At 60.6% G+C, this 55,316-nt stretch carries 55 protein-coding genes and 1 other RNA gene (2 of these 56 running past the window's edge); 20 read left to right on the forward strand and 36 right to left on the reverse strand.

Annotated features, from left to right (window positions below):
* From gcvP to AC3Y64_RS26895, 10 genes are all read right to left on the reverse strand, one after another.
* Positions 1–2,188, reverse strand: partial view of an aminomethyl-transferring glycine dehydrogenase gene (gene gcvP / locus AC3Y64_RS26850; RefSeq protein ID WP_489985807.1) — the 5' portion only. Its footprint begins 686 nt before the window's first position; 2,188 of the gene's 2,874 nt are visible here — the first part of the coding sequence; the start codon lies at positions 2,186–2,188; its stop codon lies beyond the left edge, outside the window.
* 249 nt (positions 2,189–2,437) lie between these two features.
* Positions 2,438–2,821 (reverse strand): glycine cleavage system protein GcvH, encoded by a 384-nt coding sequence (gcvH, locus tag AC3Y64_RS26855; RefSeq protein WP_095049398.1) that lies wholly within the window; start codon positions 2,819–2,821, stop codon positions 2,438–2,440.
* A gap of 49 nt (positions 2,822–2,870) precedes the next feature.
* Positions 2,871–3,953: a glycine cleavage system aminomethyltransferase GcvT gene (gcvT, locus tag AC3Y64_RS26860; RefSeq protein ID WP_489985808.1), complete on the reverse strand. Its 1,083-nt coding sequence runs from the start codon at positions 3,951–3,953 to the stop codon at positions 2,871–2,873.
* A 155-nt stretch (positions 3,954–4,108) separates the two neighbouring features.
* A complete protein-coding gene (locus tag AC3Y64_RS26865) occupies positions 4,109–5,725 on the reverse strand; it encodes an ABC transporter permease (RefSeq protein WP_489985809.1) in 1,617 nt (538 codons plus the stop codon).
* Between the two features lie 160 nt (positions 5,726–5,885).
* Positions 5,886–6,890, reverse strand: a complete 1,005-nt coding sequence (locus tag AC3Y64_RS26870; protein WP_158832160.1) for an extracellular solute-binding protein — start codon at positions 6,888–6,890, stop codon at positions 5,886–5,888.
* Between the two features lie 246 nt (positions 6,891–7,136).
* A complete protein-coding gene (locus AC3Y64_RS26875) occupies positions 7,137–8,354 on the reverse strand; it encodes a 2-octaprenyl-3-methyl-6-methoxy-1,4-benzoquinol hydroxylase (RefSeq protein WP_489988034.1) in 1,218 nt (405 codons plus the stop codon).
* Positions 8,355–8,363: 9 nt separating this feature from the next.
* Positions 8,364–8,849, reverse strand: coding sequence for a DUF4442 domain-containing protein (locus AC3Y64_RS26880; RefSeq protein ID WP_158954985.1), 486 nt, complete (start codon positions 8,847–8,849; stop codon positions 8,364–8,366).
* On the reverse strand, positions 8,842–10,029 hold the full coding sequence (gene ubiH, locus AC3Y64_RS26885; RefSeq protein ID WP_489985810.1) for a 2-octaprenyl-6-methoxyphenyl hydroxylase: 1,188 nt from the start codon (positions 10,027–10,029) through the stop codon (positions 8,842–8,844). The genes AC3Y64_RS26880 and ubiH overlap by 8 nt, the downstream gene beginning before the upstream one ends.
* A complete protein-coding gene (pepP, locus tag AC3Y64_RS26890; RefSeq protein ID WP_489985811.1) occupies positions 10,026–11,360 on the reverse strand; it encodes a Xaa-Pro aminopeptidase in 1,335 nt (444 codons plus the stop codon). Before pepP ends, ubiH begins: the two co-directional genes overlap by 4 nt.
* A 27-nt stretch (positions 11,361–11,387) precedes the next feature.
* A complete protein-coding gene (locus AC3Y64_RS26895; RefSeq protein WP_007911199.1) occupies positions 11,388–11,948 on the reverse strand; it encodes a YecA/YgfB family protein in 561 nt (186 codons plus the stop codon).
* Positions 11,949–12,078: 130 nt separating this feature from the next.
* On the opposite strand from AC3Y64_RS26895, the gene AC3Y64_RS26900 reads away from it, so the two are divergent.
* From AC3Y64_RS26900 to AC3Y64_RS26915, 4 genes are all read left to right on the forward strand, one after another.
* Positions 12,079–12,288: a TIGR02449 family protein gene (locus AC3Y64_RS26900; protein ID WP_007911197.1), complete on the forward strand. Its 210-nt coding sequence runs from the start codon at positions 12,079–12,081 to the stop codon at positions 12,286–12,288.
* A complete protein-coding gene (locus tag AC3Y64_RS26905; protein ID WP_008081434.1) occupies positions 12,285–12,602 on the forward strand; it encodes a cell division protein ZapA in 318 nt (105 codons plus the stop codon). Before AC3Y64_RS26900 ends, AC3Y64_RS26905 begins: the two co-directional genes overlap by 4 nt.
* A gap of 30 nt (positions 12,603–12,632) precedes the next feature.
* Positions 12,633–12,811, forward strand: a non-coding RNA gene (gene ssrS / locus AC3Y64_RS26910) — 6S RNA.
* Between the two features lie 79 nt (positions 12,812–12,890).
* Positions 12,891–13,496 carry a 5-formyltetrahydrofolate cyclo-ligase gene (locus AC3Y64_RS26915; RefSeq protein WP_489985812.1) on the forward strand — a complete coding sequence of 202 codons (606 nt, stop codon included), beginning with the start codon at positions 12,891–12,893 and terminating at the stop codon, positions 13,494–13,496.
* Between the two features lie 36 nt (positions 13,497–13,532).
* On the opposite strand, the gene AC3Y64_RS26920 is transcribed toward AC3Y64_RS26915, so the two are convergent.
* Positions 13,533–13,688, reverse strand: a complete 156-nt coding sequence (locus AC3Y64_RS26920; RefSeq protein WP_163005287.1) for a hypothetical protein — start codon at positions 13,686–13,688, stop codon at positions 13,533–13,535.
* Between the two features lie 197 nt (positions 13,689–13,885).
* Here AC3Y64_RS26920 and AC3Y64_RS26925 point away from each other — a divergent pair, with 197 nt between their 5' ends.
* Positions 13,886–14,338 carry an EVE domain-containing protein gene (locus AC3Y64_RS26925; protein ID WP_489985813.1) on the forward strand — a complete coding sequence of 151 codons (453 nt, stop codon included), beginning with the start codon at positions 13,886–13,888 and terminating at the stop codon, positions 14,336–14,338.
* Positions 14,339–14,478: 140 nt separating this feature from the next.
* Here AC3Y64_RS26925 and AC3Y64_RS26930 read toward each other — a convergent pair whose 3' ends face one another.
* Positions 14,479–14,886: a flagellar basal body-associated protein FliL gene (locus tag AC3Y64_RS26930; RefSeq protein ID WP_489985814.1), complete on the reverse strand. Its 408-nt coding sequence runs from the start codon at positions 14,884–14,886 to the stop codon at positions 14,479–14,481.
* Between the two features lie 150 nt (positions 14,887–15,036).
* Here AC3Y64_RS26930 and AC3Y64_RS26935 point away from each other — a divergent pair, with 150 nt between their 5' ends.
* A complete protein-coding gene (locus tag AC3Y64_RS26935; RefSeq protein WP_489985815.1) occupies positions 15,037–16,014 on the forward strand; it encodes an NADPH:quinone oxidoreductase family protein in 978 nt (325 codons plus the stop codon).
* On the opposite strand, the gene AC3Y64_RS26940 is transcribed toward AC3Y64_RS26935, so the two are convergent.
* Entirely contained in the window at positions 15,959–16,660 is a 702-nt protein-coding gene (locus tag AC3Y64_RS26940) for a flagellar basal body-associated protein FliL (RefSeq protein WP_489985816.1), read from the reverse strand. The genes AC3Y64_RS26935 and AC3Y64_RS26940 overlap by 56 nt on opposite strands.
* Before the next feature lie 225 nt (positions 16,661–16,885).
* On the opposite strand from AC3Y64_RS26940, the gene glpT reads away from it, so the two are divergent.
* Positions 16,886–18,235 (forward strand): glycerol-3-phosphate transporter, encoded by a 1,350-nt coding sequence (glpT, locus tag AC3Y64_RS26945; RefSeq protein ID WP_489985817.1) that lies wholly within the window; start codon positions 16,886–16,888, stop codon positions 18,233–18,235.
* On the opposite strand, the gene AC3Y64_RS26950 is transcribed toward glpT, so the two are convergent.
* The 7 genes from AC3Y64_RS26950 to AC3Y64_RS26980 form a co-directional block, all read right to left on the reverse strand.
* Positions 18,211–18,879 carry a gamma-glutamylcyclotransferase gene (locus AC3Y64_RS26950; RefSeq protein WP_489985818.1) on the reverse strand — a complete coding sequence of 223 codons (669 nt, stop codon included), beginning with the start codon at positions 18,877–18,879 and terminating at the stop codon, positions 18,211–18,213. The two genes, glpT and AC3Y64_RS26950, sit on opposite strands and share 25 nt — an antisense overlap.
* 197 nt (positions 18,880–19,076) lie before the next feature.
* Positions 19,077–20,045 carry a CDP-6-deoxy-delta-3,4-glucoseen reductase gene (locus AC3Y64_RS26955; protein ID WP_489985819.1) on the reverse strand — a complete coding sequence of 323 codons (969 nt, stop codon included), beginning with the start codon at positions 20,043–20,045 and terminating at the stop codon, positions 19,077–19,079.
* The gene (ubiD, locus tag AC3Y64_RS26960) at positions 20,045–21,511 is read right to left on the reverse strand and encodes a 4-hydroxy-3-polyprenylbenzoate decarboxylase (RefSeq protein ID WP_008081413.1); all 1,467 of its coding nucleotides are present in this window, start codon (positions 21,509–21,511) and stop codon (positions 20,045–20,047) included. The genes AC3Y64_RS26955 and ubiD overlap by 1 nt, the downstream gene beginning before the upstream one ends.
* Positions 21,512–21,590: 79 nt before the next feature.
* Positions 21,591–23,546, reverse strand: a complete 1,956-nt coding sequence (locus tag AC3Y64_RS26965) for an acyltransferase family protein (protein ID WP_489985820.1) — start codon at positions 23,544–23,546, stop codon at positions 21,591–21,593.
* 137 nt (positions 23,547–23,683) lie between these two features.
* Positions 23,684–24,943: a transcription termination factor Rho gene (rho, locus tag AC3Y64_RS26970; RefSeq protein ID WP_003229334.1), complete on the reverse strand. Its 1,260-nt coding sequence runs from the start codon at positions 24,941–24,943 to the stop codon at positions 23,684–23,686.
* A 249-nt stretch (positions 24,944–25,192) separates the two neighbouring features.
* Positions 25,193–25,522 (reverse strand): thioredoxin TrxA, encoded by a 330-nt coding sequence (gene trxA / locus AC3Y64_RS26975; RefSeq protein ID WP_158954959.1) that lies wholly within the window; start codon positions 25,520–25,522, stop codon positions 25,193–25,195.
* Between the two features lie 120 nt (positions 25,523–25,642).
* Complete coding sequence (locus AC3Y64_RS26980; protein WP_489985821.1) at positions 25,643–26,350, reverse strand: FadR/GntR family transcriptional regulator; 708 nt, start codon at positions 26,348–26,350, stop codon at positions 25,643–25,645.
* A 255-nt stretch (positions 26,351–26,605) separates the two neighbouring features.
* Between AC3Y64_RS26980 and AC3Y64_RS26985 the strand changes: the two genes are divergently transcribed.
* The 5 genes from AC3Y64_RS26985 to ppx all read left to right on the forward strand — a co-directional run bounded on the left by AC3Y64_RS26985 (position 26,606) and on the right by ppx (position 31,112).
* Positions 26,606–27,391: a transporter substrate-binding domain-containing protein gene (locus AC3Y64_RS26985; RefSeq protein ID WP_489985822.1), complete on the forward strand. Its 786-nt coding sequence runs from the start codon at positions 26,606–26,608 to the stop codon at positions 27,389–27,391.
* Positions 27,392–27,412: 21 nt separating this feature from the next.
* Positions 27,413–28,081: an amino acid ABC transporter permease gene (locus AC3Y64_RS26990; RefSeq protein ID WP_158954953.1), complete on the forward strand. Its 669-nt coding sequence runs from the start codon at positions 27,413–27,415 to the stop codon at positions 28,079–28,081.
* Complete coding sequence (locus tag AC3Y64_RS26995) at positions 28,078–28,728, forward strand: amino acid ABC transporter permease (protein WP_489985823.1); 651 nt, start codon at positions 28,078–28,080, stop codon at positions 28,726–28,728. Before AC3Y64_RS26990 ends, AC3Y64_RS26995 begins: the two co-directional genes overlap by 4 nt.
* Positions 28,715–29,452: an amino acid ABC transporter ATP-binding protein gene (locus tag AC3Y64_RS27000; RefSeq protein ID WP_007911148.1), complete on the forward strand. Its 738-nt coding sequence runs from the start codon at positions 28,715–28,717 to the stop codon at positions 29,450–29,452. Before AC3Y64_RS26995 ends, AC3Y64_RS27000 begins: the two co-directional genes overlap by 14 nt.
* Positions 29,453–29,609: 157 nt before the next feature.
* Complete coding sequence (ppx, locus tag AC3Y64_RS27005) at positions 29,610–31,112, forward strand: exopolyphosphatase (RefSeq protein ID WP_158954949.1); 1,503 nt, start codon at positions 29,610–29,612, stop codon at positions 31,110–31,112.
* Positions 31,113–31,279: 167 nt separating this feature from the next.
* On the opposite strand, the gene ppk1 is transcribed toward ppx, so the two are convergent.
* Positions 31,280–33,505 carry a polyphosphate kinase 1 gene (gene ppk1 / locus AC3Y64_RS27010; RefSeq protein WP_489985824.1) on the reverse strand — a complete coding sequence of 742 codons (2,226 nt, stop codon included), beginning with the start codon at positions 33,503–33,505 and terminating at the stop codon, positions 31,280–31,282.
* A gap of 18 nt (positions 33,506–33,523) precedes the next feature.
* A complete protein-coding gene (gene hemB, locus AC3Y64_RS27015) occupies positions 33,524–34,537 on the reverse strand; it encodes a porphobilinogen synthase (RefSeq protein WP_489985825.1) in 1,014 nt (337 codons plus the stop codon).
* 207 nt (positions 34,538–34,744) lie between these two features.
* Between hemB and AC3Y64_RS27020 the strand changes: the two genes are divergently transcribed.
* Entirely contained in the window at positions 34,745–35,395 is a 651-nt protein-coding gene (locus tag AC3Y64_RS27020) for a DedA family protein (RefSeq protein ID WP_489985826.1), read from the forward strand.
* On the opposite strand, the gene AC3Y64_RS27025 is transcribed toward AC3Y64_RS27020, so the two are convergent.
* A complete protein-coding gene (locus AC3Y64_RS27025; RefSeq protein WP_489985827.1) occupies positions 35,376–36,611 on the reverse strand; it encodes a sterol desaturase family protein in 1,236 nt (411 codons plus the stop codon). The two genes, AC3Y64_RS27020 and AC3Y64_RS27025, sit on opposite strands and share 20 nt — an antisense overlap.
* A gap of 115 nt (positions 36,612–36,726) precedes the next feature.
* On the opposite strand from AC3Y64_RS27025, the gene elbB reads away from it, so the two are divergent.
* Positions 36,727–37,395, forward strand: a complete 669-nt coding sequence (gene elbB, locus AC3Y64_RS27030) for an isoprenoid biosynthesis glyoxalase ElbB (RefSeq protein ID WP_016985900.1) — start codon at positions 36,727–36,729, stop codon at positions 37,393–37,395.
* A 153-nt stretch (positions 37,396–37,548) separates the two neighbouring features.
* On the opposite strand, the gene AC3Y64_RS27035 is transcribed toward elbB, so the two are convergent.
* Both AC3Y64_RS27035 and AC3Y64_RS27040 read right to left on the reverse strand, forming a co-directional pair.
* Positions 37,549–38,004 carry a YaiI/YqxD family protein gene (locus tag AC3Y64_RS27035; RefSeq protein WP_007911138.1) on the reverse strand — a complete coding sequence of 152 codons (456 nt, stop codon included), beginning with the start codon at positions 38,002–38,004 and terminating at the stop codon, positions 37,549–37,551.
* 109 nt (positions 38,005–38,113) lie between these two features.
* Complete coding sequence (locus AC3Y64_RS27040) at positions 38,114–40,009, reverse strand: FTR1 family protein (RefSeq protein ID WP_489985828.1); 1,896 nt, start codon at positions 40,007–40,009, stop codon at positions 38,114–38,116.
* Positions 40,010–40,186: 177 nt separating this feature from the next.
* Between AC3Y64_RS27040 and AC3Y64_RS27045 the strand changes: the two genes are divergently transcribed.
* From AC3Y64_RS27045 to AC3Y64_RS27060, 4 genes are all read left to right on the forward strand, one after another.
* Complete coding sequence (locus tag AC3Y64_RS27045) at positions 40,187–41,575, forward strand: COG3014 family protein (RefSeq protein WP_489988035.1); 1,389 nt, start codon at positions 40,187–40,189, stop codon at positions 41,573–41,575.
* 104 nt (positions 41,576–41,679) lie between these two features.
* Positions 41,680–42,060, forward strand: coding sequence for a YcfL family putative periplasmic lipoprotein (locus AC3Y64_RS27050; RefSeq protein ID WP_489985829.1), 381 nt, complete (start codon positions 41,680–41,682; stop codon positions 42,058–42,060).
* A 35-nt stretch (positions 42,061–42,095) separates the two neighbouring features.
* Positions 42,096–42,683 (forward strand): penicillin-binding protein activator LpoB, encoded by a 588-nt coding sequence (gene lpoB / locus AC3Y64_RS27055; RefSeq protein ID WP_064389507.1) that lies wholly within the window; start codon positions 42,096–42,098, stop codon positions 42,681–42,683.
* Between the two features lie 3 nt (positions 42,684–42,686).
* The gene (locus AC3Y64_RS27060) at positions 42,687–43,430 is read left to right on the forward strand and encodes a penicillin-binding protein activator LpoB (protein WP_489985830.1); all 744 of its coding nucleotides are present in this window, start codon (positions 42,687–42,689) and stop codon (positions 43,428–43,430) included.
* A gap of 61 nt (positions 43,431–43,491) precedes the next feature.
* On the opposite strand, the gene rhtB is transcribed toward AC3Y64_RS27060, so the two are convergent.
* The 3 genes from rhtB to AC3Y64_RS27075 all read right to left on the reverse strand — a co-directional run bounded on the left by rhtB (position 43,492) and on the right by AC3Y64_RS27075 (position 46,697).
* The gene (gene rhtB, locus AC3Y64_RS27065) at positions 43,492–44,124 is read right to left on the reverse strand and encodes a homoserine/homoserine lactone efflux protein (RefSeq protein WP_053124937.1); all 633 of its coding nucleotides are present in this window, start codon (positions 44,122–44,124) and stop codon (positions 43,492–43,494) included.
* A gap of 81 nt (positions 44,125–44,205) precedes the next feature.
* The gene (locus tag AC3Y64_RS27070) at positions 44,206–44,787 is read right to left on the reverse strand and encodes a mechanosensitive ion channel family protein (protein ID WP_158961066.1); all 582 of its coding nucleotides are present in this window, start codon (positions 44,785–44,787) and stop codon (positions 44,206–44,208) included.
* The gene (locus AC3Y64_RS27075; protein WP_489985831.1) at positions 44,787–46,697 is read right to left on the reverse strand and encodes an ATP-binding cassette domain-containing protein; all 1,911 of its coding nucleotides are present in this window, start codon (positions 46,695–46,697) and stop codon (positions 44,787–44,789) included. Before AC3Y64_RS27075 ends, AC3Y64_RS27070 begins: the two co-directional genes overlap by 1 nt.
* Positions 46,698–46,747: 50 nt before the next feature.
* On the opposite strand from AC3Y64_RS27075, the gene AC3Y64_RS27080 reads away from it, so the two are divergent.
* On the forward strand, positions 46,748–47,209 hold the full coding sequence (locus AC3Y64_RS27080) for a TIGR02444 family protein (RefSeq protein ID WP_489985832.1): 462 nt from the start codon (positions 46,748–46,750) through the stop codon (positions 47,207–47,209).
* Here AC3Y64_RS27080 and AC3Y64_RS27085 read toward each other — a convergent pair.
* The gene (locus AC3Y64_RS27085) at positions 47,206–48,423 is read right to left on the reverse strand and encodes an AlgP family protein (RefSeq protein WP_489985833.1); all 1,218 of its coding nucleotides are present in this window, start codon (positions 48,421–48,423) and stop codon (positions 47,206–47,208) included. The genes AC3Y64_RS27080 and AC3Y64_RS27085 overlap by 4 nt on opposite strands.
* A 192-nt stretch (positions 48,424–48,615) precedes the next feature.
* On the opposite strand from AC3Y64_RS27085, the gene AC3Y64_RS27090 reads away from it, so the two are divergent.
* Entirely contained in the window at positions 48,616–49,281 is a 666-nt protein-coding gene (locus AC3Y64_RS27090; protein ID WP_489985834.1) for an FKBP-type peptidyl-prolyl cis-trans isomerase, read from the forward strand.
* A gap of 59 nt (positions 49,282–49,340) precedes the next feature.
* Here AC3Y64_RS27090 and AC3Y64_RS27095 read toward each other — a convergent pair whose 3' ends face one another.
* From AC3Y64_RS27095 to AC3Y64_RS27125, 7 genes are all read right to left on the reverse strand, one after another.
* On the reverse strand, positions 49,341–49,799 hold the full coding sequence (locus AC3Y64_RS27095) for an Rsd/AlgQ family anti-sigma factor (protein WP_016985889.1): 459 nt from the start codon (positions 49,797–49,799) through the stop codon (positions 49,341–49,343).
* Between the two features lie 183 nt (positions 49,800–49,982).
* Positions 49,983–50,534 carry a disulfide bond formation protein B gene (locus AC3Y64_RS27100; RefSeq protein WP_489985835.1) on the reverse strand — a complete coding sequence of 184 codons (552 nt, stop codon included), beginning with the start codon at positions 50,532–50,534 and terminating at the stop codon, positions 49,983–49,985.
* Between the two features lie 218 nt (positions 50,535–50,752).
* Positions 50,753–51,991, reverse strand: a complete 1,239-nt coding sequence (locus AC3Y64_RS27105) for a heme biosynthesis protein HemY (protein ID WP_489985836.1) — start codon at positions 51,989–51,991, stop codon at positions 50,753–50,755.
* A complete protein-coding gene (locus tag AC3Y64_RS27110) occupies positions 51,988–53,130 on the reverse strand; it encodes a uroporphyrinogen-III C-methyltransferase (RefSeq protein ID WP_489985837.1) in 1,143 nt (380 codons plus the stop codon). Before AC3Y64_RS27110 ends, AC3Y64_RS27105 begins: the two co-directional genes overlap by 4 nt.
* A gap of 16 nt (positions 53,131–53,146) precedes the next feature.
* The gene (locus AC3Y64_RS27115; RefSeq protein WP_489985838.1) at positions 53,147–53,908 is read right to left on the reverse strand and encodes a uroporphyrinogen-III synthase; all 762 of its coding nucleotides are present in this window, start codon (positions 53,906–53,908) and stop codon (positions 53,147–53,149) included.
* Positions 53,905–54,846: a hydroxymethylbilane synthase gene (gene hemC, locus AC3Y64_RS27120; protein WP_489985839.1), complete on the reverse strand. Its 942-nt coding sequence runs from the start codon at positions 54,844–54,846 to the stop codon at positions 53,905–53,907. Before hemC ends, AC3Y64_RS27115 begins: the two co-directional genes overlap by 4 nt.
* Positions 54,847–54,984: 138 nt before the next feature.
* Positions 54,985–55,316 carry the 3' portion of a LytR/AlgR family response regulator transcription factor gene (locus tag AC3Y64_RS27125; RefSeq protein ID WP_007911111.1) on the reverse strand. It continues 415 nt past the right edge of the window, so 332 of the gene's 747 nt are visible here — the last part of the coding sequence; its start codon lies beyond the right edge, outside the window; the stop codon is at positions 54,985–54,987.

Below are 55,316 nucleotides of genomic sequence, written 5' to 3' on the forward strand. Positions count from 1 at the left end.
CCAGATGCGCGCGCACGCCGATCGGTCCCATGCCCGGCCCACCGCCGCCATGGGGAATGCAGAAAGTCTTGTGCAAATTCATGTGCGAGACATCGGCGCCAATGTCCGCCGGCCGCGCCAGCCCGACCTGCGCGTTGAGGTTGGCGCCGTCCATGTACACCTGACCGCCGTGCTTGTGGATAACTTCGCAGATTTCGCTGATGCCCTCCTCGTACACGCCATGGGTCGACGGATAGGTCGCCATCAGACAGGAGAGCTTCGCCCCGGCCTCGGCAGCTTTGGCCTTGAGATCTTCAAGATCAACGTTACCGGCCTCGTCGCACTCGACGATCACCACCCGCAACCCGACCATTTGCGCCGAGGCCGGGTTGGTGCCGTGGGCCGACGACGGAATCAGGCACACATCACGCCCGCCCTGCTGGCGGCTCTCGTGATACTTGCGGATCGCCAGCAACCCGGCGTATTCACCCTGCGCACCGGAGTTGGGCTGCATGCAGATCGCGTCGAACCCGGTGATTGCGCACAGCCAGCGCTCGAGTTCTTCGATCATCAGCGTGTAACCGACAGCTTGTTCACGCGGCACAAACGGATGCAGGTTGGCGAACTGCGGCCAGGTGATCGGAATCATTTCGCTGGTGGCATTGAGTTTCATGGTGCACGAGCCCAGCGGGATCATCGACTGGTTGAGCGCCAGATCCTTGTTCTCCAGCTGCTTGAGATAGCGCAGCATCTCGGTTTCGCTGTGATGGGCGTTGAAGACCGGATGGCGCAGGTACGGTGTCTTGCGCTGGAGATTTTCCGGGATGCCTGAATCCAGTGCCTCCGCATCGAGATCATCGACGGTCAACCCGTGATCTGCCCCGAGCAGCACTTCGAACAATTTAGCCACGGTACTTTCATCGCTGGTTTCATCGAGACTCAGCCCCAACAGCCCGCGACCCGAAATCCTCAGGTTGATCTGCGCCGCCTGAGCGCTTTCGATGATCGCGGTTTGCACCCCGCCGACGTCCAGCGTCAGGGTGTCGAAAAACTGCGCGTTGAGCCGTTTGATGCCGTGACGCTCCAGCCCTGCCGCCAGAATGCAGGTCAGCCGATGCACGCGCAGGGCAATACGTTTCAGACCCTCCGGCCCGTGATAGACCGCATAGAAACTGGCGATATTGGCCAGCAGCACCTGCGCCGTGCAGATGTTCGAATTGGCCTTCTCGCGGCGGATATGTTGCTCGCGGGTTTGCAGGGCCATGCGTAACGCGACGTTGCCTCGGGCGTCCTTCGACACACCGATGATCCGCCCGGGAATCGCCCGTTTGTATTCCTCGCGGCTGGCAAAGAACGCCGCATGCGGGCCGCCATACCCCATCGGCACGCCAAAACGCTGGGACGAGCCGAACACTACATCGGCGCCCAGTTCGCCCGGCGGGGTCAGCAACAGCAAACTCAATAAATCGGTCGCGACACAGGCCAAGGCCTGCTGCGCGTGCAAGTGATCAATCAACGGTCGCAGATCACGAATCTCGCCGTGAGTGTCGGGATACTGCAGCAGCGCGCCGAATACCTGGTGCTGCTTCAAGTTTTCCACAGCGTCGATGATCAGTTGAAAGCCGAAGCCTTCGGCGCGGGTCTGCACCACGGAAATGGTCTGTGGATGACAGCTCTCGTCGACGAAGAACAGATTGCTCTTCGACTTCGCCACGCGCTTGGCCAGCGCCATGGCTTCGGCAGCGGCCGTGGCTTCATCGAGCAGCGAAGCGTTGGCCAGTTCAAGGCCGGTGAGGTCGATGGTCAGTTGCTGGAAATTCAGCAGCGCTTCGAGCCGGCCCTGGGCGATCTCCGGTTGATACGGCGTGTACGCGGTGTACCAGCCGGGATTTTCCAGCACATTACGCAGAATGACGGTCGGCGTCAGGGTGCCGTGGTAGCCCATGCCGATCAGGCTGGTCCAGACCTGATTCTGCTCGGCGTAACCACGCAGCTTGGCGAGTGCGGCTTGTTCATCCAGCGCCGGCGGCAGGTCGAGTGCGCAATTGAGGCGGATGCCCGGCGGCACGGTCTGCTCGATCAGTTCGGCCCGGCTACCGAGGCCCAGGCTGTCGAGCATCGCCTGCTGCTCAGCGGCATCGGGGCCGAGGTGGCGGCGCAGGAAGGCATCGGGATCGCGTAACTGGCTCAGGGACGGCAACTGGGACATGACGGGCTCTCTCTTGGCTGGCGCTCGGCGTCAATGCAACACGGTCAAAGCAGCATAGCAGCCGATGTGGCAACCCATTTTCAGTGCACCGCATCCCCCTGTAGGAGTGAGCCTGCTCGCGATAGCGGTGTGTCAGTAGCATTAATATGTCTGAAAGAACGCTATCGCGAGCAGGCTCACTCCTACAGAGGATTTGCATCGTCCACAAAAAAGCCCCGACAGGTCGGGGCTTTGGGTAATGCTTAGAGCTTACTCGCCGATGGCAGCCTTGTAAGCGCCGGCATCCAGCAGCTTGTCCAGCTCGGCCTTGTCGCTTGGCTTGAGCTTGAAGATCCACGCGCCGTACGGGTCGGAGTTCAGCAGCTCGGGCGAGCCACCCAGCTCTTCGTTGATCGCGATGACTTCACCGCTGATCGGCGAATAGATGTCGGAAGCGGCTTTCACCGACTCGACCACACCTGCCTGATCTTCAGCGGCGAACACTTTGCCCACTTCGGTCAGCTCGACGAACACCACGTCGCCCAGCGCTTCCTGGGCGTGATCGCTGATGCCCACGGTGACGGTGCCGTCGGCTTCCAGGCGGGCCCATTCATGACTTTCGGCGAAACGCAGTTCAGCGGGGATATTGCTCATCTTCGGTGTCCTCGGTAATCAGGTCAGCGGTCATGCCCGCCAAAAAAGGTTAGATCAAAGTTTTGCCATGGCGTACGAAGGTCGGTTTGACCACGCGTACCGGGTACCACTTGCCACGGATTTCCACTTCGGCGCGGTCGGCGGTGGCCATCGGAACACGCGCCAGGGCAATCGATTTGCTTAGCGTAGGGGAGAAACTACCACTGGTGATCTCTCCTTCGCCAACATCGGCGATACGAACCACTTGATGAGCGCGCAAAACACCGCGTTCCTCCAGCACCAGACCGACCAGTTTGTGCGCAACACCGGCGGCTTTTTCCGCCTCAACGGCAGCGCGGCCGATGAACTGGCGCGAGGCCGGTTCCCAGGCGATGCTCCAGGCCATGTTCGAGGCCAGCGGCGAAACGTCCTGATGAATATCCTGACCGTAGAGGTTCATCCCGGCTTCCACCCGCAGGGTGTCGCGGGCACCGAGGCCGATCGGCGAAATGCCGGCGCCGACCAGATCGTTGAAGAACCCCGGCGCCTGATTGGCCGGCAGACAGATTTCAAGACCGTCTTCACCGGTGTAACCGGTACGGGCAATGAACCAGTCGCCGTCGGTATAGCCTTCGAACGGTTTGAGGTGCTGAATCAGCGTGGCGCGGGACTGGGTCACCAGTTCGGCAATCTTGTGCCGGGCCTGCGGGCCTTGAATGGCGAGCATCGCCAGCTCGGAGCGCTCGTGCAGTTGCACGTCGTAATCGCCGCGCTGCGCGTTCATCCAGGCCAGATCCTGATCGCGGGTCGAGGCATTGAACACCAGACGATAAGCGTCGTCGAGGCGGTAGACGATCATGTCATCGACGATGCCGCCGCGCTCATTGAGCATGGTGCTGTACAACGCACGGCCGGGGCGGTGCAGGCGGTCGACATCATTGGCCAGCAAATGCTGGAGCCAGGCTTTGGACTGAGTGCCGGTGACATCGATCACAGTCATGTGAGAAACATCGAACACTCCGCAATCGCGGCGCACTTCGTGGTGTTCCTCGACCTGCGAGCCGTAATGCAGTGGCATGTCCCAACCGCCAAAATCGACCATCTTCGCGCCGAGGGCGAGATGCAGGTCATACAGAGGCGTACGCTGTCCCATGGGTTTCTCCTTCCGGGCGTGGCGAAGGTGCGGACAGTCGCTGCACGGGTGAAAGCCTTGAAATAGAAGGCTCTCAGCCGATTCCAGCGAACAGGTCTGTCAGACTAACCGCACCGAATGCCGCGCATTGTAGCCGCATGATTCAGGACTCACTACTAAGTGTTTCGGTGCGCCGAGCGACGGATCAGGCCGATGACCGGTAACAGTCCGACCAGAACCAGGGTCAACGCCGGCAATGACGCCCGTGCCCACTCGCCTTCGCTGGTCATTTCAAAGATGCGTACGGCCAGCGTGTCCCAGCCAAACGGGCGCATCAGCAGGGTCGCGGGCATTTCCTTGAGTACATCGACGAACACCAGCAGTGCCGCACTCAGTGTGCCGGGCAGCAGCAACGGCAGATACACTTTGAAAAACAGTCGCGGCCCACTGACACCCAGGCTACGTGCTGCTTCGGGCAAAGATGGCCGTATACGCGCCAGACTGTTTTCCAGCGGGCCGTATGCGACCGCGATAAAGCGCACCAGATACGCCATCAACAAGGCCGCCAGACTGCCCAACAGTAACGGTTTGCCCGCGCCACCGAGCCAGCCTGAAAGTGGAATCACCAGTTCGCGATCCAGGTAACTGAACGCCAGCATGATCGACACCGCCAACACAGAACCCGGCAAGGCGTAACCAAGATTGGCCAGACCAACGCCGGAGTTGATCGCCGGTGTCGGCGCCAACCGCCGGGCAAAGGCCAGCAGCAACGCAACACTGACGGTGATCAGCGCCGCCATGCCGCCCAAATACAAAGTGTGCAGGATCAGCCCGGCGTAACGCTCATCCAGATCGAAACGGCCGCGCTGCCAGAACCAGACGATCAATTGCAGCAGCGGAATGACGAAGGCGCAGGCAAACACCAGACCGCACCACGTTGTCGCCGCGAAGGCCTTGAGCCCATGCAAGTGATACAGCGCTTGCACCCGAGGGCGCTCGTTGCTTGCCCGATTCGCCCCGCGCGCACGACGTTCGCCATACAGCACCAGCATCACCACCAGCAGCAACAGGCTGGCCAGTTGCGCCGCGCTCGACAGGCTGAAGAAGCCGTACCAGGTTTTGTAGATGGCAGTGGTGAAGGTGTCGAAGTTGAACACCGACACCGCGCCGAAATCGGCCAAGGTTTCCATCAGCGCCAGCGCCACGCCCGCGCCGATGGCCGGGCGCGCCATCGGCAACGCCACCCGCCAGAACGCTTGCCATGGTGACTGGCCAAGCACCCGTGCGGCTTCCATCAGGCCTTTGCCCTGAGCGAGAAACGCGGTGCGCGCCAGCAGGTAAACGTAGGGATAGAAGACCAGCACCAGCACGATGATCACCCCGCCGGTGGAGCGCACCCGAGGCAGGCGCAGGCCTGTGCCAAACCATTCACGCAGCAGGGTTTGCACCGGGCCGGCGAAGTCGAGCAAGCCAACGAAGACGAAGGCCAGGACGTACGCGGGGATGGCGAAGGGCAGCATCAGCGCCCAGTCGAGCCAGCGTCGACCGGGGAATTCGCAGAGACTGGTCAGCCAGGCCAGGCTGACGCCGAGCAGCGTCACACCGACACCAACGCCGAACACCAGCGTCAGCGTGTTGCCGAGCAGGCGCGGCATCTGGGTTTGCCACAGATGCGACCAGATTTGTTGATCGATGGTCTGCCAGGACAGCAGCAGAACGCTCAGGGGCAGCAGCACCAGCGCGGCAATGGCGAAGACGATGGGGTACCAGCGGCGTTGGGCGGGGTGGGCCAAGGAAACAGTCTCGTTCAAATGATTGTGCCCACGCTCTGCGTGGGCACACATCCTGTGACGCTCTGCGTCACGCTGTCGGCGGCACGACGCAGAGCGTCGATGGATGCATTCCCACGCAGAGCGTGGGAACGATCATCTTTTGATCTTTACAACAGCAGACTCAATTCCAACCCGCCCGATCCATCATGCGGATCGCCTCAGCCTGACGTTTACCCGCCACTTCCACCGGCAAGGTGTCAGCAACGAACTTGCCCCACGCCGCCACTTCTTCCGAGGGCGCCACCGCCGGGTTGGCCGGGAATTCCTGGTTCACGTCAGCAAAGATCTTCTGCGCTTCAGGTGTAGTCATCCACTCGACCAACGCCTTGGCCGCTTCCGGATGCGGCGCGTGCTTGGTCAGACCGATGCCCGACAGGTTCACGTGTACACCGCGATCCGCCTGGTTCGGCCAGAACAGTTTCACCGGCAGCTCCGGTTTCTGCTTGTGCAGGCGACCGTAGTAGTAAGTGTTGACGATGCCAACGTCGCACTGGCCGGCGTTGATCGCTTCGAGCACAGCGACGTCATCCGAGAACACATCGGTGGACAGGTTGTTGACCCAACCCTTGAGGATTTCCTCGGTCTTGGCCGCGCCGTGGACTTCGATCATGGTTGCGGTCAGCGACTGGTTGTAGACCTTCTTCGCCGTACGCAGGCACAGGCGCCCTTCCCAGTTCTTGTCAGCGAGTGCTTCGTAAGTGGTCAGTTCGCCCGGCTTCACCCGTTCGGTGGAGTAGGCGATGGTCCGCGCGCGCAGGCTGAGGCCAGTCCAGGCGTGGGTGGACGAGCGATATTGCAGGGGAATGTTGGCGTCGATGGTTTTTGAAGTGAACGGCTGGAGGATGCCCATTTGCTCGGCTTGCCAGAGGTTGCCGGCGTCGACGGTGAGCAGCAGGTCGGCGGTGGCGTTCTCACCTTCGGCCTTGATGCGCTGCATCAGCGGCGCTTCCTTGTCGGTGATGAATTTGATCTTCACCCCGGTCTTGGCGGTGTAGGCATCGAAGACCGGTTTGATCAGCTCATCGATGCGCGACGAGTAAACCACCACCTCATCAGCGGCCTGGGCCGTCGTGCTGCCGATCAGGGTCAGGGCCAGTGCGGTCAGAAGACGCTTGGGTGCCAACATGGGAGTGGTCTCTCGGTCGGAAAATGTGGGCCAAATGATAAGGACTCACATTTACCACCTCAATCGAACTCTTTTTGAAGGAGTTACCAGATGTTGCACAGCGTTATTTTTGTGCTGGGTTTGCCGACGCCATCGCTGGCAAGCCAGCTCCCACAAGGTTTTCGGTGTGTCCAATATTGATGTTTCACACCGACCACTGTGGGAGCGGGCTTGCCCGCGATGAGGTCAGCAGCAACAACGAAAATCTCAGGGTTTGGCCAGGGCCGGAAGGTCCCCGGTCAACCCGAGGGCTTCGCGCACAAACAATGCCTTCGCCTCCGGCATCTGCTCCACCAACTTCAACCCGGCATTCCTTAACCAGCGCACCGGCAACGGATCCGCCTGGAACAACCGCTCAAACCCTTCCATCGCCGCCATCAGTGCGAGGTTGTGCGGCATGCGCCGACGCTCGTAGCGGCTCAACACCTTCACATCGGCCAAACGCTCACCGCGTTCCGCCGCCTGCAACAGCACTTCGGCCAGCACCGCCGCATCGAGGAAACCAAGGTTCACACCCTGCCCCGCCAATGGGTGGATGGTGTGCGCCGCGTCGCCGATCAACGCGAGTCCTTCGGCGACATAACGCTTGGCATGACGCTGACGCAGCGGCACGCACAGACGCGGATCGGCACTGATCACTTCGCCGAGGCGACCTTCAAAGGCACGCTCCAGCTCACGGCAGAAATCCGCTTCCTCCAGCGCCATCAAGCGCTCGGCTTCACTCGGCGTGGTCGACCAGACGATCGAACACCAATCCTGCTGCCCGTCACGCTCCAGCGGCAGAAACGCCAGCGGCCCGTGATCGGTGAAGCGCTGCCACGCGGTCATCTGGTGCGGCTTGCTGCTGCGCACGCTGGTGACGATGGCGTGGTGCATGTAATCCCACTCGCGGGTGGCCATGCCGGTGAGACGGCGCACGGCCGAGTTGGCGCCGTCAGCGGCAATCACCAGCGGAGCGCGTAGCTGACGACCATCGGCCAGCGTCAGCAGCCAGTCATCGCCCGAACGGCGCATCTGTTCCAGCCGCGCATTGGCGAGCATGCCCAGATCGCAATCGTGCAAGCGATCGAGCAAGGCATCCTGCACCACGCGATTTTCAACGATATGGCCGAGCACTTCGGCGTGCACGCTGCTCGCCGAGAAATGAATCTGCCCGGTGCCGCTGCCGTCCCAGACGTGCATGTCGGTGTACGGGCTGCTGCGGCGTTTAGCGATGCCGTCCCAGACGCCGAGGCGTTCGAGAATCCGCTGGCTCGCCGCTGACAACGCGCTCACACGCGGCTCAAACGCGGCTTCGGCGTCGAAGGGTTTAACGCTCAGCAGGCTGCCATCGAGCAGCAGGACTTCCAGCCCGCTGTCCTGTAACGCCAACGCCAGGGCGCTGCCGACCATTCCGGCTCCGACAATCAGCAGATCTGCGCGCATTTCCATGCTTTAAGCCTGTCTCGCTTGCGGCTTGAGCCGCACGTAAAGGGTTTTCCCGACCCGCGCCACCAGATTGCCGGCGCCGTCATGAATGTCGACCTGCAACTGCGGCAGGTATTTCTCGCCATTGGCGGTCTGCCGGCGAATTTCGGCGAGCAAGGTCTCGTCGATGCTGAACCGGGCGAACACCGGGCCTTTGCCCGGCGCAATAAAATCGATGTCGGCGGCCTTGTCCCAGACGATGTATTTAGAACCAAGGTTTTCCATGAGCATCAGCATGAAGAACGGATCGACCATCGAGTACAGACTGCCGCCAAACTGCGTGCCGACGTAATTGCGGTTGTACCAGCCGAGGCCCATCGACACTTGCACGTCGCGGAAGTCATCGCTGATGTGCCGAACCCGTACACCAGCGCCGAGATACGGCGGGTAAAAGGTCATGACCCAGCGCATCAACCGCGCCTTGCCGAATTTTTTCGTCAACCACTTAAGCATCCGGACGCGTTCCCAAACCCATGGCCTGACGGGCAAACCAGCGCTTGGCCGGTGGCAACAGATCAAGACCGAGCAAACCGATGTTGCGCCCCAGCGAAACCAGCGGCTGCGTGCTGCCAAACAGGCGAGTGACCTGATCGGAGAAGCCGACGGTGAGATCCTGATCGAGACGTTGGCGCTCGCGATACGCCTGCAACGTGGCGAAGTCGCCCAGCGGTTTGTCGCTGGCCAGCAGTGCAGCGGCCAAGGCATCGGCATCGCGCAGCGAAAGGTTGAAACCTTGTCCGGCAATCGGGTGCAGGCTGTGCGCCGCGTTGCCGAGCACGGCCAGATGCGAGCGCACTTGTTCCTCGGCCTCGACCAGCGTCAGCGGATACAAATGCCGTGCGCCAACCTGTTTCAGCGTGCCGAGGCGGTAACCGAACACGCCCTGCAATTCGCTGAGGAAATCGCGCTCGCTCAAATCAGCCAAACGCTGCGCGTCCATGCCCAGTCGGGTCCAGACCAGGGCGCAGCGATTTTCCGGCAGCGGCAGCAGCGCCATCGGCCCTTCGTCAGTAAAGCGCTCGAAGGCCATGCCGTTGTGCGCTTCACTCGGGGTAATGTTGGCGATCAGCGCACTCTGATTGTAAGGACGCTTGCGCACGTTGATGCCCAACTGCTCGCGCAGCCCGGAGCGACCGCCATCGGCGAGTACCGCGAGGTCGCATTCAAAGGTGGTTTCATCGTTGAGGGTCAGGCGATAGCCATCGGGCAGCGGCTCCATGCGCGTGACTTCCGCCGGGCAGCGCCAGGTGATCACCTCTTTATCAAGGTGCTGCCACAGGCATTGGCCGAGCCAGGCGTTTTCCACCACGTAACCGAGTGCCGGCACGCCCTCTTCCATCGCCGACAAACGCGCAGTGGAGAAGCGGCCACGGTCGGAGACATGAATCTGTTTGATCGGCTCGGCGCGACGGGAGATTTCCTGCCACACGCCCAAGCGTTGATAAATCTGCCGCGAACCGAAGGACAGCGCCGACGAACGTGCGTCGTAGCTCGGCTGCCAACTGTCGCCGGGAGCGAACGGCTCGATCAGGACGATCTTCCAGCCACGGGCCTTGGCCCCGGCCTGCAAGGCCAACGCCAGACTGGCGCCGACCAGACCGCCACCGATGATTGCCAGATTGACTCGACTCATGCCGCGTGTGTCCTTGCTTGCGCCATCAGCGCTTCGATGTCGGCGACGCTTTTCGGTACGCCGGTGGTGAGGATTTCACAGCCCGTTTTGGTCACGACCACGTCGTCCTCGATGCGCACGCCAATGCCGCGCCATTTCTTCGCGACGTTTTGATTGTCCGGGGCGATGTAGATGCCCGGCTCCACGGTCAACGCCATGCCGACTTCCAGCACGCGCCATTCGCCGCCGACCTTGTACTCGCCGACGTCGTGTACATCCATGCCCAGCCAGTGACCGGCGCGGTGCATGTAAAACGCTTTATAGGCTTCGCTGGCGATCAATTCGTCGACCTCACCCTGCAGCAAACCGAGTTTCACCAACCCCGTGGTGATAACGCGAACCGTGGCTTCGTGCGCCTGATTCCAGTGCTTGTTCGGGGCGATTTCGGCGAACGCGGCTTCCTGCGAGGCCAGCACCAATTCGTAGATCGCCTTCTGCTCAGCGGAAAACTTGCCGTTGACCGGCCAGGTGCGGGTGATGTCGCTGGCGTAGCAGTCGATCTCGCAACCGGCGTCGATCAACACCAGATCGCCGTCCTTGAGCACCGCGTCATTCTGCTGGTAATGCAGGATGCAGCTGTTGCGCCCGGCGGCGACGATCGAACCGTAGGCCGGCATCTTCGCCCCGCCCTTGCGGAATTCGTAGTCGAGTTCGGCTTCAAGGCTGTACTCGTAGAGCCCGGCCCGACTCGCCTGCATCGCGCGGATGTGGGCTTGCGCCGAGATCCGTGCAGCTTCGCGCATCACCTTCACTTCTGCCGCCGATTTATACAGGCGCATGTCGTGAAGCAGATGATCCAGGGCAACGAATTCGTTCGGCGGCTGCGCGCCGAGGTGCGCCTTGGAGCGGATCACGTTGATCCAGTCCATCAGATGCCGGTCGAATTCGGGGTTGCTGCCCATCGCCGAATACACCCGGTCACGGCCTTCGATCAGGCCCGGGAGGATGTCGTCGATGTCGGTAATCGGGAAGGCGTCGTCGGCACCGAAGTCGCGGATCGCGCCTTCTTGCCCTGCACGCAAGCCGTCCCACAATTCGCGTTCGGCGTTGCGTTCACGGCAGAAAAGCACGTATTCGCCATGCTCGCGGCCGGGCATCAAAACGATGACGGCTTGCGGCTCGGGAAACCCGCTGAGGTATTGGAAATCGCTGTCCTGACGGTAGACGTGCTCGACGTCGCGGTTGCGAATAGCGACCGCGGCGGCGGGCAGGATCGCGATGCTGTTGGGTTCCATCTGCGCCATCAGGGCCTTGCGGCGACGGCTGTATTCCGCTTTCGGGATATGGGTCATGGGCAGATGGCTTTCCCTGGCACGCGATTAATGCAGCGACGGCTTGGCGGCTGGCGGCACGTCGGCTTTCTTGGTTTCCGAGAACAGCAGCAGCGGCGCGACGCGCAGGTACTCCATGACTTCCATGTAGTCGGTCTCGCCGTCTTCGGATTCTTCCAGGGCATCTTGCACTTGGGAAATGGCGGCCAGATCCTGCAGCACTTCAGTGGCTTCGGTGCTGAGCATGCTGCTGTCGCGGCAGTTCAGGCCAAACCCGCTGAGGAAGCCCTGGCACCATTCGCCCAGTGCAGCGGCGCGGTCGGCCAGTGGCGCATCATCAGTCGGCAGCAGCAGAACGACGGTGACGTCGTCGCCGGTCAGCTCGCCTTTGACCATCTCTTGCAGGCCGATCAGGGCGTTGCGGACGTTGTCCTGAATATCGCCTTCGAGCAGTTCGGCGGCGTCAATCAGCCAGCCTTCGTTATCGAAGCCGGCACCGGCGCAGCTGCGTCCGAGCAGCACGCCATGCAGTTCGGCAGGCGAGACGTTGTGGCCGCTGGAGGTCAGCAGGGTGGCAAAGGCTTGGTACGGGGAATTCGCAATGGTCATGGGCAGCTAGGCGCCAGACGGCGCTATGTCTAGAATGAAGGCCTTGTATCCTACATCGACAGACTCGCCAAGACTATTAAAGGCTGTCCGCCAGCTATCCCATCAGACAGACTCCAACTCAGTGGACACAATGGAAGACACCGACCTGCAAGCGCTGATGGCCAGACTCGAACTGCTGATTGGTCGAGTCGAGCAACTTAAGAGTCAAAACGCACTCTTACTAGCTCAGGAAAAAACCTGGCGCGAGGAACGCGCTCACCTCATTGAAAAAAACGAAATCGCCCGGCGTAAGGTCGAATCGATGATTTCGCGCCTCAAGGCCCTGGAGCAAGACTCATGAGTTCAAGCAATAGCGTCACCGTGCAGATCCTCGACAAAGAATATTCGATCATCTGCCCGCAGGAAGAACGCAGCAATCTGGTCAGCGCCGCGCGCTACCTGGATGGCAAGATGCGCGAGATCCGCAGCAGCGGCAAAGTCATCGGTGCCGACCGTATCGCCGTGATGGCCGCGCTGAACATCACCCACGACCTCTTGCACAAAGAAGAGCGCCCGGACATCCAGGCCAGCGGTTCGACCCGTGAACAGGTGCGCGACTTGCTCGATCGTGTCGATCTGGTGCTTGCCGACGATCAGACCAACACCAAGGGCTGATTCGACTGGCCGCTTGCGGTATACTCGCGGCACTCCCTGGGGTGCTTGCCAGTTGACGATGTCCCTGAGCCGATTCGCACTACCCTGGAAGTTGCACGTTGGGCTGGTGTGCATGTCCGCTAGACGGAAAGCCTTAAAGTCTACTGCATCTTCCACCTTGAACTTTCGGGTTCAAGGGCTAAGTTGACAGCGGTTCATCCGGGGAGCCTGATTCGAATCCGATGTCGGTGAAAACCGCCATCGGATTTTTTATGCGTACGTTTTCGTCCAACCTGCCGAAGCCGAACCATGACCGAACCCGCGCTGCTGCCCCGTCCGCAACTCCGCCGCCTGCTGCGCAAGGCACGCCGCTCGCTGAGCAAAAGCGAACAACGCCAGGCCGCCAAAGGCCTGTACCGGCAACTGGCGCAAGACCCGCATTTTCGCCGGGCGAAACATATCTCTCTGTACCTGCCCACCGACGGTGAAATCGATCCGCGCCTGCTGCTGCGCGAAGCACAGCGTCGGGGCAAAGCCACCTATCTGCCGGTGCTGAGTGCCTGGCCGCGAACCAAAATGGTCTTCCAACGGATTCGTCCCCGCGAGAAACTCAAACCCAATCGCTTCCGCATTCTCGAACCGCGCGCCAATCTGGCGCAGCAGCGCAAGGTCTGGGCGCTGGATCTGGTGTTGTTGCCATTGGTGGGGTTTGACGATGTCGGCGGGCGACTGGGGATGGGCGGCGGTTTCTATGATCGCAGTCTGGCGTATCTGGCGCGCCGTAAAAGCTGGCGCAAGCCGACGCTGCTGGGTCTGGCCCATGAATGTCAGAAGGTCGAACGCTTGGCGCAGGCAAGCTGGGATGTACCGTTACAGGGCACGGTCAGCGACAAGGCGTGGTATTTCGCGGGATAGGACGCCGCGCAGAACAGCGGCGTCTAAAGATCAGTTTCAGCGCTTGAACGCAGTCGACTGTTGTACTTGTTGCGCGATTTCAATCGGCGCATCGGCCTTGTTCGACCACAGGCTCTGTGCGTAACCGGTGGTCACGACGCCCAAGCCAAACAAAATTACCAAAGTCCATAGTAAATCCGGTTTGCGTTTCATCGATTGCCCCCCTCAAGGCACATCATCACGATGACAGCAGCGGTTTCCGTTCGTAGGCCGTGCAGCAGCGTCAAGCTTTAAAGGCCGGCATTTTGCGGCAACGTGAACCGCTGCGCAAACGCTGACGTCAACCGACCGTCGGTTTGTCATAAAATTGCCCGACAACCTGCCCAATGACCGTTTCAGGAGCACACGACATGGCCTATTGGCTGATGAAATCCGAACCCGACGAACTCTCGATCAAAGGTCTGGAAAAGCTCGGCAAAGCGCGCTGGGACGGGGTTCGCAACTATCAGGCGCGCAACTTTCTGCGGACGATGGCAGTGGGCGATGAGTTCTTTTTCTACCATTCCAGTTGCCCGGAGCCGGGAATCGCCGGAATCGGCAAAATAATCCAGGCGGCGTACCCGGATCCCACCGCACTGGAGCCGGAGAGTCATTACTTCGATCCCAAGGCTACCCCGGAGAAAAATGCCTGGAGTGCGATTGACGTGGAACACGTCGAGACGTTTGCGCGGGTGTTGAAGCTGGATTATCTGAAGCAGCAGGCGGCGTTGGCGGAGATGCCGTTAGTGCAGAAGGGGTCGAGGTTGTCGGTGATGCCGGTGACGGCTGAGCAATGGGCGGCGGTGCTTGCGCTCAAACCCTGATTCATTTGGCGCCTGCCAAAATGCAATCGCTGGCAAGCCAGCTCCCACAGGATTTGCGACGGAACACAATATTGTGATCGCCGCAGAACCTTGTGGGAGCTGGCTTGCCAGCGATGAGGCCGGCCCGGACAACTGAAGATTTATTGAATGATCAGGTTGTTGAACAACAAATCCTCAACCACCGGCTTGCCGGTCTCGTCATTCATCACTTGCTGAGTCTGCTTCAGCGCTTCCTGACGCAGCTTCTCTTTACCTTCGATGCTGGCCATCGCTTCAGAGGTCTGCTGGGTAAACAGCGCCACCAGTTGATTGCGAATCAACGGCTCGTTGGCCTTGACCAGTTTGGCCGATTCCTCGCCGGTGACGCGCAGCGCCACGTCAGCCTTGTAGACTTTGAGCTTCGGCGTGCCATCGAGCCCGTAATTACCCACGAACGGCGGGCTCAGGGTGATGTAGCTCACCTTTGGCGCTTCGCCTTCTTTGGCTTCTTCGGCCAGCGCTGCCACAGGCAGAGACAGGGCCAGCAACAACATGATCCACGCTTTCACAATTCGCTCCTTATCCGGTTTGCGGCCTAGCATAACGACCCGCCGCGCAAGCACAAGCTTATGGCTGACTATCAGGGCCGGGCATGCTCGTTGACCCGTTGACTGACACACCTACACTTATCGGCCATCACTCCCAAAGGAATAGCCCTGATGAAAGCCGTGCTGTGCAAAGCCTTCGGCCCTGCCGAATCGCTGGTGCTGGAAGACGTCGCCAGTCCTGTCGCGAAGAAGAACGAAATCCTCCTGGACGTGCACGCCGCCGGGGTCAACTTTCCCGACACGCTGATTATCGAGGGCAAGTACCAATTCAAGCCGCCCTTCCCGTTCTCGCCGGGTGGCGAAGCGGCGGGTGTGGTTCGCGAAGTCGGTGAAAAGGTCAGCCATCTCAAGGTCGGCGACCGGGTCATGGCTTTGACTGGCTGGGGCAGCTTCGCCGAGCAAGTCGCGGTGCCGGGCTATAACGTCCTGCCGATTCCGCCGTCGATGGACTTCAATATCGCTGCCGCTTTCAGCATGACCTACGGCACCTCAATGCACGCCCTCAAGCAACGCGCCAACCTGCAACCGGGCGAAACCCTGCTGGTGCTTGGTGCATCCGGCGGCGTCGGCCTGGCTGCCGTGGAGATCGGCAAAGCCATGGGCGCCCGCGTGATTGCCGCCGCCAGCAGCGCCGAGAAGCTCGCGGTGGCCAAGGCTGCCGGCGCCGATGAGCTGATCAACTACAGCGAATCGAACCTCAAGGACGAAATCAAACGCCTCACCGACGGCCAGGGTGCCGACGTGATTTACGATCCGGTCGGCGGCGACCTGTTCGACCAAGCCATCCGCGCCATCGCCTGGAACGGCCGCCTGCTGGTGGTCGGCTTCGCCAGCGGGCGCATCCCCGAGCTGCCGGTCAATCTCGCGTTACTCAAAGGTGCGGCGGTGCTTGGCGTGTTTTGGGGTTCTTTCGCCCAGCGCCAGCCGCAGGACAACGCGGCTAACTTTCAACAATTGTTCGGCTGGTTCGCCGAGGGCAAGTTGAAACCGCTGGTGTCGCAGGTCTATCCGCTGAGCAATGCGGCGCAGGCGATTAATGATCTTGGCCAGCGCAAGGCTGTCGGGAAGGTTGTGGTACAGGTTCGCTAATCAAAAGACGAAACGCTTCAATTGCCGGGCGCCCCGCCACATCGCCCGGCATCAGATGCTCCTGCACCTTCTCACTACGCGACTCAAGCAACTGCCCCTTGTCGTCGAAACGCAAAACAATCAGCCAGTCATAAACATCCACCGGCCATTTCGGCTGGCCGATCAGTGCCGGGCCATTGCCGCCGAATGCGCCGATGAGCTTGTTGATGTGCCCGTGGTGCCAGGCGATCAGCACGGTTTTCGCCTGATTGCTTTCGCGCAGTTGATTGACCAGTTTGTCGACGTCGTTATTGGCGAATGGCTGTTCGATCGGCAGTTGCAGGCGTTGCGCCAACGGCATCAGCGTCTGGCGGGGGCGGATGCTTTGCGGACTGTCAGCGGTGGCGATCAGGCGTTGTGGGGTGAGTGTTGCGTCACCCAGTTTCAGCGGGTCGAAATAGTCGGCGTAGGCGGCAGCGCGCTGTTGACCCTGGGCGTTTAGCTCTCGGCCCACGTCCGGTTTTTCCGCATGGCGGACGATCAGCACGGTGACATTGCGCAGCCCCGATCCGCCAGATCCCTGAGCAAAACTCAGTGCCAGAACCGAAACGGTAACGGCGACCACCATCAGTAATCGGGGCAATAACCTGCGAATCATCGGGGCCATCATTTATCTCTGCGCGATCAGTCGGTGGATTGATCGCGAGTCTAAGACACAACGCCTCGACCGCTACAAAAACGCCCCGTTCTTACAGCTGAGCGACAGGTTCGTAAAAGAACGCGCGACTTCCAACATTTTCCGCTATTTGGTCGATGCGAACCGGTGCTATTTTCGGTAACGAAACTGTAACATTCGCATCCGCAGTCAAAACAAGAAATCTGGAGCTCTTGAATGTTTGCTTTCTTTCGTCCTGCCGCACATCAGGCTCCATTGCCTGAAGAAAAAATAGACAGCACATACCGACGCCTGCGCTGGCAGATCTTCGCCGGTATTTTCATTGGCTACGCGGGTTATTACCTGCTGCGCAAAAACTTCTCGCTGGCCATGCCGTACCTGATCGACGAAGGCTACAGCCGTGGTGATCTGGGTCTGGCGATGTCGGCGATTGCCATCGCGTACGGCTTGTCGAAATTCCTCATGGGCCTGGTGTCCGACCGTTCCAACCCGCGCTTCTTCCTGCCGTTCGGCCTGCTGGTCTCGGCGGGGGTGATGTTCGTGTTCGGTTTCGCGCCTTGGGCAACGTCCAGCGTGACCATGATGTTCATCCTGTTGTTCATCAACGGCTGGGCCCAGGGCATGGGTTGGCCGCCAAGTGGCCGGACCATGGTGCACTGGTGGTCGCAGAAGGAACGCGGCGGCGTGGTGTCCGTGTGGAACGTGGCGCATAACGTCGGCGGCGGCCTGATCGGCCCGCTGTTCCTGCTCGGCATGGGCCTGTTCAACGACTGGCATGCCGCCTTCTACGTACCGGCAGCTGTGGCGCTGGGCGTAGCGGTATTCGCGTTCATCACCATGCGCGACACGCCGCAATCGGTCGGCTTGCCGCCGATCGAGAAGTACAAGAACGATTACCCGGAAGGCTACGACTCCAGCCACGAAGACGAATTCAGCGCGAAAGAGATCTTCGTTAAATACGTACTGCGCAACAAAATGCTCTGGTACATCGCCCTGGCCAACGTTTTCGTCTATCTGCTGCGCTACGGCGTGCTGGACTGGGCACCGACCTACCTGAAGGAAGCCAAGGGTTTCACCGTGGATAAAACCTCGTGGGCCTATTTCTTCTACGAGTGGGCGGGTATTCCGGGCACGCTGCTGTGCGGCTGGATGTCGGACAAGATCTTCCGTGGCAACCGTGGCCTGACCGGCATGGTGTTCATGGCGCTGGTGACCGTTGCGACGCTGGTTTACTGGCTCAATCCGGCCGGCAACCCGATAGTCGACATGATCGCCCTGCTGTCGATCGGCTTCCTGATCTATGGCCCGGTGATGCTGATCGGTCTGCAGGCGCTGGAGCTGGCGCCGAAGAAAGCTGCCGGCACGGCGGCGGGATTCACCGGCCTGTTTGGTTATCTGGGTGGTTCGGTCGCGGCCAGTGCAGCGATGGGCTACACCGTTGACCACTTCGGTTGGGATGGCGGTTTCGTCCTGCTGGTAGGCGCGTGCCTGCTGGCGATGGCCTTCCTGGCCCCGACCCTGCGACACAAGAATGTCGCCAGTCAGAGCCGTGAAGCGGTCGCTTGATCGGCCTGTGACTTACAACGCTTGAGCCGCGCCTCCAGATTTCGATCCGGCATGGCGTGGCTGCGTAGGGCGTGGGCTGTCTGCTCGACATAATCGCGAGTCGTGCCGTAACGCCCGCTGGCGCTTTCGAACACCTGGCTCAGCACGTGATCCGGCAAGTTGCCGGCATAGCTGGGCAGGTGCCGCTCCAAGACAAATCCCAAGGCCTGCACCTGGCTACCGTCGGCGAGACGGCAGTTGAGCCAGTGTGGCCGATAGGATGGCACCGGCATCTCGCGTTTCCACAAGGCGTACAGCGCCGCGTCGAGATTGTCTTCCGGCAAGCGATAAGCGAAGCCGCTGCACGAACCGCCGCGATCCAGACCAAATACCAGACCGGGCATTTCCGGTGTACCGCGATGCTCGTGCGACCACAGGTACAAGCCGCGATGGTAGCCGTGCACACGTCCGCGCACCCGCTCCACCGCCGAACACTCCGGCCGCCAGATCAGCGAACCATACGCGAACAGCCACACTGGCCCGCCCTTGTGGCGCGCCATGGTCGAATGCATGGAAGCGAGAAGTTGTTCGTGCGTCAGCTGCGGCCCAAGATCGAGCCGCGGAGGGTAATTCAAATTCAGAAAAGCGTTTTCAATGGCGCTCATGGCGAATAGCGTTCAGCTCCCCGCGGGTGAAGAATTACTTAATAGAACGCACCGCTGTAACAATAAGGCACATATGTTTTAAGGCAATTTAAGTGCCATGGCACAGTTCTTAATTGATTGCCTGATTGATATATAACCTAGCGGTATTTATGCAATTACATAAATACCGATCGGCTATATAGAGAGTTATAACGGATTCAGGAACGTGGGGCGTAGGCGAACACATCGGCGCGCATTTGATGGGCGTCCATCCCCGCTTCGACCAATGCGTCCAGCGTGCCATAAACCATGGCCGGCGAGCCGCTGGCGTAGACGTGCAAAGGCTTCAAATCGGGGAAGTCTTCACAGACCGCCTCGTGCAGCATGCCGCAGCGCCCTTCCCAGCCGCATTGATCGCTGACGACCTTGTGCAGGAACAGGTTGGGCAGCTTCAGCCATTCGTCCCAGTGTTCGATCTCATAGAAATCTTCCGGACGACGCACGCCCCAGTACAGATGCACGGGATGTTTGAAGCCATTGGCGCGGCAGTGTTCGATCAGCGCGTGAATCTGGCCCATCCCGGTGCCAGCGGCAACCAGCACCAGCGGCCCGTCAGGCAACTCGGCCAGATGGGTGTCGCCGAACGGCAGCTCGACGCGCACCATCGCGTTGCGTTGCAGCTGTTCGATCAGGCTCAGTGCACTGGCTTCGCGCGCCAGCACATGGATTTCCAGATCACGCCCACCGTGCGGTGCCGAGGCCATGGAGAACGCCGATTTCTCGCCGCTCTCGCGTTCGATCATCAAATACTGTCCAGCGTGATAACGCGGTGGCTTGCCGGCCGGCGCACGCAGACGCACGCGCCAGGTGTCGCCGCCGACGTCGCGGCATTCGATGACCTGACACGACAAGCTACGCACCGGCAGTTCTCCCAGCGCGAGCACGCCATCCCACAGCAGGATGCAGTCTTCCAGCGGCTCGGCTATGCAAGTGTAGAACTCGCCGTGGTCGTGCACCTTGCCTTCCTGGGCGACGCGGCCCTCAACCAGCAGCGCCGCACACACGTGACAATTGCCGTTGCGGCAGCTTTGCGGGCATTCGTAGCCCAGGCGCCGCGCACCATCGAGAATCCGCTCACCGGGCTGTATCTCGAGCACTGCTCCGGAGGGCTGCAGGGTTACACGCATCAATCTATTCCTAACTGATTCCAGATGGCATCGATCCGTTGGGTGACGGCGTCGTCCTTGACGATCACGCGGCCCCACTCGCGAGTGGTTTCGCCCGGCCATTTGTGGGTGGCATCGAGGCCCATTTTCGAACCCAGGCCGGAGATCGGCGAGGCGAAGTCGAGGTAGTCGATCGGCGTGTTATCGATCATCACCGTGTCGCGCTTGGGATCCATGCGCGTGGTGATGGCCCAGATCACGTCGTTCCAGTCGCGGGCGTTGATATCGTCGTCGGTGACGATAACGAATTTGGTGTACATGAACTGTCGCAAAAACGACCAGACACCGAGCATCACGCGCTTGGCATGCCCCGGATACGACTTCTTCATGGTCACAATGGCCATGCGGTACGAGCAGCCTTCCGGCGGCAGGTAGAAGTCGGTGATTTCCGGGAACTGCTTCTGCAGGATCGGCACGAACACTTCGTTCAGCGCCACGCCGAGGATCGCCGGTTCATCCGGCGGACGTCCGGTGTAGGTGCTGTGGTAGATCGGTTTGATCCGGTGGGTGATGCGCTCGACGGTGAACACCGGGAAGCTGTCGACTTCGTTGTAGTAACCGGTGTGGTCGCCGTACGGGCCTTCATCGGCCATTTCGCCCGGATGGATCACGCCTTCGAGGATGATCTCGGCGGTGGCCGGCACCTGAAGGTCGTTGCCACGGCACTTGACCAGTTCGGTACGGTTGCCGCGCAAAAGACCGGCGAAAGCGTATTCGGAGAGGCTGTCAGGCACCGGCGTCACGGCGCCGAGGATGGTCGCCGGATCCGCGCCGAGGGCCACGGACACCGGGAACGGCTGCCCCGGATGTTTCTCGCACCACTCGCGGAAGTCCAGCGCACCGCCACGGTGGCTGAGCCAGCGCATGATCACCTTGTTGCGACCGATCACTTGCTGACGGTAGATACCGAGGTTCTGGCGTTCCTTGTTCGGGCCTTTGGTGACGGTCAGGCCCCAGGTGATAAGCGGGCCGACGTCGCCGGGCCAGCAGGTCTGCACCGGCAGCATCGCCAGGTCGACGTCGTCGCCCTCAATGACCACTTCCTGGCACACCGCGTCTTTGACGACTTTCGGCGCCATCGAGATGATCTTGCGGAAGATCGGCAGCTTCGACCACGCATCTTTCAAGCCCTTCGGCGGCTCGGGTTCCTTGAGGAACGCCAGCAGCTTACCGATTTCGCGCAGCTCGCTGACTGACTCGGCGCCCATGCCCATGGCCACTCGTTCGGGGGTGCCGAACAGGTTGCCGAGCACCGGGATGTCATAGCCGGTGGGCTTTTCGAACAGCAGCGCAGGGCCTTTGGCCCGCAGCGTGCGGTCGCAAACCTCGGTCATTTCCAGCACCGGCGAGACGGGAATCTGGATGCGTTTCAACTCTCCGCGCTGCTCAAGCTGCTGCACGAAATCCCGAAGATCCTTGAATTTCATTGACGATGGCACCCTCAAAATAGGCGTACATCCTACCTGCTCTGACGGGCAAACAGCACCCGTCAGTGCCCGGCATTGCTCAGTTTTGGCTCGTGCCCAGCAAAACCGGCGCAAACAACGGGCTCAAGCGCGCGCTGCCCACGTCCGACAAGTGATCTTCGTCCTTGTATTGCGAATGGCCGTTGACCTCGATGCTGCAAACGCCACCAGCACACATCAGTGGCGTCGGGTCGATGACGTGCACGCCCGGATCCGCCGCGCTCATGGACGCAAACAGATCGCTGAGGAAATGCTGGCGAGCCAGATGCTCTTCGAGCGGACGCCCCAGGCCTTCTGCCGAGCGTCCGATCCGCGCCAGGCTGGTCAGGCGGCTGATGATGCCTTTGCGCTGCAGCGGCACCTCCTTGAACAGCCAGACTTGCACCCCCGCCTCGCGCAGCGCCGCCACCCGAGCCTTGATCGCCGCCGCCATGCGCTGTTCGGATTGAGCCGTGTCGTCATGGGCGTTGAGCAGCACCTTCCTGTCGCCATCTTCACGGCCATACACATACAGGCTCCAGTTGGACGCCAACACCACATCCTTGATCCCCAGACTGCGCACGCGCTCCATGGTTTGCTCATTGAAGTCGCGGCAGCGCGGACGCGGCTCATCGCTGAGAATCGGCGGGCAGGCACTCATGCTGTACAGCCAGGTCGGGCGCCCTTCGCGACGGGCGGTGTTTTCGATTGCCGGCAACAGGGCCGCGGCGTGGCTGTCGCCCCAGAACAAACGAGTGGCCGGGACACCTTCGCTGGCGCCAACAAGACAGGCCTTGTCCAGGGTTTTGTCCTGCGTGACCAGCATGCATTTCATCTGCCCGGCCCGCCATTCGCGTGACTGCGCATATTCGAGGGCCTTGCCGGTCAGGCGCCCGGGGACACCGTCCGCGGAACGGATGGCTGAGCCCGTGACGGCCAGCCCGAAGATGGCGATCAAACCGCCGGTCAACACCGCCCTGCGTCCGGCCAGCAGGCGTTTTTCGCGGAACGGCAACTCAACGTAGCGCAGGCTCAACCACGCCAGCGCCAGCGCCAAGGCAATCCAGCCGACCGCCTCCAGCGACTGAATGCCGTCGATGGAAATGGCATTGGCATAGACATACACCGGCCAGTGCCACAGATAGAGCGAATACGACAGCAAGCCGACCCACACCAATGCGCGCAGGCTCAACAAGCGTGCGGTCAGGCTCGGGCCTTGTGCGCCCGACCAGATCAATGCGGTTGTCCCCAGCACCGGCAACAACGCAGCCCAACCCGGAAATACGGTGCTTTTGTCAAAGCCGAACACCGCCACCAGCACTGCCGCCAGACCGGCCAGGCCGACCGCCTGATAAAGCCACGGCCGCACTGCCTGTTTCGGCGCCGGCATCACGGCGAGCATGGCTCCGCACAGCAGTTCCCAGGCCCGGGTCGGCAGCGAAAAGAACGTGAAGTCTGGTTTACGTTCGATGTAGCCGATGTTCAGGCCGAACGAGACAAGCAGCAGGGCGAACAGCATCCACCGCCAATGCCGGATGTAGCGGATCAGCACCACCATCAGCAGCGGAAAGAAGATGTAGTACTGCTCCTCCACCGCCAGCGACCAGGTGTGCAGCAGCGGTTTCAGGTCAGAGGCCGGCTGGAAATAGCCATCCTCGCGCATGAACAGGATGTTGGAGATGAACAGTGACTGATAGCGCACGGTGCGCCCCAGTTCGGAAAAGTCCTTGGCTGTCAGCAGCAACCAACCCAGCAGTAACGTCGCGATCAGGACCACTGTCAGCGCCGGAATGATGCGGCGGGCACGGCGCGCCCAGAAATCGACGAAGCTGAAACGCTGTGCGCTGATTTCCCGGAACAGGATGCTGGTGATCAGAAATCCGGAGATAACGAAAAACACGTCAACGCCGACAAAACCACCGCTGAAGGTACTGAATCCGAAATGAAACAGTACAACCGGTATAACCGCCAGAGCCCGTAATCCGTCGATATCACGGCGATTGCCAAACGTGTGCATGGAAAACCTTTTCCGTTCTGGATACAAAATATTGAGAGCGCGAAAGTTATCAGTCGCACCCATTTCAATCCAGATACAAATAATCCAAGGCAAAAAAAAGCGCCCTTTTCGGGCGCTTTTTTCGTGCGGCTTGCGTATTACTTGCGTTTCATCGACAGGAAGAACTCGTCGTTGGTCTTGGTCGTTTTCAGCTTGTCGACCAGGAACTCGATGGCAGCGACTTCGTCCATCGGGTGCAGCAGCTTGCGCAGAATCCACATGCGCTGCAGCTCGTCGTCGGCAGTCAGCAACTCTTCGCGGCGGGTGCCGGAGCGGTTGATGTTGATCGCCGGGAACACGCGCTTCTCGGCGATCTTGCGATCCAGAGGCAGTTCCATGTTGCCGGTACCCTTGAACTCTTCGTAGATCACTTCGTCCATCTTCGAGCCGGTTTCAACCAGCGCGGTGGCGATAATGGTCAGCGAGCCGCCTTCTTCGATATTACGTGCCGCACCGAAGAAACGCTTTGGCTTCTCGAGAGCGTGGGCATCGACACCACCGGTCAATACCTTGCCGGAGCTCGGGATCACGGTGTTGTAGGCACGGGCCAGACGGGTGATGGAGTCGAGCAGGATCACCACGTCTTTCTTGTGTTCGACCAGGCGCTTGGCCTTCTCGATCACCATTTCGGCAACCTGTACGTGACGGGTCGGCGGCTCGTCGAAAGTCGAGGCAACCACTTCGCCGCGCACGGTGCGCTGCATTTCGGTCACTTCTTCCGGACGCTCGTCGATCAGCAGCACGATCAGATGAACTTCAGGGTTGTTACGGGCGATGTTCGCTGCGATGTTCTGCAACATGATCGTTTTACCGGCTTTCGGCGGTGCAACGATCAGACCGCGCTGGCCTTTGCCGATCGGGGCGCACAGGTCGATCACACGACCGGTCAAGTCTTCGGTGGAACCGTTACCGGCTTCCATCTTCATGCGCACGGTCGGGAACAGCGGGGTCAGGTTCTCGAAGAGAATCTTGTTTTTCGCGTTCTCGGGACGATCGAAGTTGATCGTGTCGACCTTGAGCAGGGCGAAATACCGCTCGCCTTCCTTTGGAGGGCGGATCTTGCCAACGATGGTGTCACCGGTGCGCAAGTTGAAGCGGCGGATCTGGCTCGGCGAGACGTAGATATCGTCTGGGCCGGCAAGGTAGGAAGCGTCTGCGGAGCGCAGGAAGCCGAAGCCGTCCTGGAGAATCTCCAGCACGCCATCACCGGAGATTTCCTCGCCGCTTTTAGCGTGCTTTTTCAGCAGGGAGAAAATCACGTCCTGCTTGCGCGAACGGGCCATATTTTCTATGCCCATCTGTTCGGCCAATTCGAGCAGTTCGGTAATCGGCTTTTGCTTGAGTTCAGTCAGATTCATATAGGAATGACGTAATCATTTATGGAGGGGGGGAAATTAAGCTTTTGGCTTAATGAGGCCGCGCCGCGGAGAAGGCGACAGGATCGCGTACTTATTCGAAAAGGAGTGCGTCGGCGACGGCTAGCAGGGGGCAGTGGAGAAACCAGTGCGGGGCCGAATGTACCACCTGAGTTTCGGAGCGTCTAGCCCTGAATACGCAAAAAGCCCCGCTATTTGCGGGGCTTTTTTTCGGGCACTTTACAGCGACGCTTAGATGTTGGCGTCGAGGAAAGCAGCCAGTTGCGACTTCGACAGAGCGCCGACTTTGGTCGCAGCGACTTCACCGTTCTTGAACAGCATCAAGGTCGGGATACCACGCACGCCATGCTTGGCCGGGGTTTCCTGGTTTTCGTCGATGTTCAGTTTGGCGATGGTCAGCTTGCCTTCGTAGGTAGCTGCAATGTCGTCCAGAACTGGAGCGATCATTTTGCATGGGCCACACCATTCAGCCCAGTAATCGACCAGCACTGGACCCTCGGCTTTCAAAACTTCCTGCTCGAAGCTAGCGTCGGTGACGTGCTTGATAAGATCGCTGCTCATGGAATTCTCCAGGTTGTAAGCAAAAAAACGTGGCCCATCATAGCCGCCCTTCCCTTGTTCAGGAAGCCGCAGTTGATTGAGTCTTGCTATGGCACTCGATGAGTTTGGGTATAGCTCAAGTCACGCCGTGGCGGGGGCGATGAAGACGATTCCGGTACGCAGGGCCGCGTTGCGCACGTGTTCCTGCATGGCTTTCTGTGCCGCGCCGGAGGCCCGGCGCGCGAGGGCGCGGAGGATCTTGCGGTGTTCCTGCCAGGTTTCCATGGCACGTTCGGCGCGGATGAACGGTAGTTTCTGGCTTTCCAGAAACATCTCGGCGCTATTGGTGAGGATGCTCAACATCGCCTGATTGCCGCTGGCCAGGAGGATCCGTCGGTGAAATTCGAAGTCGAGCTTCGCTGCCGCTTCAAAGTCGCCGGCCTTCAATTGCTCGCGCATGGCCGCGACGTTGTCTTCCAGTGCATCCAGATCAAACGTACTCAAGGTCACCGCCGCCAGCCCGGCGGCAAAACCTTCCAGCGCATAGCGCAATTGAAAGATGTCCAGCGGCGAAGCCTGCGCGGCGAATGACCAGCCCGGTGCGTTTTCGCCGCGCGACAACTCCACCGGCGCCTGCACGAACACACCCTTGCCTGGCTGAATACTGACCACACCCAGCGCACTCAGCGACGACAGCGCCTCACGCAACGACGCCCGGCTCACGCCCAGTTGCAACGCCAGATCCCGCTGCGACGGCAAGGCATCGCCCGCGCCGAAGCCCTGTTCGCTGATCAGTTTGCGGATCGCTTGCAGCGCCACTTCGGGTACTGCACGGGAAATCGAGTTCATGTTTTTCAGACGCGCCAGGCCAATGTGCGGCTAGTTGTAAAGCTATTCGCCGAGTCCGGCAAGTCGTGCCCCAGCGGGGTTCGACGCGCACGACGGATGCGCCATGGCAGTGCGAAAAACAACCTGACTGTTCAGACCAGTAAGACCGAACAAAGCCGCTGAAACTGCGGCCTGCCGAGACGAACGCTGCGTATTGGCACGGCCCATGCTCTGTCCGATCGCAGATTTCACTTCCCGCCGATCCGGAGATTGTCCATGACCAAGCGTTACAGCGCCCTCCTCGCTTCCCTGTTTGCCGGCCTGCTGCTGTGCCAGGCCTCCGCCCACGCTGACGGTCTCGACGACGTGGTCAAACGCGGCACGCTGAAAGTTGCCGTGCCACAGGACTTCCCGCCGTTCGGCTCGGTTGGCCCGGACATGAAGCCTCGCGGCCTCGATATCGACACCGCAAAACTGCTGGCCGACCAGCTCAAGGTCAAACTAGAGCTGACCCCGGTCAACAGCACCAATCGCATCCCGTTCCTGACCACCGGCAAAGTCGATCTGGTGATTTCCAGCCTCGGCAAAAACGCCGAGCGCGAGAAAGTCATAGACTTCTCCCGCGCCTACGCACCGTTCTACCTCGCCGTGTTCGGCCCGCCGGATGCCGCGATCAGCAGCCTCGACGACCTCAAGGGCAAAACCATCAGCGTCACCCGTGGCGCCATCGAAGACATCGAGCTGACCAAGGTCGCCCCTGAAGGCGTGACCATCAAGCGCTTCGAAGACAACAACTCGACCATCGCCGCCTACCTCGCCGGGCAAGTCGACCTGATCGCCAGCGGCAACGTGGTGATGGTCGCGATCAGCGAAAAGAACCCGAAACGCGTGCCAGCACTGAAAGTGAAGCTCAAGGATTCGCCGGTCTACGTTGGCGTGAACAAGAACGAAGCGGCGCTGCTGGCCAAGGTCAACGACATCCTGACCACCGCCAAGGCTGACGGCGCGCTGGAAAAGAATTCGCAGATCTGGCTGAAAGAGCCGCTGCCGGCCGATCTCTGATCGACTGCGCGGGAGACTTTCATGGCTTATCAGTTCGATTTCATGCCGGTGGTGGAAAACACCGACCTGCTGCTGCGCGGAGCGCTGTTCACCCTTGAGCTGACGGCCATTGGCGCGCTGCTCGGGGTTGGCGTAGGCATCGTCGGGGCGTTGGTGCGGGCGTGGAACATCCGCCCGTTCTCGGCGATTTTCGGTGTCTACGTCGAGTTGATCCGCAACACGCCGTTTCTGGTGCAGTTGTTCTTCATCTTCTTTGGCCTGCCGTCACTCGGCGTGCAGATTTCCGAGTGGCAGGCTGCGGTGCTGGCGATGGTGATCAACCTCGGCGCCTATTCGACCGAGATTATTCGTGCCGGCATTCAGGCGATTCCCCGCGGGCAGTTGGAAGCCGCAGCAGCCTTGGCGATGACGCGTTTCGAGGCGTTCCGCCACGTGGTGTTGCTGCCAGCGCTAGGCAAGGTCTGGCCGGCGCTGAGCAGCCAGATCATCATCGTAATGCTCGGTTCGGCGGTGTGTTCGCAGATCGCCACCGAAGAGCTCAGCTTCGCGGCCAACTTCATTCAGTCGCGCAACTTCCGCGCCTTTGAAACCTACGCGCTGACCACGCTGATCTACCTGTGCATGGCGCTGCTGATTCGCCAGTTGCTCAACTGGATCGGTCGCCGCTACATCAGCAGGAGCAGCGTATGAGCGACTTCACCTTCTGGGACATCCTGCGCAACCTGCTCATAGGGCTGCAATGGACGCTGGCGCTGTCGCTGGTGGCGTTTATCGGCGGCGGGGTCGTCGGGCTGCTGATTCTGATCATGCGCATCTCGAAAAGCCCTGTGTCGAGCAGCATCGCCCGCACCTGGATCGAGCTGTTCCAAGGCACGCCGCTGTTGATGCAGCTGTTTTTGGTGTTCTTCGGCGTGGCACTGGCCGGGATTGAAATCTCGCCGTGGATGGCGGCGGCGATTGCCCTGACGTTGTTTACCAGCGCCTATCTGGCGGAGATCTGGCGCGGTTGCGTCGAGTCAATCTCCAATGGCCAGTGGGAAGCCTCGGCGAGTCTGGCGCTCAATCCGCTGGAACAATTGCGCTACGTGATCCTGCCGCAGGCGCTGCGCATTGCCGTGGCGCCGACTGTGGGTTTCTCGGTGCAAGTGGTCAAAGGCACCGCCGTCACCTCGATCATCGGCTTCACCGAGCTGACCAAAACCGGCGGCATGCTCGCCAACGCGACATTTGAACCGTTCATGGTCTACGGCCTCGTTGCCCTCGGCTACTTCCTGCTCTGCTACCCCTTGTCCCTCAGTGCGCGCTACCTGGAAAGGAGACTGCATGCCTCTGCTTAGAATTTCCGCCCTGCATAAATACTACGGCGATCACCACGTGCTCAAAGGCATCGACCTCAGCGTCGAGGAAGGCCAGGTGGTGGCGATCATCGGCCGCAGCGGCTCGGGCAAATCCACCCTGCTGCGCACGCTAAATGGTCTGGAATCGATCAACGACGGCGTGATCGAAGTCGACGGCGAATACCTCGACGCCGCCCGCGCCGACCTGCGCAGCTTGCGGCAGAAGGTCGGCATGGTCTTTCAGCAATTCAATCTGTTCCCGCACCTGACCGTCGGCGAAAACGTCATGCTCGCGCCGCAAGTGGTGCAGAAAGTGCCGAAAGCCAAAGCGGCGGAACTGGCGCGCGAGATGCTTGAACGGGTGGGTCTGGGCGAGAAGTTCGATGCTTTTCCGGATCGCTTGTCCGGCGGTCAGCAACAACGCGTGGCGATTGCCCGGGCGCTGGCGATGTCGCCGAAAGTCCTGCTCTGCGATGAGATCACTTCGGCGCTCGACCCGGAACTGGTCAATGAAGTGCTCAGCGTCGTGCGGCAACTGGCCAAGGAAGGCATGACGCTGATCATGGTCACCCACGAAATGCGCTTCGCCCGCGAGGTCGGCGACAAACTGGTGTTCATGCACCACGGCAAGGTGCATGAGGTGGGGGATCCGAAAGTGTTGTTTGCCAATCCGCAGACGGCGGAGCTGGCGAATTTTATTGGCACCGTCGAAGCGACAGCCTGAATCTGCCCCATCCTGATCGTTTCCACGCAGAGCGTGGGAACGATCAGGCTGCGGCCTCAAGACTTTCTGCGCTGAATCAACGGTTTGAACCATGCGCGTTGGCGCCAGCGTTTGATCGTGGCACGATGTCGAGGTTATCGACCGAGACCCCCTGACCATGCCGCAATCCCAAGCCAAGAATCTGTCCCTGATCGCCGCAATCGACCTGGGCTCCAACAGCTTTCACATGGTCGTGGCCAAGGCCCAGAACGGCGAAATTCGCATCCTTGAGCGCCTCGGCGAGAAGGTTCAGCTGGCGGCCGGCATCGACGATGAGCGCAAGCTCAACGAAGAATCGATGCAGCGCGGCCTCGATTGCCTCAAGCGCTTTGCTCAACTGATCAACGGCATGCCCCTCGGCGCCGTGCGCATCGTTGGCACCAACGCCCTGCGCGAAGCGCGCAACCGCCTCGAATTCATTCACCGCGCCGAAGAAATCCTCGGCCACCCGGTAGAAGTCATCTCCGGCCGTGAAGAAGCGCGCCTGATCTACCTCGGCGTCTCGCACACCCTCGCCGACACTCCGGGCAAACGCCTGGTCGCCGACATCGGTGGAGGCAGTACCGAATTCATCATCGGCCAGCGCTTCGAGCCGCTGCTGCGCGAAAGCCTGCAAATGGGCTGCGTCAGCTTCACCCAGCGCTACTTCAAAGACGGCAAGATCACCCCGGCCCGCTACGCCCAGGCGTACACGGCGGCGCGGCTGGAGATCATGAGCATCGAACACGCTCTGCATCGCCTGACCTGGGATGAAGCCATCGGCTCCTCGGGCACCATCCGCGCCATCGGCCTGGCACTGAAGGCCGGCGGCCACGGCACTGGCGAGGTCAATGCCGAGGGGCTGGCCTGGCTCAAGCGTCGCCTGTTCAAGCTTGGCGACGTCGACAAGATCGATTTTGAAGGCATCAAGCCTGACCGCCGGACCATTTTCCCGGCGGGCCTGGCGATTCTCGAGGCCATTTTCGACGCCCTCGAACTGCAACGTATGGATCACTGCGACGGCGCCCTGCGTGAAGGCGTGCTCTACGACCTGCTCGGTCGTCATCACCACGAAGACGTGCGCGAACGCACGCTGACGTCGCTGATGGAGCGTTATCACGTTGATCTGCAACAAGCGGCGCGGGTTGAGCGCAAAGCCTTGCACGCGTTCGATCAGGTCGCGGCGGACTGGGAGCTGGACGACGGCATCTGGCGCGAACTCCTCGGTTGGGCAGCGAAAGTGCACGAAGTCGGCCTCGACATCGCCCACTATCACTACCACAAGCACGGCGCTTATCTGATCGAGCATTCGGACCTCGCGGGGTTCTCCCGCGAAGACCAACAGATGCTCGCCCTATTGGTGCGTGGTCATCGCCGTAATATTCCCAAGGACAAGTTCGCCGATTTCGGTGACGACGGCGACAAGCTGATTCGCCTGTGCGTGCTGCTGCGCTTTGCGATTCTGTTCCACCACATTCGTGGCACCCAAGCGATGCCGCAGGTGGTGTTGCATGCGAAAGGCAACACCCTCGATGTGGAATTCCCGGAGAACTGGCTGGATGAAAATCAGCTGACTCAGGCGGATTTCGGCCTTGAGGCGGATTGGCTGACACGGGTGGGCATCGTCCTCACCGTGCACTGACACAGTACAAATCTCCCCCTGTAGAAGCTGCCGCAGGCTGCGATCTTTTGATCTTGTTTTTTACGATCAAGATCAAAAGATCGCAGCCTGCGGCAGCCCCTACAGGTCGGTGAATCAGGTACAAAAAAGGCGATCCGTTGGGATCGCCTTTTTTATTGGGCGGAAGGTCAGCTGCTCACTGGCAAAATCGGGCTGCCCAACCGCTCCAGCAACGTTGCCTGCGCGCTGCGCGGGTTCTGGTTGCCGGTCGGCGTGTTGCGGATGTAACGGCCATCCGACTGCAGGCTCCAGCTGTGGGTGTTGTCGGTCAGGTACAGCTCCAGCTCTTTCTTCACGCGGGTCAGCAGTTTCTTGCCTTCGACCGGGAAGCAAGTCTCGACGCGTTTGTCGAGGTTGCGCTCCATCCAGTCGGCGCTGGAGAGGAACATCTGCTCGTCGCCGCCATTGAGGAAATAGAACACTCGGGTGTGCTCGAGGAAGCGGCCGATGATCGAGCGCACATGAATGTTGTGCGAAACCCCGGCAATGCCCGGACGCAGGCAGCACATGCCGCGCACCACCAGATCGATGCGCACGCCGGACTGGCTGGCCTTGTACAGCGCGCGGATGATCTTCGGATCGGTCAGCGAGTTGAACTTGGCGATAATGTGCGCCGGTTTGCCGTCGACGGCGAACTGGGTCTCGCGCGCGATCATGTCGAGCATGCCCTTTTTCAGGGTAAACGGCGCATGCAGCAGCTTCTTCATGCGCAGGGTTTTACCCATGCCGATCAACTGGCTGAACAGTTTGCCGACGTCTTCGCACAAGGCGTCGTCGGAGGTCAGCAGGCTGTAGTCGGTGTACAGCTTGGCGTTGCCGGCGTGGTAGTTACCGGTGCCGAGGTGCGCGTAACGGACGATCTCGCCGGCTTCGCGACGCAGGATCAGCATCATCTTGGCGTGGGTCTTGAAGCCGACCACGCCGTAGATCACCACCGCACCGGCCGCTTGCAGACGGCTGGCCAGTTGCAGGTTGGACTCTTCGTCGAAGCGCGCACGCAGCTCGATGACCGCCGTCACTTCCTTGCCGTTACGCGCAGCATCGACCAGCGCATCGACGATCTCGGAGTTGGCGCCGGAACGGTACAGGGTCTGGCGCACAGCGAGAACGTGCGGGTCTTTGGCGGCCTGACGCAGCAGGTCGACCACCGGGGTGAACGACTCGAACGGGTGCAGCAAGAGGATGTCCTGCTTGCTGACCACGCTGAAAATGTTCTCGCTGTTCTGCAGCAGTTTCGGGATCTGCGGGGTGAACGGCGTGTACTGCAGCTCCGGGTGACTGTCCAGACCGGTGATGCTGAACAACCGCGTCAGGTTGACCGGGCCGTTGACCTGATACAGCTCGCTCTCGCTCAGGTTGAATTGCTTGAGCAAGTAGTCCGAGAGGTGTTTCGGACAGGTGTCAGCGACTTCCAGACGCACCGCATCGCCGTAACGACGCGAAAACAACTCGCCACGCAGGGCGCGGGCCAGATCTTCGACGTCTTCGGAGTCGAGCGCCAGGTCGGCGTTTCGGGTCAGACGGAACTGGTAGCAGCCTTTAACCTTCATGCCCTGGAACAGGTCATCGGCGTGGGCGTGGATCATCGACGACAGGAATACATAGTTGTCGCCGGGGCCGCCGACTTCTTCCGGCACCTTGATGATCCGTGGCAACAAACGCGGTGCCGGGATGATCGCCAGACCGGAGTCGCGACCGAAGGCGTCGATGCCTTCCAGCTCGACGATGAAGTTCAGGCTCTTGTTCACCAGCAGCGGGAACGGGTGCGTCGGGTCGAGGCCGATCGGGGTGATGATCGGGGCGATCTCGTCGCGGAAATAACGGCGCACCCAGGTCTTGAGCTTGACCGTCCAGTTACGGCGACGAATGAAGCGCACCTGATGCTTTTCCAGCTCCGGCAGCAGGATGTCGTTAAGGATTGCGTATTGGCGATCGACGTGACCGTGCACCAGTTCGCTGATGCGCGCCAGCGCTTGATGCGGTTGCAAGCCGTCAGCACCAGCCTGTTCACGGGCGAAGGTGATCTGTTTTTTCAGGCCGGCGACACGGATTTCAAAGAATTCGTCGAGGTTGCTGGAAAAGATCAGCAGGAACTTCAGCCGCTCCAGCAACGGATAGGACTCGTCCAGCGCCTGTTCCAGCACGCGGATGTTGAATTGCAGTTGCGAGAGCTCGCGGTGGATGTACAGGCTGCTGTCATCCAGACCCGGAATGGCAATCGCCGGCACCGCCACAGCGGTTTCGGCCACCGGCGCGGGTGGCGCTGGCTCCAGTTCCGGCGGGGTTTCAGTGATTTGCTCGACCACCGGTTGAGCTTCTTTTACGGCAACTTCAGTGAGTCCTTCGGTATTCATCGAATGTTCCTGGGAGGGCTATTTCTGCTCTCGTAACAATTGAGCGGCACGAACGGCAAAGTAAGTCAGGATGCCATCTGCACCGGCACGTTTAAAGGCGGTCAGTGATTCAAGAATCACCGCTTCGCTCAACCAGCCATTCTGGATCGCTGCCATTTGCATGGCGTATTCGCCACTGACCTGATAGACGAAGGTCGGCACTTTGAAGGCATCTTTTACCCGGAAAAGAATATCCAGATACGGCATGCCGGGTTTGACCATGACCATGTCCGCGCCTTCAGACAAGTCCGCACCGACTTCGTGCAACGCTTCGTCGCTGTTGGCCGGGTCCATCTGATAAGAGGCTTTGTTCGCTTTGCCGAGGTTCGAGGCCGAACCTACCGCATCGCGGAACGGGCCGTAGTAGGCGCTGGCGTACTTGGCCGAGTAGGCCATGATCCGCACATTGACGTGGCCGGCGATTTCCAGCGCTTCACGGATCGCCTGAATGCGACCGTCCATCATGTCCGACGGCGCGACCACTTGGGCGCCGGCTTCGGCATGGGACAAGGCCTGGCGCACCAGTGCGTCGACGGTGATGTCGTTCTGCACGTAGCCTTCTTCGTCGAGGATGCCGTCCTGCCCGTGGGTGGTGAACGGATCAAGCGCCACGTCGGTGATCACGCCCAGTTCAGGAAAACGCTCACGCAGCGCGCGGGTAGCGCGCTGGGCAATGCCGTCGGGATTCCACGCTTCGGCAGCGTCGAGGGATTTCAATTCGGCAGGAGTGACCGGGAACAGCGCCAGCGCTGGAATCCCCAATTCGACCCATTTCGCCGCTTCTTCGAGCAGCAAATCGATGCTCAAGCGCTCTACGCCGGGCATCGAGGCCACAGCTTCGCGGCGGTTTTCACCGTCAAGCACGAACACTGGCAGGATCAGATCGTCGACCGTCAGCACATTTTCCCGCACCAGCCGACGCGAAAAATCATCACGGCGATTGCGGCGCAGGCGCGTTGCAGGGAACAAACGGTTGGCTTGGGTGAAGCTCACGGCAGACTCCTGAGCCCGCGCAAACGGGCGAGCGTGACAGTTATAGACGGCCATTATGACGAACAGATTACAGTTGTGTGAGGTCCGCGACATGTAGCCGCATTCCATTCTCAGTGTAGGAATTGTTCACGTCGAGACACATTTGGACACTTTCACGAATGTGTCCGAAGGGTTAGGCTGCGCGTTCATTTCGCCAGCACCCAGACAATGCTCCAACAATTTCTGCATGACTTTGGCTACTTTGCCTTGTTCCTCGGCACGTTCTTCGAAGGCGAAACCATTCTGGTGCTCGCGGGCTTCCTCGCGTTCCGTGGATACATGGACATCAATATTGTGGTGGTCGTGGCGTTCTGCGGCAGCTATGCCGGCGATCAGCTGTGGTACTTCCTCGGCCGCAAGCACGGGCGCAAGTTGCTGGCACGCAAACCGCGCTGGCAAATGATGGGCGACCGCGCGCTGGAGCACATTCGCAAGCATCCGGACATCTGGGTGCTGAGTTTCCGCTTCGTTTATGGCTTGCGCACGGTGATGCCGGTGGCGATCGGCCTGTCAGGCTATCCGCCGGGACGCTATCTGCTGCTGAATGGCATTGGCGCAGCGATCTGGGCCACCGCCCTGGCCGCCGCCGCTTATCACTTCGGCGCGGTACTGGAAGGCATGCTCGGCAGCATCAAGAAGTACGAGTTGTGGGTACTCGGTGCGTTGCTGGTGCTGGGCGTCGGCCTCTGGATCCGCCGCCGTTTCAAGAATGCCCGTCTGGCGAAACAGGTTTACGCCGACGAGCAAGCAGCAAAGGCCTTGCAGCTGCAGCAAGCCGAACAGGCAAAAGCCGCCGACCCTAAGACGCCAGCCGAGTAACGCGCTGGCGGCTCACATGCAGCCCGCCCACACTGAGCAGGCTGTACACGAGCAGGCCCGCCCACATCACCGGGCTGGCCGGCCATAGCCCGACCAGCGGCGCCAGCCACAGCAGCGGCACGTTCAACCCCAGCCGCAACAGCTCGACCTTCAGCGCCCACGGGCGATTCTCCAGGGCCACGCCCAACGCAAACACCCCAAACGCCACCGCGCCCCAGCCGAGTAATAACGCGGCCGTCGGCAGGCTGCGTTCCAGGTTCATCAGATAACTGCCCAGCGCTATGTAGACGCAAAACTGCACGGCCACATAGCCCTGCTGACGACGCGCGAGCGGCACGTCGAATTTACGAAACCGGGCCAGATCCGGCTTGCGCATCGGGTACTTCGCCGCGACGTCCGCCGGCCGCCAACCGGTGCGCATGAACCAGATCCGCAGCTTGTCCCACGGGCGTTCGGCCCGCCGCGCGTCGTCCCACAACTGCGCATAAAACTGCAGGTTGGCCCACAACGGATTCCAGCTCGCCAATGGCGTGGTCACGCCGAAAATCACCGGTTCGTTATCGTCCTCTTCCTGAAACGTGCCGAACAGCCGATCCCAAATAATGAACACCCCGCCGTAGTTGCGATCCATGTAGAGAGCGTTCTGTGCATGGTGAGCCCGATGATTGGACGGCGTGACGAAAAACCACTCGAACCAGCCAAGCTTGGGAATGTGTTTGGTGTGCACCCAGAATTGATACAGCAGGTTAAGCGCCGCGACGCTGACAAACACCAGCAACGGCACGCCGAGCACGGCCATCGGCAGGTAGAAAATCCAGCTGAGCAAAAACCCGGTGCTGGTCTGACGCAACGCGGTGGAGAGGTTGTACTCCTCGCTTTGGTGATGCACCGAATGCGCGGCCCAGAGGATATTGCGCTCATGGCCCAAGCGGTGCAGCCAGTAGTAGCAGAAGTCGTAGAGGACGAAGGCAAACACCCAGACCCAGACGCGGTCCGCCGGCAGTCTGAGCCATGCCAGATGTTCCAGAGCAAACGCGTACGTCAGCAGCCCGACACCTTTGGTCAGCAACCCAGTGGTGGTCGACAAAACGCCGGTGCTGATGCTGTTCACCGCGTCGGCGAGGCGATAGTTACTGACCCCGCGCCAACGGTCAGCAATCAGCTCCACGGCGATCAATACGAAGAAAAATGGCACCGCAAACAGAATGAAGTCCATGACGCGCCCTGACTCAAGTCTTGAAGACTGATCCTAGGTGTAGGCGCCCATTAACCCTATGGCAACGCGCGACAATTTAGTGGACATTTAGCGCCATGAATCTGGAGAGAAAACCATGAGCAAAAAAGTTGCAGTGATCCTGTCCGGCAGTGGTGTATACGACGGCGCCGAGATCCATGAGAGCGTGATCACCCTGTTGCGCCTCGACCAACGCGGCGCCCAAGTGCAGTGCTTCGCCCCGAACATCGCACAATTGCATGTGATCAACCACCTGACCGGCGAAGAAATGCCTGAGTCGCGCAACGTGCTGGTGGAATCGGCGCGCATTGCCCGTGGCAACATCAAGGACATCCGCGAGGCCGACGTCGACGACTTCGATGCCTTGATCGTGCCAGGCGGGTTTGGCGCGGCGAAGAACCTGTCCAACTTTGCCGTCGAAGGCGCTGGCTGCACGGTGCAACCCGAAGTACTGGCGCTGGCCGAGGCGTTTGCCGAAGCAGGCAAACCGGTGGGCCTGATGTGCATCTCGCCGGCATTGGCCGCGAAGATCTACGGCCCGGGCGTAACCTGCACCATTGGCAACGATGCCGACACCGCCACGGCGATGAACAAGATGGGCGCGACCCACGAAGATTGCGCGGTGACTGAAATCATCGAAGACAAGGCGCGCAAACTGGTGACGACCCCGGCTTACATGCTCGCGCAGAACATCAGCGAAGCGGCTTCCGGGATCAACAAACTGGTCGACCGCGTGCTTGAACTGACCCACGAAAACGACGCCTGACTCCCCATATGATCGTTCCCACGCTCTGCGTGGGAACGCCGCCATTGGCGCTCCGCGCCTGCCCACTTTGGCGTTACATTTGCGGTAAGACCGGAACGCAGAGCGTCCCAAGATGCATTCCCACGCGGAGCGTGGGAACGATCATCATAAGGCTCAGGGTTTGCGGGTCAGTCGGGTGAGAATCCGGTCCAGCGCATTGGCAAACGCCTGCTTCTCGCGATCGCCGAACGGCGCGGGTCCGCCGCTCATCTGGCCTTGTTCGCGCAGGTCGGTGAACAGATTGCGCACTGCCAGCCGCTCGCCCATGTTCTGCGCATCGAACTCCTTGCCGCGCGGATCCAGCGCCGCCACGCCCTTCTTCACCAGGCGATCGGCCAGCGGAATGTCGCTGCAAATCACCAGTTCACCCGGCACCGCGTGTTCGACGAGATAATCGTCCGCCGCATCCGGCCCGCTCGGCACCACGATCAGTTTGACGATGGCCAGTCCCGGTTTGATCTGCGGCTGCCCGGCCACCAGCACCACTTCGAACTGGCGCTTGAGCGCAAACTTCACCACCAGATCCTTCGCCGCCCTTGGGCAGGCGTCGGCATCGATCCATACACGCATCATCGTTTCCTCATCCAAAAAGCATCGCGGGCAAACCACGCTCCCACAGGTTAACGCTAAACCTGTGGGAGCGCGGCTTGCCCGCGATTATGAGCCCCAGCGAATGCTGTTAAGCGACGACCCGCCGCTTCTCAGCCACCCAACTGCGCCCATACAACACAACAATCGCCAGAATCGCCACGGCCTGCGCCGTCAACGAATACGCATCGGCGTGAATCCCCAGCCAGTCGAACTCAAAAAACGCCACTGGCCGTGTGCCGAAGATGCCGGCTTCCTGCAGCGCTTTCACGCCATGCCCGGCGAACACCACCGACAACGCGCACAGCAACGCCGCGTTGATGCTGAAGAACAGCGTCAGCGGCAGTTTCGCCGAGCCACGCAAGATGACCCACGCCAGACCGACCAACAGCACCAGCGCCGTCGCGCCACCGGCAAGCACCGCGTCATGCCCGGCCGGGCCGGCCTGCAGCCACAGGGTTTCGTAGAACAGGATCACCTCGAACAACTCGCGGTACACCGAGAAGAACGCGAGGATCGCAAACCCGAAACGCCCGCCACCGCCGACCAGGCTGCTCTTGATGTAATCCTGCCAGGCGGCCGCGTGACGGCGGTCGTGCATCCACACGCCGAGCCACAGCACCATCACACTGGCGAACAGCGCGGTCGCGCCCTCCAGCAACTCACGTTGCGAGCCGCTGACATCAATGACATACGCGGCCAACGCCCACGTACCGAGGCCGGCCAACAGTGCCAATCCCCAGCCGACGTTGACACTGCGCACCGCCGATTGCTGGCCGGTATTACGCAGGAAGGCGAGAATCGCCGCCAATACCAGAATCGCTTCCAGGCCTTCGCGCAGCAAAATCAACAGCCCGGAAATGTAGCTCAGCGACCAGCTCAGGCCATCGCTGCCGAGCAGGCCGGCGGACTCTTTCAGCTTGGCTTTGGCGGTTTCAAGACGCTGCTCGGCCTGCTCGACCGGCAAACCGTCCTGCAACGACTGCCGGTACGCCATCAACGACTTCTCAGTGTCCTTGCGCACGTTGGCATCGACGTTATCCAGCGAACTCTCGACCAGTTCGAAGCCTTCCAGATACGCCGCCACCGACAGGTCGTAGGCCTGATCGTGCTCACCGGCGCGGTAGGCAGCGAGGCTCTTGTCCAGCGTCGCAGCGGTGTAGTCGAGCAACTGCGCCGGGCCACGCTTGACCTGTGGTGGCTGGGCACGCTGCGCACGGAAGGTCGCGGCGGCTGGTACACCTTCGGCGGCCTGCACCTCGGCTGGGGTCTGGCGGGCCAGATCGGCGATGTTGTAAGTCTTCTCGGATTTGGCGGCCGCCGCATCGGCGCTGAACCCGGCGATATAAGTCGCCAGATCCCAACGCTGACGATCATCGAGCTGATCGGCGAACGCCGGCATGTCGGTGCCTTCAACCCCTTGGCCGAGGGTGTTGTAGATCGCATAAAGGCTCAGATGGTCCATCCGCGCAGCGTCACGCAGATTGGCCGGCGCCGGCGTCATGCCCAGACCAGCCGGGCCGTCACCGGCACCGCTATCGCCGTGGCACACCGAGCAGTTCTGCGCGTAAAGCGGCGCGCCACGGGTCGGATCCGGGGTGATGATCGGCGCTTGGCTGACCTCGTACGTCACCGCCAGTTGCGCGCCAAGTTGCCGCGCCTGACGGGCGACTTGCGCACCGTCCTGCTTCGCGGTGATGGCATCGTGCAAAGCACTGACGCCCTGTTCCAGCGCGGCCTTTTCAGGTTTGGCCGGCATGTCCGCGATCAAGTCTTGCAGCGCTTGGGTGAACTCCAGTTGTTCACGGTATTCGGCATCGTCGACGACTGTTCCAGCCGCGACCGTCGGCGGGTAATCCGCGCTGATGTAATCCAGCAGGTGCAGCGCTTGCGGAGCGCCCTCCACGGTATCGGCTAGCAGATTGAAGCTGCTGAGCGCGCACAGCGGGAACACCAGCCAGGCCAGAAATCGGGACGAGGCAGTCATGAACAGGTCTCAAATGGAAATGCGAAGTTACATATTGTTCACTTCGCAGGCGTTTCCCTCAAGCTTTGTCGGCATTCAACGCCAACAGGCATCGAGAAACAGCCAAGCACATTGCCACCACCGATCCTTATAATGCGCGACGTCAGCCCCTTTACGCCCAAGGAAGAAGCCACCGTCATGCGTCACTGCCTGCTGTTGACTGTGCTGTTAAGTCTCGTTGTGCAACTCAATGGATGTGCCGCCTACCGCAATTACGACCTGGAAATGCAGGAGACCAACGATCAACTGATGATGGGCAACATCGAGGGCGCGCTGTTCCTGATCGAGCAGAACAACCCGTGGGAATCCAAGGATCTGCTCTATTACTTCGAAAAAGGCGCCGTCCTCAGCCTCGGCAATGCGCTGCCTGACAGTCAGATCGCCTGGCGCAGTGCCGACCAGATGATTGTCCAGCGCGAAGACACCGTGCCTTCCGCGCCCATGAAGTTCATCAATCGCTTCAATCGCGAAATGGGCGTCATGTTCGTCAATGACAAACTGCAGCGCTACGACGGTTATGACTACGAAAAGGTCATGCTCACCACGCAAATGGCCCTCAACCAATTGTCCGTCGACGACTTCGAAGGCGCCCGCACCGATATCAAGAAAACCCACGAGCGCGAAGCGTTGATCGCCCGCGAGCGCGAGCGCCAGTACGAAGCAGTCGAAGAACAGGCCAAGGCGCAAGGCATCAAGGTGCATTACAAGGATCTGCGCGGCTACCCCGTGGCCACCCTTGACGCGCCTTCGGTCATCGAACTGAAGAACGGTTATCAGAGTGCGTTCAGCCATTACCTTGCCGGGTTTGCTTATGAGGCACTGGGCGAGCGCGGTCTGGCTGCACCGGGTTATCGGCAGGCCATCGAACTGCGACCCAATGTGCCTTTTCTTGAACAGGCGTTGCGCGATCTCGACAAGCCGCCGGCGAAGGCTGATGAGAGCGACGTGTTGATCGTGGTGCAAAGCGGCCTGGCCCCCGCCCGCGCGTCGGTCAAGGTTTTGATTCCGATTCAGCTCAATGAAAGCCTGGTTATTGATGCGCCGATTTCCTTTCCAGTGATGGTGCCGGATGCCGTCACGCCGGTCTTCGACTCCATCAAGATCGATGGGCGCAAACGCCCCTTGAGCGCCATCAACAGCGTCACAGACATGGCCACACGCACCTTGCGCGACGACATGCCCGAGATCATTGAGTCGGCGAGGTTCCGCGCCAACATGGCGGCCATCGGCCAAGCCAATTACAACGCGCAAAACCCCGACAAGGCCTCACTGGTCGTGACGGCAAAAGATCCCTTCGAAGAGGCTGACACCCGCACCTGGCGCACTCTGCCCGACAAAACCCTGGTAGCGCGACTGCGCCTGAAAAAAGGCAATCACACCATCACCGTGCCCAATGCCGATGGTGCGCTGACCGTACGCATTGGTCGGGATCACCAGGTCATCAATCTGCGGGCATTCGGCAAATGGGCCTATGTCATTGGCACCGCTTACGTGGCGCCGCCAGCAACGCCAATGAGCTTGAAATAGACAGGCGCTGGCGCTTGAAGAAAACCGGCCAGACCGTCAATCTGCCGAGCATCGGCGTGCGCCCTGTGGCCCGCCTCGGAAAATCTGAAGAATGGAGTCTTTGCATGTGTTTCAAACTCATCGCCGTTGCCGCCCTCGCCCTGTTGGCCAGCGGCTGCGCAACGCCGCCACCGCCTCCGCCAGCACCGGGCAGCGCCGCGAGCAAAGTCGTGGCCATGGGTGAGCTGAAGAACATTGCGGTCGGCAACATGCGCGTGGCCCGGGAAAACGGCTTCATGACCGTTGGCGTGCAATTGAGCAACACCGACAAGCGCAACAAGACCTTCTATTACCGTTTCGCCTGGCTCGGCGCCGAAGGTTTTCCAGTCGCCGACGATGAAGTCTGGAAACCCCAATTGATCTACGGCGGACAGAACAGCTTCCTCCAGAGCATCGCACCCACTCCGAAGGCAGTGGACTTCCGTCTGGAACTGCAGACGCCTTGAACCCGACACCCCATTTCGTTCCAGAGAGCATTGCCATGTTTGCACGCGTCTCCTGCCTCGCCGTTTTCGCCTTGCTGGTCTCCGGTTGTGTCGACAACTCGCCAACCCTGGGCAGCAGCAACATCAGTTACGGCGACCCCAGAGCGGTTGAAACCGTCACCAACGAATTTGGCTCCACCGACCTGCAGATGATCGCCGAGTCGATGACCCGTTCGCTGGCCCAGTCCGGGGTGCTGCAAGGACGCCCGGTGGTGCAGGTCTATGACGTGATGAACAAGACCAGCGAGTACATCGATACCCGCGAAATCACCACCAGCATCAAGACCCAGTTGATGAAATCCGGCGTGGCCCGCTTCGCCAGCGACAACACCGCGATGCAGAGCCAGATCGATCAGCTCAAGCTGCAAAACCAGAGCGGCCTGTACAAGAAGAGCACCGTGGCCAAGACTGGCAACATGATCGCCGCGAAATACCGACTTGAAGGTTCGATCAGCTCGATCGTCAAGCGCAGCAGCGATTACAAGGACGTCTTCTACAAATTCAGCCTGCAACTGATCGATGTCGAAAGCGGTCTGGCCGAATGGATGGACGAAAAAGAAATCCGCAAAACCACGGAGCGTTGATCGATGCGCACATGGATTGGCCTGTTGACCCTGGCTTGCGCGTTCAGCGTGCAGGCGGCCCCGAAAGTTGCCGTTGCCGACCTGGCGTACGAAGAACGTGTGGAGCAATACATTCACACCATTTCGGCGCAGAGCAATCACCAGGAGAGTTATTACGGCGCCAGCGGCTCGTCGAGCTATGAGGAATACGAAACGCCCAACAGCTACATCCAGCAGACCGAGCTGCGCCGGTTCACCGGTGACATCAAGGGCGAAATCCTCCGCACGGGTATGTTTCAGCTGATTCAAGGCAAACCGTATACCGCGTCGTCCAAGGGCGATGTCTACGACGTGATCAAGCGGATCAAGGCCGGCAGCTACAAGGGCGCCGACTATGTGCTGTTCGGCACGGTGTCCGACATCGACTTCACTCAGGACATGAACGAGCTGGCGAACACCGACAGCTACTCGGCGGTGCTGGCCCTGACCCTGGTCGCGGATTTCAGCCTGATCAACACCAAGACTTACGAAATCATCTCGGCCTTCACTGCCATGGGCGAAGCACAGGACACCAAACTGGTGAACAGCCGGGACATCCATGTGTCGCTGAACCGTCCACGGGTGGTCCGTGACGTGTCCAAGGCCCTGGGTGAGGATGTCGCCGGGCAATTGAGCCAGCAGCTCGGCGGCGGCATTTACGAGCCATCCCGCGAGCCGGTTCAGCGCAACAGTCTGCCAGCAGATACGCCGCCGGTGATTCTGCGCTGAGTAAATCGCAGGTAATAAAAAAGGCGACCCACCGAGGTCGCCTTTTTTGTGTCTGCGCGATTTACGCGGCGGCTTTGCGCAACGTCGCCATAAACGCCGCCGCGCCGATGAACAGCCCGGCAAACGTGCGGTTCATGCGTTTCTGCTGCTGCGGTGTGCGCAACAGACGCAACACCTTCGAGGCCAGACCGGTGTAACCGGCCATGACAATCAGGTCGACGCAGACCATGGTCACGCCGATCACCACGTACTGAATCAGCAGCGGCGCATGCGGGTTGATGAACTGCGGCAGCACCGCAAGCATGAACACCAACGCCTTGGGGTTGCTGATGTTGACCAGAAAACCCCGGAACACCAGCGCCAGCGGCTTGCCGATCGGCCGTACCGCTGCGTCATCGCTCATGTCCATGGGCTGCGCACGCCATTGCTTGATGGCCAGATACACCAGGTAAGCGACACCGAACCATTTGATCGCGTGGAAGGCCGTGGCCGAAGCGGTGAGGATCGCGCCAACACCGGCGCCGACAATGGCGATCTGCACGGCCAGACCGATTTGCAGGCCGAGGGCGTTCCAGTAACCGCGCCAGAAACCGTATTGCAGACCGCTGGACATCGACGCAATGGCGCCAGCACCGGGGGAAAGGCTGATCACCCAGCAGGCCGCAAAAAACGCCAGCCATGTTTGAAGCTCCATCGCACACCTCGACTCATGCTGTAACAAGGCGTCAAAGCTAATGCTGTTTGGGGCCAAAAGCAAAAGATCGTGCTTGGAGATTTACTTCTCAAATCCGCTGGAAGGAAACACATCCGTCCCACGCCAACGTCTCACCGAACGCTGGAAGAACAGACTATTGGGCACCTGCACCATCGCGCTGCCAGTCCCGAGTTCTTCAGCCTCGATCAACGTGGTATAGAGCAGATTGATCGCCACCACCCGGCCTTTGACGCCCGGCTTGTCAGTGGTGTCCACCAGCTCAACGATATCGCCCAGGCGAAACGGCCCGACGGTGAAGATCAAAATCGCGCAGAGCAGGTTCGACAGCACACTCCACATCGCGAAGAACGCGACCGCCGCCACCGCGACGAAACCCGACAACGCAGTCCACAACACCGTAGCCGAAACGCCGAGGCGTTCCAGCACGAAGATCAGCGCGCTGCCCATGATCAGCCAGCGCAACACGCCGCGCAGCGGCATCAGCAACTGCGGCGGGAACGGATAGCGCTCGCCCAGACGGGTCAGGCCTTTGGCGACGAAGCGCTGGGCGAGATAACCGGCGAGCAGGATCAGCAGAATCTGCACGGTAAACCAGATCGGCTCGACCCATACCGCCGGCAGCGGCAGCTTGAACGCTTCCATCAGGACAGCGCCTCCAGCTCCGCCTGCATGCTTTCCAGCACCTCAAGGGCTTCCATCCACGCTTCTTCGAGCTCGCCTTCGCGAACCTTCAGCTTGGCTTGTTCGGCCAGCAGATCACGCAACTCGTTCTTGCGCGCCGGCTCGTAGATTTCGCTGTCGCCGAGGCTGGCATCGACCTTGGCGAGCTTCTCGTGGAGCTTGCCCAGTTCGGCTTCGAGCTTGTCGGCTTCGCGCTTGTGCGGAGCCAGTTGCTGACGCAAGGCAGCGGCAGCCTGACGCTGAGCTTTCTTGTCGGTCTTGTCCGGGTTGACCGGAGTGTTGCTGACCGGCGCGTTGCGCTGACGGTATTCCACCAGCCAGCGCGCATAGTCTTCGAGGTCGCCATCGAACTCTTCGACCTTGCCGTCAGCGACCAGGTAGAAGTTATCGGTGGTGCTCTTGAGCAAGTGCCGATCGTGAGACACCACCAACACCGCGCCGCTGAATTCCTGCAACGCCATGGTCAGCGCCAGGCGCATTTCCAGGTCGAGGTGGTTGGTCGGTTCGTCGAGCAGCAGCAGGTTCGGCCGCTCCCAGGCGATCAGCGCCAAGGCCAGACGGGCCTTTTCGCCACCGGAGAAATTCAGCACCGGTTCGTCGATGCGCGCGCCACGGAAGTCGAAACCGCCGAGGAAATCGCGCAGGGTCTGCTCGCGTTCGGTCGGGGCCAGACGCTGCAAGTGCAGCAACGGGCTGGCCTTGGCGTCCAGCGAGTCGAGCTGATGCTGAGCGAAATAACCGACCACGGTGTTCTCGCCACGGGTCAGGCGCCCGCCCAGCGGTGACAGCTCGCCGGCAAGGTTCTTGATCAGGGTCGACTTACCCGCGCCGTTCGGGCCGAGCAGGCCGATCCGCGCACCTGGGGTCAGTTGCAGCTTGACCTTCTCCAGGATGGTTTTGTCGCCGTAACCCAAACGCGCATCGGACAGGTCGATCAGCGGGCTGGAGATCTTGGTCGACTCGCGGAAGACAAAGTCGAACGGCGAATCGACGTGGGCTGCCGACAGCTCTTCCATCCGCTCCAGGGCCTTGATCCGGCTCTGCGCCTGACGGGCCTTGGTCGCTTGCGCCTTGAAGCGGGCGATGTAGCTTTCCATGTGCGCACGTTGCGCCTGCTGCTTCTCGTAGGCCTGTTGCTGCTGGGCCAGACGCTCGGCGCGGGCGCGTTCGAACGCGGTATAGCCGCCGCGATACAGGGTGATCTTGCGCTGATCGACATGCGCGACGTGGTCGACGACTTCGTCGAGGAAGTCGCGGTCGTGGGAAATCAGCAGCAAGGTGCCCGGGTAGCTTTTCAGCCACTCTTCGAGCCAGATGATCGCGTCGAGGTCCAAGTGGTTGGTCGGTTCGTCGAGCAACAACAAGTCCGACGGGCACATCAGCGCTTGCGCCAGGTTCAGACGCATCCGCCAGCCACCGGAGAAATCCCCGACCTGACGATCCATCTGTTCGTTGGTGAAACCCAGACCGGCGAGCAACTTGCGCGCTCGCGCGTCAGCCGTGTAACCGTCGGCGCTGTCGAGTTCGGAATGCAGGCGCGCCTGAGCGGCACCGTCATGCGCCGCTTCGGCGGCGGCGAGGTCACGTTGCACCTCGCGTAGACGCAGGTCGCCATCGAGCACATAGTCGACGGCAAGGCGCTCGAGCGTCTCGATTTCCTGGCGCATGTGGGCGATGCGCCAGTCAGCCGGCAAGTAGCAATCACCCGAATCGGGGTGCAGCTCACCCCGAATCAAGGCGAACAGGCTCGATTTGCCGGCGCCGTTGGCACCGATGAGGCCGGCTTTGTGGCCGGCGTGCAGGGTCAGCTCGGCGTCTTCTAGCAGACGTTGCGGGCCACGCTGTAAAGTCAGGTTCTGAAGTCGGATCATAATGGCGGCGGAGTCTACCAGCTTCGCTCACAACTGGCGCGAGTAGCACGATGTCCTCTGACCTGTGGAGCTTTTCCCTTGCCACCTACGCCCGACCGGGTGTGGAAGACGCCTGCCTGCAATTGCAGACGGCGGGCGCGAACGTGTGCCTGCTGCTCTGCGGTTTATGGCTGGAGCAACGCGGTGTGACCTGTGACGAACAGCGTGTAAAACAGCTTCAGGAGATGACCGCACCGTGGGATATCGACGTGGTACAGCCGCTGCGATCATTGCGCATGCAATGGAAGGCGCGGGCAGTCGATGATGCGGTTTTGAAAGGGATGCGCGAGCAGCTCAAATCACTCGAGCTGGAAGCTGAACGAGCGTTGCTGTCACGGCTTGAAGGCGTGGCGCAGGAATGGACGCGAAACGACGCAGGCTCGAAGACCTGGCTGGAAGGATTGGCCGGCACAGCGGCCAACCCGAACCACGACGCGCTGCAAGTGCTGCGCGTCGCGGCAACCGGCACTTAGGAAGCGCTGGTTGGGTTGTTGCTGACGCTCGACGCAGCGGCTGGCGATGGCGCAGTCGAAGGGGCCGAGGTAGTGGTGGCGGTTGCCGGTGCTGCAGGTGCGGCCGAAGGCGCTGGTGCGGCAGGCTTGGCGGCTGGCGCAGTAGCCGGTTTGGCGGCAGCTGGTTTGGCAGCGGCTGGCTTTTTCACGGCTGGTTTTGCGGCAGGTTTTGCAGCCGGCTTGGTCGCTGGTTTTGCAGCAGCAGGCTTGGCAGCGGCGGTCGCTGGTTTTGCAGCGGCGGCTGGCTTGGCAACCGGTTTGGCAGTAGTTTTTGCCGCTGGCTTGGCAGCAGGTTTAGCGGCTGTTTTGGCAGCTGGTTTGGCGGCAGCCAACTTGGCGGCTGGCTTGGCAGCAGCAGTTTTGGCAGCAGGTTTTGCCGCAGTTTTGGCAGCGGGTTTCGCGGCCGGTTTAGCGGCTGCGGTTTTCGCTGGAGCAGCTTTGGCAGCGGCTGGTTTTGCAGCGGTTTTGGCAGCTGGTTTAGCCGCTGCTTTTGCAGCCGGCTTGGCAGCAGCAGTGCGGGTTGCTGGCTTGGCGGCAGCTGATTTTGCAGCGGTGGTTTTAGCGGCTGGCTTTGCAGCGCTGGCGGCAGCTGGTTTTTTCGCTGCAGGTTTTGCTGCAGGTTTTGCAGCGGTTTTCGCAGCCGGTTTGGCAGCCGCTTTCACCGGTGCTTTTGCAGCAGGCTTGGCAGTGGTTTTTGCAGCAGGCTTGGCCGCTGCAGTTTTCGCCGCAGGTTTCGCAGCTGCTTTCTTCGCTGGTGCTGCAGCTGGTTTGGCCGAGCGAGTCGACAACACTTTGCCCACGGCTTCTTGAACGCGACCCACACCCTGGGCCAGTTTCAGGCTTTCCTGAGCGTCGCGCTTGAGTTGCAGAATGTAGCTGCGCGTATCGGACTGACGATCCTTCAACGCATCGAGCAGGTCTTCGAGTTCTTTCACTGCGCCTTTGGCTTTGGTCTGTGCCTTGGCTTTACCGGCAGCAGCTGCGTCCTGCAATTTGGTGCGGGATTTGTGCAGTTTTTCCTGCGCCTTGCCGCGTTGCTTTTCCAGTTTGGCGAGCAGTTTTTCAGCATCAGCCAAGGCTTGCGAGCAAGCGTTTTCCAAATGCTCGAGCAGGCTGCCCGAGAGTTGTTGGAGTAAGTGCAACGGAGTATTTACAGGCTTCTTGGTGGCCGACATGGTTTACCTCCTGGCTGACGTGAGTGCGGCTCATACTAGACCTCTGCAGTTACCGCCGCTAGGTCATCTTGACAGTATCGATTACGTTGCGTTGCACCGAACCGAAAATGTTCTGCGCGAAGGCAAAAGCAGTTCACCGTTGCTGACGTTCGCGCTGGCATAATCCCCCGCATCTCAGGACGGAGAGTGCCCATGTCGCGCTACCTTTTTTTATCCCTCTGCATGGTTTTTTCGGTAGCCCACGCCGACGAAAAAACCACCGCGAATGACGCTCATGATCTGGCCTACAGCCTCGGTGCAAGCCTGGGCGAACGACTGCGCCAAGAAGTCCCGCAACTGCAGATTCAGGCATTGGTCGAAGGCTTGCAGCAAGCCTATCAAGGCAAGCCGCTGGCGCTGAGCGAAGCCCGTATCGAACAGATCCTCGCTGATCATGAGTCGCAGAATGCCGAGCACTCTTCGCAACCCTCGAGCGACGCCGCGATGGAAAACGAGCAGCGTTTTCTCACCGTCGAAAAAGCCAAACCGGGCGTGAAGGAATTGGCCGACGGCATTCTGCTGACCGAGTTGGCACCGGGCACCGGCGCCAAGGCCGGCCCGGATGGAAAAGTGCAGGTGTTGTATGTCGGTCGCTTGCCGGACGGCACGGTGTTCGACCAGAACACTCAGCCGCAATGGTTCAACCTCGACAGCGTGATCGCAGGTTGGCGCACGGCGTTGCAGAACATGCCGGTGGGGGCGAAATGGCGACTGGTGATTCCATCTGACCAAGCCTATGGCGCCGACGGTGCCGGCGACTTGATCGCGCCGTTTACGCCGCTGGTGTTCGAAGTCGAGTTACGCGGCGCGACCAGTTGATCAGGCAATAAAAAACGGTGCGCTTTGGGCGCACCGTTTTTGTGTTCTGAGGAAGTGGTTCAGGCCTGAACCGGGTCTTCTTCCTTGTGTGCCGTATGCAGCACTTCAATCAGGCAATCTTCGAGCTCGAAGCGCTCGTGCAGCAGGCCGCCAAGCTCTTTGAATTTCTCGGCAACGCATTTGCCTTCATCGCACAGGTCGTTGAACGCGAGCAGTTTCTCGGTAATGACGTCGATGCGCGGATAGATCGTCTCGGCGAGTTCCAGACCACGCTTGTCGTTGAACGCCTTGGCTTCACCGGTCAGCTGTTCGTAGATCTCGAAATGCCCGGCCGACACATAATCGACCAGCACACCGCAGAACTCCTGCAAGGGCTTGCGGCTCTCGGAGAGCGATTCCGGCTGCGCACCAAGTTTGTCGTAGGCGCCGATCAGTTCTTCACGCTCCTGCAACCAGCGGTCGATCAGCAGATGAACTCCACCCCAACGTTCCTGAGCATTCTGACAACTTTCGAGCATGGCGATCTCTCTTCCCTTGTGGGTCATGCTGCTCTACACCCGCGCCCCTCTTTTGATTTTGACTTGGGGGACGGCCGGGCAGAGCGTCATCGAGCAACATAAATCCAATGACACGTGCGGGCCAGATTATGCCCGCACGCCTATGGCTTCAAGTTACGCAGGAGATAAAGTTCATACAAGTGTTTAATCCCTGATCAACGTCCGGTGCGACGCTTCGCCGCTGAGCGGTCGCTGCAGAGCGCTCCAGACCTGACGCAGCAACTGATAAACCGCGAAGATCGACATTGCGACGAAGAACAACAGGCTCCACTCCGGAATGCTCAGATCAAACAGCGTCCAGGAAATTTCCGCACAATCGGCGCTGCCCTTCAACATCCGCACGGTCGCGCACAACCACGGCAGGCTGCTGAACAGCGCTTCGGAATCCGGTGAGCAATTGGCCAGTCGGGACAAGGTATCGCCTTGCAGCAGCACCTGCTGCCAGGCCGCCGTGGTGCCACCCAGGCTCGCGCCCAGCGCACCCACCCAATAGAACGACATGCCGATTCGACCAGGGCCGTGCACCGCCGCCAGCCCACAGCACGCGACGAGCAGCGTCATGAACAGCCGCTGTACCAGGCACAGGCTGCACGGCGTCAGTCCGACCGCATATTCAAGGTAATAGGAAGCTCCCAGGGCCAGGGCCCCTGCGGTGAAAGCCATGAAAAACAAGGAGCGTGAGCAGGCCAACGACATGGCTTATCCGTAACAGTAGAGACAGACAGTTACGGTAGAGGAAAGCGTGTCAGCCTTTCAAGGCGAGGCCCTGCCGACACTTCACCAGAGGTGTAGGGAAATCCCGACAGGATAGCTAGGAATCGATGTAGCACCTTGTAGGATTTGGCGCAGGCCGCTCGACCCGGGAAATTATTCCGCCACAAAACCTGTACGAGGGAGCGTACCCCCTCGCGATTTCAGGCTTGGGCCAGCACCGGCAAAGGCGCAGCCAGCAGGCGTTCATCCAGCAGGCCGAGGCCTTCCTGGAACAATTGATTGCTGCGTTCGGTATCCCCAAGCTGGGCGAGCAGACGTGCCAGTTCCGCACAGGCTTCCGGATTGCGTTGCACCCGCAGACTGCTTTCCAGATAGTCGCGCGCCTTGCCCCACAGACTGGTTTGTAAACACAGACGCCCCAGAGTCAACAGCAAGCTCGGATCATCCGGATGCTCTTTGAGCCAGCCCTCGGCAGTTTGCAACTGACGCGCCGGATCGCTGCCGCGCACCAAGCCATACAGACGCGCCAGATGGCTGTCGTATTTGCGCTTGAGGGCGGTGCGCAAGACTTCCTCGGCCTCGACCTGAGCCCCCAGCTGACGCAACTGTTCGGCATAGGCCAACACCAGCGGGGCTTCCTGACGCTGTGCCGACGTGAGCTGCTGCCAGGCACGATTGAGCGATGGCAGACCGACCGTACCGTCCTCTTCGCGATGGGCCGCCAGCGACAGATTTTCGCCCCAGGCACGGCGTTCCAGCTCGGCCAGCTCGGCGGGTGGCAACACCTTGTCCTTGCGCAGTTCCGGCAACAGCCGAATCACCGCCGACCATTCACCACGCTGTTGATACAGACGCTGCAACTGACGCAACGTCTGCGCATTGTGCGGATGGCGCTCATGCATCGCCTGCAATGTCACCAGTGCGCCGTCGGTGTCGCCACGATCGGTTTGCAGTTGCGCATGACTCAAGGCAATCGCCAACTCGGCCTGCGGCTGACGCTCCAGTGCACGCTCAAGCAAGTGATCGCATTCTTCGTAATTGCCCTGCTCGTTGGCCGCCCGGGCAGCGCCGAGGTAGTACAGCAGCGGTTGGCGCTCGGCTTCAGCGGCGCGATACAAATGCCGCTGCGCGCTGGCCCAACGGCCCTCAGCCAGATCCAGTTGCCCATGTTCGATGGCCACCTGCACGCGACGACTGCGATTGCGCCGCGACCATGGATTGACCACGCCCGTGGAGGTCATGACCAACTCGACCAGCGCCTTGATGCCCCAGATCAGCAGCCACAGCACCGCGATGACAGCCAGCGTGGCCCAAAGGCTCGCCTCATAGCGGAAGCTCTGATAAGCGATCAGCACGTAGCCGGAATGTTGCGCCACGGCAAAGCCCAGCGCCGCCGTCGCTGCGATCACCAGAAACACGATCACATACAGGCGTTTCATGGCGTGGCCTCCTGCGCGGTGTTGGCGGCAGGTTTGGCGAAGGGTTTCACCGACTCTTCGGCGTTGACGTTGCGCCGTTCCAGATAAGCCTGCACCGCACTCAGGGTGCCGGCCAGATCGGGCGTGTTAACCGTGACCGGTTCCTTGCTCAGCTCGCCGACCTGTTCCAGCATCACTTTGCTTTGCGGGTTGTCCGGATTGAAATTGCCTTTGAGCACATCCCGCGCCTCGGCCAGCGCCTGGGTGTAGACCGGCGCCTGACCATTCAGGGCTGCCCACTGCGCCTGCTCAAGCGCCAGGCTCAGGGCCAGGCGCACCTGACTCAGGCTCTGCCCGGCCAACAGCGGTCGCACATTCTTGTCAGCGTTGAAATCGATGCGGATGTAGCGCGAAGCCTGATCCCACCACTGCGCCCAGCGACTGGCGCCATCGCCGTCAGCCGTCAGGCCCAGCAGCGATTCACCGCGATCCTTGTACTCCGGCGCCAGCTCGGTGAGGTCAATGACCTGATCGCGCAGCGCACCGAGACGCAGGAACAGACCGGTGCGATCCGGTTGTGCAGTGCTGCGCAAGGCGACGAGGGTTTTCGCCACTTGCTCGCGAGCGGCGAAGGAACCCGGATCGTTCTGTTCCCTAAGGATTTCATCCGCGCCCTGCACCAAGGCTTGCGCGCTACTGATGTCCTGCAATGCCGAAAGACGCAGGCTGGCCAGACGCAACAAGTGCTCCGCCTCGGCCAGACGCCAGTCCTTGCGGCTCGCACCGAGGACGGTTTCCAGACGTTGATTGAGGCGCTGCTGATCACCCTGAAGTTGGGAGACCAGACGCTGGCGCTCGGCCAGTTCGTCGGCACCCGGCAACTGCGCGAGGCGCTCGGTCAGCCGCTGTTCATTGAGCTTCAGGCTCTGCGCCTGATCGTTCAATGCCTGCACTTCACCGGACTGTTGTTGCGTGTTGGTTTGCAGGTGGCGCACCTGCCAGACACCCCAACCCCCGATCGCGACACCGGCAGCGCCGAGCAACAGGGCGACGATGGCCAGTCCGTTGCCTCGGCGCGGCTCTTTGGCCGGCGGTGGAGTTTCAACCTGAGTATCGATCACAGGCTGGACATCATCTTTAGGCAAGGCTGTTTCGCTCACGTATCCATCCTTTGCATTAGAAAACGGGCCGGGGATGTTCCCGCAGCGCCGTCAGCAAAGCCGCGGCACTCGCGCCGCGGCAATCCACAACTGTTTGAGCCCCGGCGGCACGTGCCAGCTCGGCGACCCTTGGGCTTGGAACAAACAACGGCAACTGCGCAATAAGCGGCCAGGCATCGCCGGCCATCTGCTGCAGGTGCTCGAAACCCTGTCCACTGCTGACCACCAGCCCGTTCAAGCGTTCCGCTTCAATCCGCCGCGACAGCTCATGTGGCGGATAGGCCGGCAAGTCACGTCGATACAATTCCAGATACTCGACACTAGCACCTCGCTCACGCAAGCGCTCGGCGAGCAACTCGCGGCCGCCCTCGCCGCGCAAAATCAACACCTGCCCGCCGGGCTGACTGACCGCTTCACGCAGACGCGGCAATTGCAGCAAGGCTTCGCTGTCATCACCGTCGACCGGGCAGTGGGCGTCGAGGCCGTGATCCAGCAGAATCTGCGCGGTCGCAGCACCGACGCTGAACCACGGCATCGTCAGCGCAGATGAACCGTCGAGCAGATCCAGTGCAATGCGCGCCGCCGGTTTGCTGACCACGATCACTGCGTGGCAACGCGACAACCGCAAAAGCGCCTGACGAATCTTCTCAGAGACCGGCAACGGAACAATGTCCAGAAGCGGCAAACAGCTACTGAAAACGCCCTGCTCGGCCAACGTATGCGCCAGCGCCGCACAGTCTTCCGCAGGGCGCGTCAGCAGCAGGCGCCAACCGGTCACTCGTGACCTGCCTCGCCGTAGACCGCTTTGAGAATGTCCGCTGCACCCTGGCGCAACAGGTCTTCGGCAACCTGCACACCGAGCGCTTCGGCCTCGGCGCGCGGTGCCCGGGCTTCGGCGCTGAGCAGCTTGCCGCCGCTCGGCTCACCGACCAGACCGCGCAACCACAACTGCTCGCCTTCGAGTACGGCGTAGCAGGCGATCGGCACTTGGCAGCCGCCATTCAGGTGCTTGTTGAGGGCACGTTCGGCCGTGACGCGCGACGTGGTATCGGCGTGATGCAGCGGTGCGAGCAAGGCGTGGATTTCAGTGTCGGCACTACGACATTCGATGCCGACCGCACCCTGGCCGCCGGCCGGCAGACTGTCGTCGACGCTGATCGCCGAAGTGATGCGCTCTTCGAAGCCGAGGCGGATCAGGCCGGCGGCTGCGAGGATGATCGCGTCGTACTCGCCGGCATCGAGCTTGGCCAGGCGGGTGTTGACGTTACCGCGCAGGAAACGGATTTGCAGATCTGGACGGCGCGTCAGCAATTGCGCCTGACGACGCAGACTCGAAGTGCCGACGATGGCGCCTGCAGGCAACGCTTCGAGGCTGGCATAGGTATTGGAGACGAAAGCATCGCGAGGGTCTTCCCGTTCGCAGATGCAGAACAGGCCAAGACCTTCAGGGAAGTCCATCGGCACGTCTTTCATCGAGTGGACGGCGATGTCGGCCTGGTTTTCCAGAAGCGCGGTTTCCAGTTCCTTGACGAACAGCCCCTTGCCGCCGATCTTCGACAGTGGCGAATCAAGCAGCTTGTCGCCGCGACTGACCATGGGTACCAGCGTCACCAGCAGGCCTGGGTGGGCCGCTTCCAGACGGGCTTTGACGTATTCGGCCTGCCAGAGGGCCAGCGCACTTTTACGGGTGGCGATGCGGATTTCGCGAGAGGACATGGATCAATCCGTACTGAATAGATACGGCGGATAATAACAGCTCAGCCAAATCCACTTTGACTTGAATCAGAGTCGGCGCGGCCTCCCTGGCCTGCAATGCCCGGTGAAAAGAATTTCGAAGCGCCGGAAAAGACCGGGTTACAGGCCCTGCATCATTTTGCGCACACCGGCGACATGCCGACGACTAACGATCAACGCATCGCCATTGAGTCCCTTGAGAAACAGCTGGAAGTGCCCCAGCGGCGTACGTTGCAGACGTTCGATGCGGTCGCGGGCGACCAGCGCATTGCGGTGGATACGCACAAAGCGTTCACCGAATTCGTCTTCGAGGGCCTTGAGCGGTTCGTCCAGAAGGACTTCGCCAGCCTCGTGGCGCAAGGTCACGTATTTGTGGTCGGCAATAAAGTAGACCACCTGATCCAGCGGGATCAGTTCGATGCCTTTACGGGTGCGGGCGCTGATGTGGCTGC

Source organism: Pseudomonas sp. 4CAES_32.4, from assembly GCF_058136335.1.

What these genes read in the sequence shown, in the direction of transcription:
- AC3Y64_RS26955 (WP_489985819.1), bottom strand. Translation starts at nt 20,045, where the DNA reads ATGCGTGTAACCCTGCAGCCCTCCGGAGCAGTGCTCGAGATACAGCCC.
- AC3Y64_RS27035 (WP_007911138.1), bottom strand. Translation starts at nt 38,004, where the DNA reads ATGCGTGTATGGATCGATGCCGACGCCTGCCCAAGGGCGGCGAAGGAT.
- ppx (WP_158954949.1), top strand. Translation starts at nt 29,610, where the DNA reads ATGCCGCAATCCCAAGCCAAGAATCTGTCCCTGATCGCCGCAATCGAC.
- AC3Y64_RS26995 (WP_489985823.1), top strand. Translation starts at nt 28,078, where the DNA reads ATGAGCGACTTCACCTTCTGGGACATCCTGCGCAACCTGCTCATAGGG.
- elbB (WP_016985900.1), top strand. Translation starts at nt 36,727, where the DNA reads ATGAGCAAAAAAGTTGCAGTGATCCTGTCCGGCAGTGGTGTATACGAC.
- AC3Y64_RS26920 (WP_163005287.1), bottom strand. Translation starts at nt 13,688, where the DNA reads ATGAAACGCAAACCGGATTTACTATGGACTTTGGTAATTTTGTTTGGC.
- AC3Y64_RS26875 (WP_489988034.1), bottom strand. Translation starts at nt 8,354, where the DNA reads ATGCGCGCAGATCTGCTGATTGTCGGAGCCGGAATGGTCGGCAGCGCC.
- rho (WP_003229334.1), bottom strand. Translation starts at nt 24,943, where the DNA reads ATGAATCTGACTGAACTCAAGCAAAAGCCGATTACCGAACTGCTCGAA.
- AC3Y64_RS27100 (WP_489985835.1), bottom strand. Translation starts at nt 50,534, where the DNA reads ATGTCGTTGGCCTGCTCACGCTCCTTGTTTTTCATGGCTTTCACCGCA.
- ubiD (WP_008081413.1), bottom strand. Translation starts at nt 21,511, where the DNA reads ATGAAATTCAAGGATCTTCGGGATTTCGTGCAGCAGCTTGAGCAGCGC.
- AC3Y64_RS26895 (WP_007911199.1), bottom strand. Translation starts at nt 11,948, where the DNA reads ATGACCATTGCGAATTCCCCGTACCAAGCCTTTGCCACCCTGCTGACC.
- AC3Y64_RS26935 (WP_489985815.1), top strand. Translation starts at nt 15,037, where the DNA reads ATGAAAGCCGTGCTGTGCAAAGCCTTCGGCCCTGCCGAATCGCTGGTG.
- AC3Y64_RS26980 (WP_489985821.1), bottom strand. Translation starts at nt 26,350, where the DNA reads ATGAACTCGATTTCCCGTGCAGTACCCGAAGTGGCGCTGCAAGCGATC.
- AC3Y64_RS27040 (WP_489985828.1), bottom strand. Translation starts at nt 40,009, where the DNA reads ATGACTGCCTCGTCCCGATTTCTGGCCTGGCTGGTGTTCCCGCTGTGC.
- AC3Y64_RS27080 (WP_489985832.1), top strand. Translation starts at nt 46,748, where the DNA reads ATGTCCTCTGACCTGTGGAGCTTTTCCCTTGCCACCTACGCCCGACCG.
- AC3Y64_RS26965 (WP_489985820.1), bottom strand. Translation starts at nt 23,546, where the DNA reads ATGCACACGTTTGGCAATCGCCGTGATATCGACGGATTACGGGCTCTG.
- AC3Y64_RS27000 (WP_007911148.1), top strand. Translation starts at nt 28,715, where the DNA reads ATGCCTCTGCTTAGAATTTCCGCCCTGCATAAATACTACGGCGATCAC.
- AC3Y64_RS26900 (WP_007911197.1), top strand. Translation starts at nt 12,079, where the DNA reads ATGGAAGACACCGACCTGCAAGCGCTGATGGCCAGACTCGAACTGCTG.
- AC3Y64_RS26925 (WP_489985813.1), top strand. Translation starts at nt 13,886, where the DNA reads ATGGCCTATTGGCTGATGAAATCCGAACCCGACGAACTCTCGATCAAA.
- trxA (WP_158954959.1), bottom strand. Translation starts at nt 25,522, where the DNA reads ATGAGCAGCGATCTTATCAAGCACGTCACCGACGCTAGCTTCGAGCAG.
- glpT (WP_489985817.1), top strand. Translation starts at nt 16,886, where the DNA reads ATGTTTGCTTTCTTTCGTCCTGCCGCACATCAGGCTCCATTGCCTGAA.
- AC3Y64_RS26905 (WP_008081434.1), top strand. Translation starts at nt 12,285, where the DNA reads ATGAGTTCAAGCAATAGCGTCACCGTGCAGATCCTCGACAAAGAATAT.
- AC3Y64_RS26950 (WP_489985818.1), bottom strand. Translation starts at nt 18,879, where the DNA reads ATGAGCGCCATTGAAAACGCTTTTCTGAATTTGAATTACCCTCCGCGG.
- AC3Y64_RS27090 (WP_489985834.1), top strand. Translation starts at nt 48,616, where the DNA reads ATGTCGCGCTACCTTTTTTTATCCCTCTGCATGGTTTTTTCGGTAGCC.
- hemC (WP_489985839.1), bottom strand. Translation starts at nt 54,846, where the DNA reads ATGTCCTCTCGCGAAATCCGCATCGCCACCCGTAAAAGTGCGCTGGCC.
- lpoB (WP_064389507.1), top strand. Translation starts at nt 42,096, where the DNA reads ATGTTTGCACGCGTCTCCTGCCTCGCCGTTTTCGCCTTGCTGGTCTCC.
- AC3Y64_RS27085 (WP_489985833.1), bottom strand. Translation starts at nt 48,423, where the DNA reads ATGTCGGCCACCAAGAAGCCTGTAAATACTCCGTTGCACTTACTCCAA.
- AC3Y64_RS26990 (WP_158954953.1), top strand. Translation starts at nt 27,413, where the DNA reads ATGGCTTATCAGTTCGATTTCATGCCGGTGGTGGAAAACACCGACCTG.
- ppk1 (WP_489985824.1), bottom strand. Translation starts at nt 33,505, where the DNA reads ATGAATACCGAAGGACTCACTGAAGTTGCCGTAAAAGAAGCTCAACCG.
- ubiH (WP_489985810.1), bottom strand. Translation starts at nt 10,029, where the DNA reads ATGAGTCGAGTCAATCTGGCAATCATCGGTGGCGGTCTGGTCGGCGCC.
- AC3Y64_RS26880 (WP_158954985.1), bottom strand. Translation starts at nt 8,849, where the DNA reads ATGCTTAAGTGGTTGACGAAAAAATTCGGCAAGGCGCGGTTGATGCGC.
- AC3Y64_RS27045 (WP_489988035.1), top strand. Translation starts at nt 40,187, where the DNA reads ATGCGTCACTGCCTGCTGTTGACTGTGCTGTTAAGTCTCGTTGTGCAA.
- AC3Y64_RS27050 (WP_489985829.1), top strand. Translation starts at nt 41,680, where the DNA reads ATGTGTTTCAAACTCATCGCCGTTGCCGCCCTCGCCCTGTTGGCCAGC.
- pepP (WP_489985811.1), bottom strand. Translation starts at nt 11,360, where the DNA reads ATGACCCATATCCCGAAAGCGGAATACAGCCGTCGCCGCAAGGCCCTG.
- AC3Y64_RS27060 (WP_489985830.1), top strand. Translation starts at nt 42,687, where the DNA reads ATGCGCACATGGATTGGCCTGTTGACCCTGGCTTGCGCGTTCAGCGTG.
- AC3Y64_RS26870 (WP_158832160.1), bottom strand. Translation starts at nt 6,890, where the DNA reads ATGTTGGCACCCAAGCGTCTTCTGACCGCACTGGCCCTGACCCTGATC.
- AC3Y64_RS27075 (WP_489985831.1), bottom strand. Translation starts at nt 46,697, where the DNA reads ATGATCCGACTTCAGAACCTGACTTTACAGCGTGGCCCGCAACGTCTG.
- AC3Y64_RS27070 (WP_158961066.1), bottom strand. Translation starts at nt 44,787, where the DNA reads ATGGAAGCGTTCAAGCTGCCGCTGCCGGCGGTATGGGTCGAGCCGATC.
- gcvT (WP_489985808.1), bottom strand. Translation starts at nt 3,953, where the DNA reads ATGGGACAGCGTACGCCTCTGTATGACCTGCATCTCGCCCTCGGCGCG.
- AC3Y64_RS26985 (WP_489985822.1), top strand. Translation starts at nt 26,606, where the DNA reads ATGACCAAGCGTTACAGCGCCCTCCTCGCTTCCCTGTTTGCCGGCCTG.
- AC3Y64_RS27020 (WP_489985826.1), top strand. Translation starts at nt 34,745, where the DNA reads ATGCTCCAACAATTTCTGCATGACTTTGGCTACTTTGCCTTGTTCCTC.
- AC3Y64_RS26915 (WP_489985812.1), top strand. Translation starts at nt 12,891, where the DNA reads ATGACCGAACCCGCGCTGCTGCCCCGTCCGCAACTCCGCCGCCTGCTG.
- gcvH (WP_095049398.1), bottom strand. Translation starts at nt 2,821, where the DNA reads ATGAGCAATATCCCCGCTGAACTGCGTTTCGCCGAAAGTCATGAATGG.
- AC3Y64_RS27025 (WP_489985827.1), bottom strand. Translation starts at nt 36,611, where the DNA reads ATGGACTTCATTCTGTTTGCGGTGCCATTTTTCTTCGTATTGATCGCC.
- AC3Y64_RS27105 (WP_489985836.1), bottom strand. Translation starts at nt 51,991, where the DNA reads ATGAAACGCCTGTATGTGATCGTGTTTCTGGTGATCGCAGCGACGGCG.
- rhtB (WP_053124937.1), bottom strand. Translation starts at nt 44,124, where the DNA reads ATGGAGCTTCAAACATGGCTGGCGTTTTTTGCGGCCTGCTGGGTGATC.
- AC3Y64_RS26940 (WP_489985816.1), bottom strand. Translation starts at nt 16,660, where the DNA reads ATGGCCCCGATGATTCGCAGGTTATTGCCCCGATTACTGATGGTGGTC.
- AC3Y64_RS27095 (WP_016985889.1), bottom strand. Translation starts at nt 49,799, where the DNA reads ATGCTCGAAAGTTGTCAGAATGCTCAGGAACGTTGGGGTGGAGTTCAT.